The 57671-nt window shown below is 36.3% G+C and carries 40 protein-coding genes and 3 pseudogenes; 19 read left to right on the plus strand and 24 right to left on the minus strand.

Going from position 1 to position 57671, the window contains the following annotated elements; translation table 11 throughout:
- Window positions 1–30 precede the first annotated feature (30 nt).
- Window positions 31–267, minus strand: coding sequence for a hypothetical protein (locus F6K27_RS05350; RefSeq protein WP_287300848.1), 237 nt, complete (start codon window positions 265–267; stop codon window positions 31–33).
- Between the two features lie 612 nt (window positions 268–879).
- Between F6K27_RS05350 and F6K27_RS05355 the strand changes: the two genes are divergently transcribed.
- Window positions 880–1311 (plus strand): L,D-transpeptidase, encoded by a 432-nt coding sequence (locus tag F6K27_RS05355; RefSeq protein WP_375339366.1) that lies wholly within the window; start codon window positions 880–882, stop codon window positions 1309–1311.
- A 90-nt stretch (window positions 1312–1401) separates the two neighbouring features.
- Entirely contained in the window at window positions 1402–2151 is a 750-nt protein-coding gene (locus F6K27_RS05360) for a L,D-transpeptidase family protein (protein WP_287274889.1), read from the plus strand.
- A 923-nt stretch (window positions 2152–3074) separates the two neighbouring features.
- On the opposite strand, the gene F6K27_RS34295 is transcribed toward F6K27_RS05360, so the two are convergent.
- Window positions 3075–3284 carry a hypothetical protein gene (locus tag F6K27_RS34295; protein WP_287274891.1) on the minus strand — a complete coding sequence of 70 codons (210 nt, stop codon included), beginning with the start codon at window positions 3282–3284 and terminating at the stop codon, window positions 3075–3077.
- A 107-nt stretch (window positions 3285–3391) separates the two neighbouring features.
- Here F6K27_RS34295 and F6K27_RS05370 point away from each other — a divergent pair, with 107 nt between their 5' ends.
- From F6K27_RS05370 to F6K27_RS05380, 3 genes and pseudogenes are all read left to right on the plus strand, one after another.
- Window positions 3392–4591, plus strand: a complete 1200-nt coding sequence (locus F6K27_RS05370) for a peptidase U32 family protein (RefSeq protein ID WP_287274892.1) — start codon at window positions 3392–3394, stop codon at window positions 4589–4591.
- Window positions 4592–4885: 294 nt separating this feature from the next.
- Window positions 4886–6427 carry a C-3',4' desaturase CrtD gene (crtD, locus tag F6K27_RS05375; RefSeq protein ID WP_287274893.1) on the plus strand — a complete coding sequence of 514 codons (1542 nt, stop codon included), beginning with the start codon at window positions 4886–4888 and terminating at the stop codon, window positions 6425–6427.
- A 170-nt stretch (window positions 6428–6597) separates the two neighbouring features.
- Window positions 6598–6690, plus strand: a pseudogene (locus tag F6K27_RS05380) (DUF4277 domain-containing protein); the annotation flags it as partial.
- A 1109-nt stretch (window positions 6691–7799) separates the two neighbouring features.
- Here the strand turns inward: F6K27_RS05380 and F6K27_RS05385 are convergent.
- The 5 genes from F6K27_RS05385 to F6K27_RS05400 all read right to left on the minus strand — a co-directional run bounded on the left by F6K27_RS05385 (window position 7800) and on the right by F6K27_RS05400 (window position 10853).
- On the minus strand, window positions 7800–8129 hold the full coding sequence (locus F6K27_RS05385; RefSeq protein ID WP_287244460.1) for a hypothetical protein: 330 nt from the start codon (window positions 8127–8129) through the stop codon (window positions 7800–7802).
- A gap of 359 nt (window positions 8130–8488) precedes the next feature.
- A complete protein-coding gene (dcm, locus tag F6K27_RS05390) occupies window positions 8489–9508 on the minus strand; it encodes a DNA (cytosine-5-)-methyltransferase (protein WP_353735939.1) in 1020 nt (339 codons plus the stop codon).
- Complete coding sequence (locus F6K27_RS05395) at window positions 9474–9752, minus strand: DNA cytosine methyltransferase (RefSeq protein ID WP_240039083.1); 279 nt, start codon at window positions 9750–9752, stop codon at window positions 9474–9476. Before F6K27_RS05395 ends, dcm begins: the two co-directional genes overlap by 35 nt.
- A 42-nt stretch (window positions 9753–9794) precedes the next feature.
- Complete coding sequence (locus tag F6K27_RS33540; RefSeq protein WP_353735940.1) at window positions 9795–10454, minus strand: DpnII family type II restriction endonuclease; 660 nt, start codon at window positions 10452–10454, stop codon at window positions 9795–9797.
- Window positions 10455–10508: 54 nt separating this feature from the next.
- Window positions 10509–10853: a hypothetical protein gene (locus F6K27_RS05400; RefSeq protein ID WP_205127457.1), complete on the minus strand. Its 345-nt coding sequence runs from the start codon at window positions 10851–10853 to the stop codon at window positions 10509–10511.
- Window positions 10854–11135: 282 nt separating this feature from the next.
- On the opposite strand from F6K27_RS05400, the gene F6K27_RS05405 reads away from it, so the two are divergent.
- From F6K27_RS05405 to F6K27_RS05420, 4 genes and pseudogenes are all read left to right on the plus strand, one after another.
- Window positions 11136–12761, plus strand: coding sequence for a sodium:proton antiporter (locus F6K27_RS05405; RefSeq protein WP_287274895.1), 1626 nt, complete (start codon window positions 11136–11138; stop codon window positions 12759–12761).
- A gap of 11 nt (window positions 12762–12772) precedes the next feature.
- A pseudogene (locus tag F6K27_RS34300) lies at window positions 12773–13004 on the plus strand (element excision factor XisH family protein); the annotation flags it as partial.
- Window positions 13005–13182: 178 nt separating this feature from the next.
- The gene (locus tag F6K27_RS05415) at window positions 13183–13383 is read left to right on the plus strand and encodes an element excision factor XisH family protein (protein ID WP_287274897.1); all 201 of its coding nucleotides are present in this window, start codon (window positions 13183–13185) and stop codon (window positions 13381–13383) included.
- Window positions 13371–13709: a XisI protein gene (locus F6K27_RS05420; RefSeq protein WP_353735937.1), complete on the plus strand. Its 339-nt coding sequence runs from the start codon at window positions 13371–13373 to the stop codon at window positions 13707–13709. Before F6K27_RS05415 ends, F6K27_RS05420 begins: the two co-directional genes overlap by 13 nt.
- Window positions 13710–14081: 372 nt before the next feature.
- Here F6K27_RS05420 and F6K27_RS05425 read toward each other — a convergent pair whose 3' ends face one another.
- Window positions 14082–14513 carry a hypothetical protein gene (locus tag F6K27_RS05425; RefSeq protein ID WP_287274899.1) on the minus strand — a complete coding sequence of 144 codons (432 nt, stop codon included), beginning with the start codon at window positions 14511–14513 and terminating at the stop codon, window positions 14082–14084.
- Between the two features lie 416 nt (window positions 14514–14929).
- Entirely contained in the window at window positions 14930–16273 is a 1344-nt protein-coding gene (locus tag F6K27_RS05430; RefSeq protein ID WP_287274865.1) for a sulfite exporter TauE/SafE family protein, read from the minus strand.
- 615 nt (window positions 16274–16888) lie between these two features.
- Here F6K27_RS05430 and F6K27_RS05435 point away from each other — a divergent pair.
- Window positions 16889–17101: a hypothetical protein gene (locus F6K27_RS05435; protein WP_287274863.1), complete on the plus strand. Its 213-nt coding sequence runs from the start codon at window positions 16889–16891 to the stop codon at window positions 17099–17101.
- 303 nt (window positions 17102–17404) lie between these two features.
- On the opposite strand, the pseudogene F6K27_RS05440 reads toward F6K27_RS05435, so the two are convergent.
- From F6K27_RS05440 to glyS, 4 genes and pseudogenes are all read right to left on the minus strand, one after another.
- Window positions 17405–18571: pseudogene (locus tag F6K27_RS05440) on the minus strand (DNA cytosine methyltransferase).
- Between the two features lie 266 nt (window positions 18572–18837).
- Window positions 18838–19389, minus strand: a complete 552-nt coding sequence (locus tag F6K27_RS05445) for a Uma2 family endonuclease (protein WP_287274862.1) — start codon at window positions 19387–19389, stop codon at window positions 18838–18840.
- Window positions 19390–19581: 192 nt separating this feature from the next.
- Window positions 19582–20949 carry a UDP-N-acetylmuramoyl-L-alanine--D-glutamate ligase gene (gene murD / locus F6K27_RS05450; RefSeq protein ID WP_287274860.1) on the minus strand — a complete coding sequence of 456 codons (1368 nt, stop codon included), beginning with the start codon at window positions 20947–20949 and terminating at the stop codon, window positions 19582–19584.
- A 765-nt stretch (window positions 20950–21714) separates the two neighbouring features.
- Window positions 21715–23874, minus strand: coding sequence for a glycine--tRNA ligase subunit beta (gene glyS / locus F6K27_RS05455; RefSeq protein ID WP_287274858.1), 2160 nt, complete (start codon window positions 23872–23874; stop codon window positions 21715–21717).
- Between the two features lie 2391 nt (window positions 23875–26265).
- On the opposite strand from glyS, the gene F6K27_RS05460 reads away from it, so the two are divergent.
- Complete coding sequence (locus F6K27_RS05460) at window positions 26266–26952, plus strand: ABC transporter ATP-binding protein (RefSeq protein WP_240039063.1); 687 nt, start codon at window positions 26266–26268, stop codon at window positions 26950–26952.
- A 123-nt stretch (window positions 26953–27075) separates the two neighbouring features.
- On the opposite strand, the gene F6K27_RS05465 is transcribed toward F6K27_RS05460, so the two are convergent.
- Both F6K27_RS05465 and F6K27_RS05470 read right to left on the minus strand, forming a co-directional pair.
- Complete coding sequence (locus tag F6K27_RS05465; RefSeq protein WP_287274856.1) at window positions 27076–28119, minus strand: hypothetical protein; 1044 nt, start codon at window positions 28117–28119, stop codon at window positions 27076–27078.
- Window positions 28120–28628: 509 nt separating this feature from the next.
- Window positions 28629–29834 (minus strand): 4-hydroxy-3-methylbut-2-enyl diphosphate reductase, encoded by a 1206-nt coding sequence (locus F6K27_RS05470; RefSeq protein WP_287274854.1) that lies wholly within the window; start codon window positions 29832–29834, stop codon window positions 28629–28631.
- A gap of 1006 nt (window positions 29835–30840) precedes the next feature.
- Here F6K27_RS05470 and F6K27_RS05475 point away from each other — a divergent pair.
- Window positions 30841–30984, plus strand: coding sequence for a hypothetical protein (locus F6K27_RS05475; RefSeq protein ID WP_287300849.1), 144 nt, complete (start codon window positions 30841–30843; stop codon window positions 30982–30984).
- A 228-nt stretch (window positions 30985–31212) separates the two neighbouring features.
- On the opposite strand, the gene F6K27_RS05480 is transcribed toward F6K27_RS05475, so the two are convergent.
- From F6K27_RS05480 to F6K27_RS05500, 5 genes are all read right to left on the minus strand, one after another.
- Window positions 31213–32076, minus strand: coding sequence for an SGNH/GDSL hydrolase family protein (locus F6K27_RS05480; RefSeq protein WP_287274852.1), 864 nt, complete (start codon window positions 32074–32076; stop codon window positions 31213–31215).
- Window positions 32077–32153: 77 nt separating this feature from the next.
- Window positions 32154–33611 (minus strand): ammonium transporter, encoded by a 1458-nt coding sequence (locus F6K27_RS05485; protein WP_124145913.1) that lies wholly within the window; start codon window positions 33609–33611, stop codon window positions 32154–32156.
- Window positions 33612–33796: 185 nt separating this feature from the next.
- Window positions 33797–34312: a 5-(carboxyamino)imidazole ribonucleotide mutase gene (purE, locus tag F6K27_RS05490; protein WP_124145914.1), complete on the minus strand. Its 516-nt coding sequence runs from the start codon at window positions 34310–34312 to the stop codon at window positions 33797–33799.
- Between the two features lie 230 nt (window positions 34313–34542).
- The gene (locus F6K27_RS05495; protein ID WP_275670404.1) at window positions 34543–34671 is read right to left on the minus strand and encodes a hypothetical protein; all 129 of its coding nucleotides are present in this window, start codon (window positions 34669–34671) and stop codon (window positions 34543–34545) included.
- On the minus strand, window positions 34664–35377 hold the full coding sequence (locus F6K27_RS05500) for a chromophore lyase CpcT/CpeT (RefSeq protein WP_287274850.1): 714 nt from the start codon (window positions 35375–35377) through the stop codon (window positions 34664–34666). The genes F6K27_RS05495 and F6K27_RS05500 overlap by 8 nt, the downstream gene beginning before the upstream one ends.
- Before the next feature lie 367 nt (window positions 35378–35744).
- On the opposite strand from F6K27_RS05500, the gene nagA reads away from it, so the two are divergent.
- Window positions 35745–36968, plus strand: a complete 1224-nt coding sequence (gene nagA / locus F6K27_RS05505) for an N-acetylglucosamine-6-phosphate deacetylase (protein ID WP_287274848.1) — start codon at window positions 35745–35747, stop codon at window positions 36966–36968.
- Window positions 36969–37460: 492 nt separating this feature from the next.
- On the opposite strand, the gene ilvB is transcribed toward nagA, so the two are convergent.
- A complete protein-coding gene (gene ilvB, locus F6K27_RS05510; protein WP_287274846.1) occupies window positions 37461–39299 on the minus strand; it encodes a biosynthetic-type acetolactate synthase large subunit in 1839 nt (612 codons plus the stop codon).
- A gap of 281 nt (window positions 39300–39580) precedes the next feature.
- On the opposite strand from ilvB, the gene F6K27_RS05515 reads away from it, so the two are divergent.
- Complete coding sequence (locus F6K27_RS05515; RefSeq protein WP_287238918.1) at window positions 39581–39919, plus strand: P-II family nitrogen regulator; 339 nt, start codon at window positions 39581–39583, stop codon at window positions 39917–39919.
- A gap of 336 nt (window positions 39920–40255) precedes the next feature.
- Here the strand turns inward: F6K27_RS05515 and F6K27_RS05520 are convergent, their stop codons facing one another.
- Window positions 40256–40384, minus strand: coding sequence for a hypothetical protein (locus F6K27_RS05520; RefSeq protein WP_287238920.1), 129 nt, complete (start codon window positions 40382–40384; stop codon window positions 40256–40258).
- Window positions 40385–40744: 360 nt separating this feature from the next.
- Between F6K27_RS05520 and F6K27_RS05525 the strand changes: the two genes are divergently transcribed.
- The 3 genes from F6K27_RS05525 to F6K27_RS05535 all read left to right on the plus strand — a co-directional run bounded on the left by F6K27_RS05525 (window position 40745) and on the right by F6K27_RS05535 (window position 46860).
- Window positions 40745–44623: an AAA-like domain-containing protein gene (locus tag F6K27_RS05525; RefSeq protein ID WP_287274844.1), complete on the plus strand. Its 3879-nt coding sequence runs from the start codon at window positions 40745–40747 to the stop codon at window positions 44621–44623.
- Window positions 44624–44890: 267 nt separating this feature from the next.
- Complete coding sequence (locus tag F6K27_RS05530; RefSeq protein WP_287274842.1) at window positions 44891–45469, plus strand: thylakoid membrane photosystem I accumulation factor; 579 nt, start codon at window positions 44891–44893, stop codon at window positions 45467–45469.
- Window positions 45470–45969: 500 nt separating this feature from the next.
- Entirely contained in the window at window positions 45970–46860 is an 891-nt protein-coding gene (locus tag F6K27_RS05535) for an alpha/beta fold hydrolase (protein WP_287274840.1), read from the plus strand.
- Window positions 46861–47780: 920 nt separating this feature from the next.
- On the opposite strand, the gene F6K27_RS05540 is transcribed toward F6K27_RS05535, so the two are convergent.
- Complete coding sequence (locus F6K27_RS05540; protein WP_287274838.1) at window positions 47781–49256, minus strand: glycoside hydrolase family 13 protein; 1476 nt, start codon at window positions 49254–49256, stop codon at window positions 47781–47783.
- A 362-nt stretch (window positions 49257–49618) separates the two neighbouring features.
- On the opposite strand from F6K27_RS05540, the gene F6K27_RS05545 reads away from it, so the two are divergent.
- Window positions 49619–53722: a TIR domain-containing protein gene (locus F6K27_RS05545; RefSeq protein ID WP_287274836.1), complete on the plus strand. Its 4104-nt coding sequence runs from the start codon at window positions 49619–49621 to the stop codon at window positions 53720–53722.
- 334 nt (window positions 53723–54056) lie between these two features.
- The gene (locus F6K27_RS05550) at window positions 54057–54551 is read left to right on the plus strand and encodes a hypothetical protein (protein ID WP_287274834.1); all 495 of its coding nucleotides are present in this window, start codon (window positions 54057–54059) and stop codon (window positions 54549–54551) included.
- 4 nt (window positions 54552–54555) lie between these two features.
- Here F6K27_RS05550 and F6K27_RS05555 read toward each other — a convergent pair whose 3' ends face one another.
- Entirely contained in the window at window positions 54556–56859 is a 2304-nt protein-coding gene (locus F6K27_RS05555) for a TRAFs-binding domain-containing protein (protein WP_287274832.1), read from the minus strand.
- Window positions 56860–57671 lie beyond the last annotated feature (812 nt).

The following is a 57671-nucleotide window of genomic DNA, read 5'->3' on the forward strand; positions in this document are numbered from 1 at the left end:
AATGTATTTGACATATCAAAAGCTGAAAACTCAGACAACGCCTGATTTTCCTCCTTCCTTCTGTTGTAGACAACTAAACGCCTTCTTCCTTCTGCTATATATGCTATAACGCTGTAGTGGATTTGCAGTTATATCATGTCCGGATAATGAGCGATAGAACAAAAAAACTTTCTCCTTTTCCTCCTCTTTCTTCTTCCCTCCTGACTCCTGAGGAAGTCCTCCTGACTCCAATGTATTTGACATATCAAAAGCTGAAAACTCAGACAACGCCTGATTTTCCTCCTTCCTTCTGTTGTAGACAACTAAACGCCTTCTTCCTTCTGCTATATATGCTATAACGCTGTAGTGGATTTGCAGTTATATCATGTCCGGATAATGAGCGATAGAACAAAAAAACTTTCTCCTTTTCCTCCTCTTTCTTCTTCCCTCCTGACTCCTGAGGAAGTCCTCCTGAGGACTCCGTCGTTTATTTATAAGTATTCAACCGGACATGATATTACAGCGATTTTTAAATGGATGAACCACATAGTCGCACACCAAAACCATTGTAGGGAGATTCCATAAAACCTCTCTACTGTGGTCTACTAATCATAAAAACTACTGTATAATCAAAAACCAGCATATTTTCAGTAGTTAAGGATTGACTAAATGAATGAAAAAGTCAGAAAAAAATCTTTATCTAGATGGAGCAATAGTAGTCAAAAACACAATATTTTTAGTGGTTTTCATCTGTTAATACTCTTAAGCATAAGTATAGTCATTAGCTGGAACTATTTACAACGAAAAGCTCATGCTTCAACTCCTGTTGAAAATCAAGAAGCTTCAACTAATGCTACAGACTTAATAGAAATTCAGTCTCCAATAAAATCAAAATCACCGATTACAAAAAAAATACTAAAAGAACTTTATATTCAGCAAAATGAAAATATTTATTTAGTCATAAAATTAAGCGATCGCCGTGTCTATATATATCAAGACGAGCAATTAAAAACCAGCTATCCCATTGCTATTGGTAGAGAAGGATGGGAGACTCCTTCAGGTACATATAAAGTCATGCAAAAAATTCCAAATCCATCCTGGAAACATCCTTTTACTGGAGAAATAATACCACCAGGTCCAGAAAATCCTTTAGGGGAAAGATGGATTGGTTTTTGGACAGATGGCACAAACTATATAGGTTTTCATGGAACACCCGACGAAGAAACAGTAGGACAAGCTGCTTCTCATGGTTGTGTTAGAATGTTAAATCAAGATGTACTAGCCCTATTTGAAAAAGTAGCAATTGGTACAACTGTCATCGTCGAACCTTAACAGAATATGAGCAGAGTTTATTGATAAATTAAGCTACTAATAATATTAGTTTCTGATAATATCTATATAATTAATTTTGAGGAGTGAAAAATGATCGAATCTACCACAAATAAATGCCTTAGTCCGATGCTAAAAATCAACAATGGAATATATCATTTAACAGCAATATTCTTAACTACAGCAATTATTATATTATCTGGTCAAAAGTTATCTATAGCTTCTATTTATACGACTGAGACAACTAATAATAATCAGCAAACACAGAAGGAAGCTAATTTAGCATTTGATGATTTGACGCCAAAGTGGCAACCTCCCGTTCAAGACCTCCAAAAATATTTACTAACAGAAGGAGAATCAGTTAATTCATCATTTGGTGGCTTAATGCCAAGACTGAAACGTGCTGTTAAAGACTTTCAAAAATATTTGGGAATAGAAAGAATAGAAGTAGAAAAGTTAATCCAGGTGGTACTTCGCTTAGGGGAACGACGAGTATATGTGTATGAAGGAGAAGAGGAAATAGCTAGTTATCCTGTAGCAGTGGGTAAACCAGGTTGGGAAACACCAACAGGTAAATTTGAAGTTATTCAACTGGTGGAAAATCCGCAATGGCAAAACCCCTGGACGGGTGAGGTAATGCCAGCAGGGCCAAATACAGCTTTAGGATTGAGGTGGATTGGTTTTTGGACAGATGGAAAAGATACCATTGGGTTTCATGGTACTCCCACTGTAGAATCCATTGGATATGCTGCATCTCACGGTTGTGTGCGGATGCGGAATGAAGATGTGATTGCTTTATTTGAAAAAGTACAGGTGGGTACAACTGTAGTCGTGGAGCCATAGTTTACATAGGTAGATCGCCGAACTTGAGATAATGAATTAAAAGTCTGAGGGAATACTTGAGCAGATCTAGAGATTTGGAGCTTTAATATCCTGACTATATCCAGGTGAATCATAAAAATCAACAAACTGGTAACCACATTAGACACAAATGCAGTTTTGCTTATGTCTTCGATGGCCATTTTTACGGATATGTTTGCTAATATCAAATCCGGGGGAATTGGACATAAAAAAATTCTCCAATCGTCATAACTACTAAATCTTTGTGATTCTTTCTCCTGCTGACTCTTGAGTCCTGACTCCTCCTGAGTTAACCAATCTATAACTGTTTAACCGGATTTGATATAAGACACTCTGGACATTGCATGGAAAATTAAACTCCAACTTTATAGTACTGAGAGATTTTATCTGGACTTTAGGAAAAAATAGGTTAAAAATAAGGTCAAAACCTGATACAGCAAAATTTTTACATTAAATCAGTCGTTTTCTTGATCTATCTAGGTTTCAGCTATTTTAAGCCACTTAAGGTATTTTTCCTGCTAATACTGGGTTTAAAGCCATTTTCGGTGTGAAAAATCCAAAAGTACAGTTATCCGATCCATAGCTCTTGGTGCATTCAATTCATCTTTATATTTACCAACGTCAGCCACAAAGATTTCAGGATTTTACGAAGCTAGTGTCTAGCTGCAAAAATTAGTAATATTATTTTTGAGTTGACTTCGTTTGAGTTTAGGCTTTTTTCATTCCTCTAATAAATAGATCAGGACTTACGCAACGGCACCAATAATAGTGGTTGGATCAGAAAAATGAGAATTTATACACTATATGTAGCGATACTGCGTAATTCCTGTAGATTAACTGATACAATTAGACACTAGATTATCATTTTCTTTGTGGGTTTAATACCCCACCGTCAACGGGGGTGTTCACGCATTACTTGGGGGAGCGAATCCCCATGTAATTTTCCTCCTGTCTCCTGTCTCCTGTCTCCTGTCTCCTTCTTCAAGGTAGATGACCATTATCCAGCGAAATTGAACTGTATTATCTGCTATTGGTTGGCAGTCACTATCGGGATAAAAAATTTCTTGATGGGTTTTGGTTTCGAGCTGTTTCACTATCGTTTTTTGTTCGTTCAAAATTTCTGCAAAACCTCTATATTTTAATTATAGCGTTGATTCTGATTCTTCAAACCATAGTTGAGCGATCAAGCTAAAATATTTAAGTTAATCACTATATATATAATATGTGGAAACCAGAATTGTTAGCTCCTGCTAAAAATCTCGAACGTCTAAAAGTTGCTGTTACCTATGGCGCGGATGCTGTTTATGTGGGTGGGCAAAAATACGGTCTGCGCGCGCGAGCAGATAATTTTTCTGACTACGACTTAGAACACGGAGTAAATTTTGCTCACAAAAATAATGCTAAAGTTTATCTGACTCTGAATGCTTTTCTCCACGATGATGACTTTGAGGGATTAGCCGAATATTGTCAATTTCTGGAATCTATTGGTGTAGATGGTGTGATTGTTTCTGACTTGGGGGTTTTGCGAGTAGTGAAAAATAGTTCTAATCTTGACATTCATCTCTCGACTCAAGCATCTTGTCTTAATTCTTATGCAGGGCAAATGTGGAAAGAATTTGCTGTGAAGCGTTTAATTGTGGGGCGAGAAGTCAGTGTTGCAGAGGGTGGGTTGATTCGTAGACAAACTGGTATTGATGTGGAGATGTTTATTCACGGTGCTATGTGTATGGCTTTTTCTGGTAATTGTACAATCTCCAATTTTACTGCAGGTCGAGATTCTAATCGTGGTGGATGTATTCAGTCATGTCGTTTTCCCTATCAGTTGGAGGCAAAAACAGACGATCGCCCGGTTACTTTTATGTCTTCTAAAGATTTATGGGGTATTCATCAAGTAGGAGCGTTTTTTGAGCATCAAATCTGTTCTCTGAAAATAGAGGGGCGAATGAAATCATCGTTTTATGTAGCGATGACTTGTAGATCTTATCGTCAAGCGATCGATGCTTATGCAGAAGGGAGGTTGACTCCAGAGTTAGTGAATCAGATTAGTGGTGAATTAGAATCTGTGCCTCACCGTGACTATTCTTCTGCTTCATTGGAAATTCCTGCAGGAAATGATTCTGTATATAAGCAGTTGGAAAGTAGTAGGGGTACTCACGAATATCTTGGTATTGTGATGGAGACAACACCAGAAAATATAGTTTTGCAACTGGTTGAGTCTGTGGAAGTGGGTGATGAAATTGAGATTATTCTTATGTATGGAGAGATAGTGCGTTGGAGAGTTAGTCAGCTTATTTCTGTGGTAGGCGATCGCCTTGAGAAAATGCGCGCTGGTAATGTTGTTTGTATTCCTAGAACTGCAGCACCAGATATCTTGAATAACGTAACAAAATTAAATATAGTTAGGGTCTCACCAGTAAATTGATGATTTGACAAAATTATATAGCAGGCAGGGAACAGGGAACAGGGAACAGTGGGAAAAATATTTCCCTTTATTCGGATCATCATCATATCATGTCCGCTTGAATACGGAGTTGCACATTTTTGTCTACACTTGAACTAGCAATACTTTGAAAGAGGTATAAATAACAATTAACATAAAAATCATGCCTAATTTTTTATAGACATTTTCTCCTTGTTCTGTTCTGGCCTTGCCCAAAAAGCCGATCAAATGATAGATTATATTAATATTTAATTAAGAAATATTAAGATAAATTCTATGTCCTCTAAAAATACTATACAAAAATCAAAAATTGTGGTATGTGGCGCAGGTGTTGGTGGCCTAACAACAGGAGCATTACTGGCCCATAGAGGCTATCAAGTCCACATATTCGACCAAGCGATCGTTCCTGGTGGTTGCGCTTCTACTTTTAAACGACGCGGTTTCACTTTCGATGTTGGTGCAACTCAAGTAGCAGGTTTAGAAACTGGTGGTATTCATCACCGGATTTTCTCTGAGTTGGAGATTGACATTCCGAAGGCCACCAACTGCGACCCTGCCTGTGCCGTATTTCTACCAGGAGAAACTCAACCTATTAATGTTTGGCGCGACCAAAAAAAATGGCAACAAGAGAGACTTTCTCAGTTTCCCGGTAGCGAAGCATTTTGGCAACTAATGACAAAATTATTTAAGGCAAGTTGGAAATTTCAAGGGCGAGACCCAGTTTTACCACCGCGCAATATCTGGGATATGTGGCAGTTAGCAAAATCAGTACGCCTGGATACTTTGATAACAGTGCCATTTACTTTGATGACGGTGGCGGATGCACTACGGTTGTATGGATTGAATGATAATCTACGGTTGAAAACATTTCTGGATTTACAACTGAAACTTTACTCTCAAGTAGGTACAGAAGAAACAGCTCTACTTTATGCTGCTACTGCTTTAGCTGTTTCCCAAGCGCCCCAAGGTTTGTATCATCTTCAGGGAAGTATGCAGGTATTAAGCGATCGCCTGGTTACAGCTTTAGAAAGAGACGGAGGACAACTCTTGATGGGTCATACTGTGGAACAGATATATATAGATAAGGGTAAAGCTACTGGTGTCAGAGTCAAAAATCAAAAAACTGGAGAAACTTGGGTAGAAACTGCCGACCATATTGTGGCTAATGTCACCGTGCAAAACTTAGTAAAGTTAGTGAAAGATGAAAATCAGACCTCTCACCCAATACCCGGTTACAAACGCCGAGTGAATAAACTCCCCTCACCATCGGGTGCATTTGTGGTTTATTTGGGAGTCGATGAAAGTGCTATTCCAGCAAACTGTCCGCCTCATTTGCAGTTTTTCTACAATTATCATGGTCCCATTGGAGAAAATAATTCTTTGTTTGTATCAGTGAGTCATCCGGGAGACGGTCGCGCTCCCACAGGTAAAGCAACAATTACAGCTTCAAGTTTTACCGATACTCAAATTTGGAGACATTGCAAAGATTATCAGGGGTTGAAGCAGCAATATACAGAGGAGGCGATCGCTCGTTTGAGTGAATATTTTTATTTAAAACCAGAAACAATAGTTCATCAAGAAGCGGCTACACCTCGTACTTTTGTTAAATTTACGGCACGAGATGAAGGTGTTGTCGGTGGTGTCGGTCAGCGTCTTTCAACTTTCGGACCTTTTGGATTTGCCAATCGTACTCCCATTCAGGATTTATGGTTGGTAGGAGATTCAACTCATCCAGGAGAGGGTACGGCAGGAGTGTCTTATTCAGCGTTGACTGTGGTGCGACAGATTGAAACTGAGAGTAATATTATGTCTGGTTGAATACTTATACAAGGAAGGCAGAGGGCAGAAGTCTGAAGGGAAAGAAAAGTTCAAACAGTACCGAAGAAATACTGAAATTATCTTTACTTTTGTTCCTTCTTTCTTTCTTCCCTCCTGAGTTCTGACTCCTGAGTTCTGACTCCTCGCTAAGTTATTTACTATTTAAAAAAGTGTCTTTAATTGAAGAAATAACAGTTCAAAATATCGACCACTTAGGAATAGTAGCAGGACTAATTGATGAGATAGGAATTGTGGAAATAATTAGGGTTTGCTGAAAAAGTCTTATGGGTGAGGGTAGGAGTCAGGAGACAGGAGACAGGAGACAGGAGAAATGGGAATTATAGAGGAGTTAGTAGGAAGAATAGTCCCTTGATTTTTCTGCGCAACTATGCGCCTAAAATACTAATTTTTTGAACCATTACGACCTAAAAGCTTGGACTTTTTTTAACTAAAAAAGGCTAAAACCTTTATATATCAATGCTTTTATATTTAATCAGCAAACCCTAATTAACAAAAATTAGGAGTAGATAATCGAGAAAAAAAGACAGCATTAAAGCTAGTAAAATAGTTAGAAAAAACTGGATTTGATACAGTTACTCAGGCTCAAAATTATAGCGCTGTGCGCAGGCAACAGGCAACAGGCAACAGCTCATCTGGGGGAATAAAAAACCGATAATATAAGACTTTTAGCTATTGGACAGTTCTTGTAATTTGTAAATATGTCAGCGCACATTGCTATACTTGAAATCCATCAACAAAAAACTGAAATTATGGGCTGAAATTCCGGTCGCGATTCATGTCTCTTTTTGTATTACATTATGAAGTACATATATGGGTTTCAAGATAATTGAGAAGAACATTTTTATTATGTCTAAGAGCACATCTCACTTTTGATCTTCGTAGGTTGGGTTGACGTTAGGAAACCCAACAATTGCAACGTTAATAACATCTATTTGTTGGGTTTATCCTACGGATAAGCTCCGAAGAGCGTGCCTCAAACCAACCTACGACATTAATATTTTTGCAAATAAATATGAGATGCACCCTACGTCTAATTAATGAGACTTGATATCAGGAGTTAGTTTAATTCCAAACTATTAATAAAGTACACAAATAGCTTGCTTTAATTTTTTTTGTCAAATCATCAATCTTTTATAAATTTTTTCTTATCCTATATTCCTATATACAGCATCTTTCATATCAGTGAGGTACATCTGTTGCGGGCAAGATACGCGCACTACAAAGATCATTAATATTTGTACCTCATATATCTGCAATCTGCTATATATATTTTATAAATCTCCAAAAAATGGTAATAGTTAATAATTTTAAATAAATAACTTGTTTTTCCGAAAAACTAATAAATTATTGCTTATTCCATCTGAAAATGATAACTGGTATGACTGCCATTTGGATATAAAAAAGTACAGACCACAGCAACTTTTGGATTATAATTATCAATCAAATTTCCTAAACCAGCTTGTTGCCAATCACTAATCATTGTTCCTATTTGACTCATCGGTTTAAACTTAACTTGCCAGTCTGCTAAAACGGTACTATTTTCTTCTAACTGTCTAAAAATTATTACCGTGCCTTTTTCGGAAAGTAGGTGATATCCTTGATGGGCGATCGCTGCTATTTTTTCAGCATTTGCTTCTATTATTGCTAATTGTTGTTCTTTCGATTCTAGGACATTTTCCATTCTTTTTATCCTTTTTTTATCATTTAACTTTTCTAATTTATCATCTTTTTAATTTATGTTCAATATAAATCTCCAAAAATCAAAAATAAAATCAATTATTATCCATAAATTATCAATTATTCCTCCCTGTTCCCTGTTCCCTGTTCCCTATTCCCTAAATCAAAAATAAAATCAATTATTATCCATAAATTATCAATTACTCCCCTCCTGGGAGGGGTTAGGGGTGGGTTCCCTGTTCCCTGTTCCCTATTCCCTAAATCAAAAATAAAATCAATTATTATCCATGAATTATCAATTACTCCCCTCCTGGGAGGGGTTAGGGGTGGGTTCCCTGTTCCCTGTTCCCTGTTCCCTGTTGCCTATTTTCTGGATATGTTCAACATTAATTCTTGAGCTACGGCTTTAACTACATTAATACTTACAGAATTACCCAGTTGATAATAAGCCTTATTATCATTGTGGTGCAAAATAAAATCATCAGGAAAACCTTGTAATCTTGCTGCTTCCCTAGGAGTAATTTTCCTAACTCTATTTTGATGATAAATACCTAATCTATTGGCATCACTTGCCACTAAAGTTACAGCAATTTTATCTGGGTCTAAAAACTTGTAGACTTCAAAAGAAAAGTTTCCTGATACTGGTTTATATTTTGACTCAACTATTTGCAGATAATTTTTACTAACTAAAGAATTGAGCAATTTTTCTAACTGAGGATTAGTAAAAAAACTAGCTATTTGCTCCTTGCTCAACAATTTACCATCTTGATGTTTACCAAATTGACTATTTCTCCGTTTCAAAATCAAACAGTTCATTAATTCTATTTCCTCAGCACTGCATTCTCCTCTCAATCCCAACTCCCAAGAATGAATAGAATTTCCACCGCGATAATCAATTAATCTCATGCCATATAATTTACTTAAATCTCCATTTAATCTCTGTTTTAATGCCGCCACAAATTTTTCCGAACAATTATATTTTTGATCTGGATTATCTTCCAAAATATCCCCCACAGTTATAGATTTTTTCAGAGGATAAAATAAAGATAATTGTTGGGGATGATAAGAATGAGAATCTTTCGGACCAAGGTCAGAAATTAAATTAAATTTTGGCGTACTATCTAAAACTCCCAGGATATAAATTAGGAGACGATTTTGGGGTAAATTAAAATTCGCGCTATTCAATAAAAATATGTCAAAACTGTAGCCTCTGCTTTGAATTTCATATTTAATAGTTTCGATAGTTATACCTTGATCATTAGTCAGCAAACCACGAACATTTTCAAATATAAAAGCTTGGGGTTTATATGTATCTATTAATCTGGTAATCTCAAAAAAAAGCGTACCTCTAGTATCCCCAAATCCGGCTTTTTTTTCCAGCAGAAGAAAAAGATTGACAAGGAAATCCTGCTAATAATATCTCATGGGGTGGTAACTTTTCAATTTGGCGGATATCTCCTAAAGGAAATTCAGCAAAATTTTTTTCATAAACTAAACCAGTGTCAGAATTTATTTCACTACTTAATACACATTCAGTTTCAATGTTTAAATATTTGGCAGCTTGTTCAAAACCTAATCTCATTCCACCAATGCCAGCAAATAGATCGATAAAGCGAATTTTTGTCATTTTATATTTGTTATAAATAGTATATAAATTGTCCAGTTTTTTTCAACCATTATTGTTTTCTAAGTAATCTCTCAAAAAATCACAAAGAATTGACAACTCATTTTTAGAAAATGCCACAGTGCAATGGCTATGCAAACAAATTGTTTGTAATGCTGACTGTCTTTCAAAGTTTCCTGCTCCATCTATAACATAAGCAATTTTGTGACCTGCTGTTTCAACTTGTTCATAACGAGCTTTTGCTTCTCCTCCTTTACGTTCAATAACACTATTAGTAGTTACTTGAAAGCTTACTTCTATAGCTACATATTTCTGGTTTTTTGTGACTATAATATCAAATGAAGTTAAACGTCCTGTAGTTTCGTCAGTATGAGTTACATTAGCTAAGGTAGCATCAGATTTTACTTCAATTCCAATGATTCCAATTTCATCTTTTATATACTGAGCAACAAACTTTTGTGCTAGATGACCTAAAGCATTAGATTTTGCACCTCCTGTAATACGACTAACCCAAATATATCGCTGGTTAATAAAACTATCTAATTTACTGGATTTACCAAAATAATCACCAATTTCACATCTTGCTAAAATTGAAGCAATTTCTTGATTAGCATTCTTATAGGAATTTCCAAATAAAAGAAGTGCAATAGCATCTTTTTGTCTTTCATCTAAAGAATATTTTACAAAAAGATATTTTCCATTAATTTTAAGAGTTTGATTACTTCAAGTTTTTGTAGGTAAGGCTTGAAACTTATAAATTCACTGACTACTTTTCCAGTAATATTTCATTTCTTCATTAGGAAACAAACTTTTAAATTCTTTACTTATACGTTTGAGCATTTCTCCCCCAAAGTCAGCCAGAATAACCAAATGCTTAACAAATAAGTTTCCTGACAAAGCTGAAGAGTTTACTATTGTAAATAAGTCCTCTAATTCTAATACATCAATGCTTAAGATATTAATAAATTGCTCTTGTGTTTTTAACAATAATGGAATTATACTTAACTCTGCTTCCATTTCAGCTAATTCTGTCGGCCAAAATTTTGATGCTGCTTTTTCTAATTCCAGAAACGTTTTTCTATAATCTTCTTTGGGGTTATTCATTATATTTTTTCATTAGTTATAAAAAAAATTGTTAAAAATATCAATAATCAGGACTTACGCAAAGGCACTATGTATAGAGTTGAACTACTGTTGGACAATAGTTTTAAGAGCTATATATAGTTTATCTATAGTTTATCTGCGTAAGTCCTAAATAATTATACAAGAAAAAGTGATTTGACACAATTTAAGGCATCTAGATGACTTGATTAACTAATTGTTTTATAGTACATTAAATTAGTACTAAATTCCTTCTTTCCTCTTCCTTCTTCCCTCTTCCTTCTTATGTTAGAAAGTATTATTTGGATATTATTAATAGGCTTTTTTGTCGGACAAATAGCCTCAAGATTAAAAGCACCGCCACTGGTGGGGATGGTGTTAGTCGGAATATTATTAGGTCCTCAAATTAGCAATACCATCGACTCTAGTATTTTGCAAGCTGCTGACTCCCTACGCACGATCGCCGTTATGGTAATTTTGATGAAAGCAGGGTTAGGGTTAGACAGAGAAAAATTAGCACAACAGGGAAGTGTTGCGATACGGTTAGGTTTTCTCCCCGCAACCTGTGAAGCTATTGTCATCGCCCTAGCAGCTATATGGTTACTTCAGTTTGACTTTGCCACCGGGTTGTTATTGGGTTGTATCATCGGTGCCGAGTCTCCTGCAGTTATTGTTCCCGGAATGTTGCGCCTCAAAAGTTTGGGTTGGGGTGTAGCTAAAGGTATTCCTGATGCAATTTTGACAGGTAGTGCTTTGTCAGATGTGTTGCTATTGTTAGTTTTTAGTTTACTGCTGACATTTTTATCCCAGGGAACAACTACTGGCATAACTTTACCTGGTGGCATCACTCTCAGCGCATTACAACTATTACCATTTCAAGTTATTTTACAAATTATTCTGGGAGTTATTGCCGGGTTGTTGACAGCGCGAATTTTAGTCTTGCTTTTAGTAAAACAAAATTGGACTAAAAATGCTACCCAGGATACTTTAGTGGCAGCAAATTTTGCTCTATTGTTAGTCGTCTTAGCAGAAAAATTTCCCATATTTTCTGGCTATTTGGCAGTCATGGCAACAGGATTTTTTGTCATCGAATTTGATGCACCCCTGGCGCGACGGTTGCGAAATAGTTTTGATACTTTGTGGGTAGTGGCGCAAATAATTTTGTTTGTGTTGCTCGGTGCTGATATCCCGTTGCAAGTGCTGGAAAAAGTCTTGTTGGTGGGGTTGTTAATTTTAGCAGTCGGTACTTTAGTCGGACGGATGCTCGGTTGGTATCTCTCTACTTTGGGCAGTAATTGGAATTGGCAAGAACGTCTATTTTTGCTGCCCGGAAATTCTGCTAAAGCAACGGTACAAGCTGCCATTGGAGCTATTCCTCTAGCAGCAGGTATTGAGGGAGGAGAAACAATTTTGGCTATCGCTGCCCTATCAATATTAGTCACAGCACCTCTAGGAGCTTGGGCAATACCTACTTTTGCGCCGAAACTGTTAAAAAAAGGAGAAGTCGATCTGACAAAAGTAGCGATCGCTCGTCGTATTGTATTGTTAGCTGCGGTTGATACTTCAACCCTTGCTGTTGATGTGTTGTTAAAAGTTGCAGAGTTGGCGAGACGTTGTGATGGGGAAGTTGTGGTATTGCACGTTATGCAGTCTGAGGATGGGGAAAGTATTGCGCAACTGCAACAGCAAACCAACCAACTTTTGGCAGATATTCGGTATCAGTTTGTAACTGTTGCGGGAGTGGTATCAGAGGAAATAGTTTCTGTTGCCCGAGAGTATGGAGTAGCAGAAATAGTTATGGGGAAAAGAGGGCATCGTTTATGGGATAATGTGTTAGTTGGTTCCGTTTCTCAAGCAGTTTTGGAAAAGAGTTTAATTCCTGTGGTGGTAGTTGAAAAAAGAAAAATATAAGGGATAATAAAATGGCAAAAGATATTTTCCATGAAGCTGTCAGACGAAGTTTAGAGAAAGACAAATGGATTATTACTAACGATCCACTAGAATTAGAATGGGAAGAAGTCCAAGTTAAAATTGATTTAGGTGCAGTAAAGATTAATTGCTGCTCATAGAGGCAGCGAAAAAATTGCTGTGGAAATTAAGAGCTTTGTCAGTACATCTGCTATAAGTGATTTTCATACTGCTTTATACCAATTTTAAAAAATAATGCTACAAAAAGGTAGACCTATATCGGATATGCTTAAAAATAGCTAGTCTAATTCATTTTAGATAGTTATTTATATCGTTTTTCCATTTTTTTAAATATTTATCCCTTCTTCCTTCTTCCCTCTTCCTTCTTTATTACTTCTACCATTTGTAACAAACATTTATCAAATTGGTATTAGGGCAATTTTTGAACTATCGAATTATGCTAGAAGTAAATGAGCCAGAAAGGTTACTTTATCTAGCAGTTCCTCTTGAGGCTTATAAAACTTTTTTTCAGAGTCGTTTAGCTCAGGTTGCAATTAAGCGTCATCAACTCAAACTTATTGTTTATGAACCCATCGCGGAGGAAATTGTCCAATGGATAAATTAGAGAATTATCGCTCCTACATTCAAACTTTATTAGAAAAATATGCTCAATCTAAACCTCAAAATAATGAGGCAGAAAATCAACTATTTTTTGACCTAAGACGAAATCATTATCAACTGATGCGAGTAGGTTGGAAAGACTTAGAACGAATTTATTATACCGTTTTACATTTTGATATTAAAGATGGAAAAATTTGGCTTCAGCATAATGCTACTGATATTGATGTAGGTCAAGAATTAATAGAAATGGGTGTTGATCAAGAAGACATTGTACTGGGGTACATCCACCTTACAAACGTCCTTACACTGGCTATGGTATTGCTCAGATAAGAGGAAGTTAAAAAAATAATCCTTCTTGTTAGAAGAAGGAGGCGATCGCTTTTGATAAAAATGGCGTTGGTGGAGCCTAGCGGCAGCTATATCGCTCCTCATTCTTTCCATCCCACAACCGAACTTGGCCATAAAGAGGGTGGTTGCCCTATCCATATTAATCATACTAAATCCGGTATAGATACCCCCGTTATCTTACCATCCTGTAGAGATCTTGTATGCAAGTTCTCTACATGGTTTTTGTGGTTTACTGAAAACTGGTTTTTCTCAACCGGGTTTGGTATAATATCAAGTTCGCTTGCTTCGGAGTGCTATGATAAACCGGGTTTATGAGACGTGTTGATAGTCAGTCATTTAATAGAAACGTGCTTTCTATGCTTTTTGTACCGATACTACCGGATTTTGTTTCACAACCTTTTTGCATTCGGTAATCTCGTACTCATTGAAGGGTTCTTCGTTTTTTTCTAGCATTAGTTGGAGGTCGTTGGGGGGATTTTGGGCATACAATAGATTCAACACATCCTTTAACGCTTTTCCGGCCTTATAACATGCAATTCCTGCAGTCGCGACTATTATTATGGTATCACGGGCTTCTATAACATTATGTATAGCTATACTTGTCTGATTGTAGATCTCTTGCCGGTTGTCCCATACCCAATTAGCCAAATGTAAGACCATATTAAGAAAGATCATTTTCATCCCAAATTCTACTATATCATTTTGGTAGGTTTGATATATTTGAATATTGAACTCATTTCCTATTAATCGAGATTTATTTTCGACTTCTTCATAGTTAACTGACAAAGAAGTCTTATAGAACCCATTTGAGATCTATATAATTATGGTAGTCAAGTCTTTTCGCGCATTAATTTTGAGGAAAATTCAGTTGAAGGAGTGTTGAATTTTTTGTATTATCTCTCCCCAAATCTTCCCTCTTAACCTTTTCTCTCTTACCTTCTGTCTCCTGTCTCCAGTATAGCTGTCTCCTAGTCAAAAAAACTTGATATTTATATGAAGATACGGTTAGGGGTTCTATAGTNTATGACCATTTTTATTGATATGATCTGATTTACATTCAGGACATTGCATAATTTTTAATTCTAATAAGTGGACTTTTTTGGCGTGCGCTCTTTTCCATAATCATACCCTAATTCAGCAACGCCAAAATTGTTTGGGGTTTGTAGACACGGAGTGGCGCGTCGAAAACTATCCATAAGCAATTAGACCTTCTGCCTTCTGCCTTCTGCCTTCTGCCTTCTGCCTTCTTCAAGCACTTGCTTTTGAATTTTAACTTGTTCCAGTGGTGGTACATAATATTTGTCTATAGAAAATAAAGACCAAAACTGATGGGAACGTATAATCAAAACAACTAATATTGTCATGCCAAAAAAAGTAGTACGCAACTGATTTCCCAAACTCCATTCTAACGCACCTAAATAATGGGAACCCACCGCCACCACATGAACTCCACATAATAAAAATGCCGGAACACTCAACAAATGTAACCTTCGCCACCACTTACCCAAATATTTCACCGCCCCATCAAAACTCGTTAGCGCTAGCGGTAACATTAACCCCAAACCAAAAATACCTGCCCATATTCCTACCTGATGCAGAGGCAACATAAACGATACTGCCTGCATATTCCAATTTAAACTGTGGTCCAACATTCTTCCTGTATGTGCCACCGACAAAATAAATCCCCCCATTCCTATTACTCGTCGATAACGTAGAGGTTGACTCCAAAACCGACTCAGGGGTCGCGCTACCAATGCCAACATTAAACATAATATTGCAGCAGAACCACTGTAGTCCACCATCTCACCATTTCGCATGACTACCATGATGCCAGTAAAAATACTCACCCATCCTGCCATTTGAAATAATTGACTGCGTTGGTCTGCACTCAAAAAAGATGTCAACATTCCTACCCCTAACATTGAGGGTAATGTTCCCAACCCAAATGCAAACATAGTCGCTCCACCTAACCAGATATTGCTAGTTTCTGCGGCTTTAATTTGAGCAGCATAGAGAAAACCACATGGCATCAAACCCCAGACTAAACCCAGAAAAGCGGGAGTCCACCATTTGTTTTCCATGGAAAGATTAACCATGACTGTACTGAGACGGTTATGTAGGTTGTTTTTTTTCAAGGGGTGGAATATTGGTAGTTTGGGTAATAGTTGTGGTTGCACTTTTGCCAGACCAAACCAAATTAGCATTAAACCTGTGAGTATTGCTAACCACCGTCGCAAGTCACTGTCGATGCCAGCTAAATGACCACTTGCTACTAATACGGAACCTAATGCACCAATACCAGCACCAGTTAAGGTATAGCTACAGAGGCGGCCGAGGTTAAGCAGGGTATGAAATTGAAATTGATGCCATTTGTTAGGAGGAGTTGGCGGTCGAACATCTGTTCCACTCCGCGATCGAACATCCGTTCCGTTCTGCGATCGCGTAGAAAGAGAGAAAGTTGCAGTCAATGGTCCGCACATTCCAACGCAGTGACCGAAACTGCCAAGAAATCCTAAAGTTGTTAATAGTAATAGGTCTAATAGCACGTTTTTTTTCAGGGATAGTACCCAAATAAATGAATAAAATATTTATAACTCATAATGAATAAAATATTTATAACTCATCAGGAATAATTACATCAATTACTTCTGTCAAAACTCCTATATCTAAAATAACTTTTCTTCTCATAATTACCTTATATTCTCTACTTTAGTTTTTTCAAAGATAGACCGCCTACTCCACTTTCCAAGCGGAATGGGTATTAGCGTATCAGAACTTCTTGATAATTTAGAGGCAGAAACTAATCATATAGAGTGAGCAATCAATACTTAGTAGAAAAGTTAAAATCTACATTTAGAAAAAACTCAACTCAATTAAAAGTATTTAATCTTTTATCAGATAGAAAATGGCATTGTCGTAGTTGTTAGGGTAAAAACATAGCATCAGAACAATATGTAGGTGGAGGTGGTATTCAAGGGTTACAAAGAGGCACAAAAAGTCGCCCTGGTTTAGAAATTAAAACAGAAAGAAAGTTCTGCAATAATTGTCAAAAACAAACAACATGGGATTGTTGGACAGGAAAAATTAAAGCAGCAAATGCTCCTGCTAATATTCCCTTAGAATTAGTCGAAAAAATATTATCTATCTATTCGTATGTAGATGTGATTGAACAAAGACAACGACCGCGACATGAAATTATTATTGACCATCGCTTTCCAATGGAAAGATGGGGAAATATTGAAGAAACTCATAACTTAAATATGAGTGAAACTGAGATTAAACAAAAATTTCAATTGCTTAAAAAAGATAGTGGAGGTAATCATAATCTTTTAAAATCAAGAAGCTGTGAATTTTGTATTAAAACTGTTCATTAATTGATAATTGATAATGGAACATGGATAATTATAGCAGGTTTAGAGTTAGGTAGAAATAGGGAGATAAAATTAGGGATTTAAAAAACTCTTTCATTATCAATTATCAATTATCAATTATCCATTGGTAATGTACCTCAAGTTGGAAAAGATGCTGAGACTGGATGTATCGGATGTGGTTGGTATAACTTTGAGATTTGGCGAAATACTCTTAATCAAAAACTAACTGAGTTTAAGCAGGATAATTAACTATTAGATATCTCCAAAAATAAAAAATACAATCAATTATCACCTATAAATTATCAATTACTTCTTCCTTCTTCCTTCTTTCTTCTTCCTTTCATCAGCAATTTTATTTAAAAAAGGAATCAAAGCATAACCTATACATTCTCCTAAACGAGGAAGTACAGCATTACCAATTTGCCACATCGCTTTTTTCATAGAACCCTCAAAAATAAAAGAGTCAGGAAAACTTTGTAATCTTGCCATTTCTCTTGCTGAAATTACCCGATTAAGGTAAGGATGAATATGAGTACCACCATGATTTTCTTTAATAGTCATACTTGGTTTACCCAAATATTGTCGCTTAAAAGCATCAGCATAAGTTTTATATAAAGAACAACCAGGAGGAACTTTAGCAAGTCTTTTCATGTATTCTTGTGAATGTCGAGTCCATTGATGATTAATTTCTGGAATAGGAGTTAATTCTGGAAGGTCAGAAATTGCTGATTCAATTGGTTTATATTGATGGGGTAATAGTTGAGGTTTTGGATAAGGATTTATCATGCCAAATTTATTGGCAATAAAAATAGTTCTAGGGCGAATTTGCGAAATTCCATAAGCAGCAGATTCTAGAATTGCTACAGATACATTAGAATAACCAATATCGATAAATGCTTGACAAATTTATTTTTGAACACCACCTTTTTTCATAGTAATAATTCCAGGCACATTTTCCATAACAATATACCAAGGACGAATTTAATTAACTACTCTCACAAACTCTCGAAATAAATTATTTATAGGGTCATCAGGATTATGTTTTCCGGCAACTGAAAAACCCTGACATGGAGGACCTCCTACTACTAAATGTATTTCTGGTGAACCAATTTGATTGAGCCATTCTGTAGAATTAAATTCTTTGATATCCCCAAAATGATGAGATGTAGGAAAATTTTTTCTATGGGTTGCTGATGCTATAGAGTTTTCTTCAACACTTGCTATTGGTTTAAATCCTGCTTGCACTAAACCTTCTGTTATTCCTCCAGCACCGCAAAACAAGTCGATAAATTTATAATCAGATTTCAATATGTGTTTCTCTTCAATTTTAATGAATTTTTTATATGGGTCGCTGTCATTATTATTTAATTCATATTGATTTTTTTCATAACGTTCTAGTTTTGCTTTTTTATGAGAATTTTTATCGTTTTGATTCTCTAAATTAGGAAATAAAGATAGTTGTTTTCCTTCCATTAAATTTTATCTGTATCTGTATGTTTTTTAGTATAGTAAAGAATCAGAAAATCTACAACTTTCTGCTGTTGTGCTGAAGCTAATTTTTTCAGTATTTCTCAATTATACCGCAATTAATTTCTATTATTAGACATCTCTAATAATCAAAAATAAAATCAATTATCCCACTCTTATTCATCAATTCTTTCTCCCTGCTCCCTGCTCCCTACTCCCTATGGGTGGAGGAGATGTCTATATGATAGAATTTTTCCCTCCTAGTTAAATTTCTATTCAAACTCTGGTGCCCACACTTCTGCTACAGGTAATTTCCATCCAGGTAATATTTCTGCTACTTCTAAAACATCTCTATCTCTGAGGACAATTTTTTCTCTCATAAACCGATAAACTTCCATTGTCCGATTGCGGGGATTTACTAATACACCGACAATAGTTCCTAACTCTAGAAAATCTTGTATTTTCTCACGCAATTGTGGTAACTTATCGTTCTTAGATTTCACTTCAAAAATTAGGTCGGGAACTAATTCTGCATAATCTTCTGTAGGACGAGGTAATTTTTCTGCACTAATAAAAGAAGCATCTGGTGCCCGGATATCTCCATCTGCATTTGGTAAGCGAAAACCTCCACTAGAAGCAATAACTCTACCTAACTTTCGAGGTCTTACCCAGTTTCGTAACTGAGCAACTATTTCTGCTGCTACTTCATCTGATTCTAAACCAGAAGGACTCATAACAATAATTTCTCCACTTACTAATTCCATCCGATAATCTGGATAGTCTACTTGTAACTTTTTTAAATCTTTAACTGTTAAACCTGACATAGTTATCTCTCCTTTTTTTGTGCTTAATTAAATGTTAAAATATCCCTCCCTCACCGAATAATTAAAGTGGAAGTCTCTGAGTTAAAGAAAAAATAAATCTAACAAATTCTTTTAGTCAATCCTTTTCTTTTAAGAATAGGTAATTATTAATTTTTCAAACCCTAAACCTAAGACCCACAATTTTCGTTTTTCTTATCTCTTTCTTCTTCCTTCACTAATAAGTTTTAAACACAACTCCCGAAAATGTTCTCCTCGTTGTTCAAAATTTTGATACTGGTCGAAACTTGCACAAGCAGGAGACAATAATACAACTTTTGCATCATATTTTTTTGCCAATGCTGCACCTCTAATTACTGCTCGCTCCATTTCTCCTACTATTTCATAATTATGAAAGTTAATTTTTTGTAGTCTCTTGGCAAAAGTTTCAGCGGCATCACCTATTAATAAAACAGCAGCAACTTTTTCCTTAATTCGTCGCAACCAATCATTATCATTACCTTCTTTAGCTTCCCCACCAGCAATTAATAACACAGGTTCAGGTACAGCACTTAAACCAACTGCTGCTGCATCATAATTTGTTGCTTTACTATCATTGAGAAAATCTACTCCATTCCAAGTGCAAATATATTCTAAACGGTGGGGTACACCAGGAAATGTTTTCACCGCTTCAGCGATCGCCTCTTTTTCTATTCCTGCTAATTTCGCTACTGCCACTGCCATCAATAAATTCTGCTGATTATGATTTCCCAACATTGGCAGGGACTCCACAGAAACTGTTTTTTCCCCTCGCGCTACTACCCACCCATCCTCAATGTAAATTCCTTTGGCAATATCTCCCACTAAGTTAGCTTTACCTTTGATACTTGTCCAGTGGGCATTATCTCCAAGATTAGCTGCATTTTGACTTATATACGAGTCGTCACTATTTAAAACTTGTGTTTTAGAGCGATTTAATAAGGCTGCTTTGATATTAAAATAATTTTCTATTGTATGGTGGCGACTCAGATGATCGGGGGTTAAAGTAGTCCAAACACCAATTTGAGGTGCAAGGGTACTAGATGATTCTATTTGATAGCTGCTAATTTCTGCAATTACCCAATCTGGTGGAGTTTCTAATAAAGCTAATTCACAGGCAGCATAGCCAATGTTACCACAGGCAGGAGCATTCAATCCTGCGGTCTTAAAAATTGCAGCAACTAAAGAAGTAGTAGTAGTTTTGCCATTAGTACCAGTTATCCCTACCCAAGGGGAAGATTTGAGATATCGCCATGCTAGTTCCATTTCTCCAATAGTTTCAATTCCACTTTCTCTGGCGCGTTGGAGTGAGGATATATCCCAAGGTACACCGGGACTAACAACGATTAAATCTAAAGATGTTTCCGGTTCAAACGAATAACCTAATTTAACAGTAATACCTTCTTGAGTTAATTGTTTTTGCTGTTGTTCAAGAGAGTCGGATGTATTGCGATCGCTCAGTTCCACTTCCCAACCATTTTTCTTGAGCAGTCGCGCAGCAGCAATACCTGATTTTCCTAGACCAATAATATGAGTTTTTGGCATAATAAATATTTTTTGGTAGATATTTTGGTAAATTTACAAATTACCAAATGATAGTTATTTTTATTTTACAGCAGAGTGGGCTAAAAAGCTTTTGTTGGGATGACTTTTCTCATCGTTAGATATCTCCAGAAAAGAGGGAGTAGGGGGTAGGGAGTAGGGGGAAATAATTGATAATTTCTATGTGATAATTTATTTTATTTTTTATGATTAGAGATGTTTATTAAAAACTGACAATTTTAACTTTCATAATTTCAACAAAAGCACTATTTATAGGGGTAACTATAGAGGCATTTCCTGGCAAAAAAAATCAAAATAATTGTCCCAAATTATTGCTTAATTAGTCTATAGCAGTAGGGTACGTTAATGAAATGTAACGCACCTAATTAGTTAATATTACTAATTTTTGCAATTAGACACTAGCTATGTCAGTCCAGTAGAGTGCATTAATGAAATGTAAGACACCTAATTAGTATTTCCTTAACTAAATTTAGTATTTTCTTAACTAATAGTACTAAACCTACGCATCTAACATGGTGTCATGCGACGCATTATTAAATACCTTTGATAGCATATATTTTAGCCATAATAGCGCACCCTAAAATTATGAACTTTGAAGAAAGAGTCAGGAGAATGGGGTCGATGGGAATTCTCACTCCACCAACCGCATTTGCACCGCGGGTGACGGTGGGGTATAAAACTTATAAGGGATAAAGATAAACCTAGGAATAATTCACCTACGTCACAAAAAATTCTATCCGTATTTTCCTAACTTTTAACTATTTCTCCAAAGTCTGCCAATACTCGTGCATTATTACGGAGTAACCCTAACAAATTTAATCGATTCTGTTTAATTTTCGGGTCTGGGTCCATTACTAAAACACTTTCCGGCCCATCAAAGAAATTACTTACAGTTGGGGCAATTTTTGCCAAACCATCTACTAATTGTTGATAATTTCTGGTTTTTTGAGATATTTTTGTTTGAGGTACTAAATCAACTAAAGCATTATAAAATGCTAATTCTGATTCACTTTTAAACAAGTTTAAATCCACAACTTTTTCAGGTGCAAGTTGTATTTTATCTAACTCACCTTGAGCTGCCAAACGAGTTGAACGGTTTACAGTTTCATAGATTTGGTCAAGCAGACCATTTTGCCGAATATTTTGTAAGAAAATTGCACGGTTCCGTACATCTAATAAATCTTTTAATGCTCGTTCAGTATATTCCGAATCATTATTGCCTAACACCGCATTTACCAGATCGTAATCAATATTTTTTTCCTCTTGTAAAATTGTTTTAATTCGCTGCAAAAAGAAGTCATATAATTGGGGCAATAATTCTGATTCTGCTTCGGGATAAAATTTCGTAAAATCTACAGCAATTTGTGCTAATAACTGATGTAAATTTATCGATAAATCCGCTGACCAAGTAATATTTACCACCGCATTTGCTGCCCGACGTAAAGCGAAAGGGTCTGAGGAACCTGTAGGTAACATTCCCAATCCAAAAATACTTACCAAAGTATCAAGTTTATCTGCCAAACTCACAACTTGACCGCTAATACTTTCCGGTAAAATATCTCCAGCACCCCTAGGCAAATAATGTTCAAAAATTGCAGTTGCTACAGCTTCATTTTCCCCACAAGCACGAGCATATTTTTCTCCCATTATTCCCTGTAGTTCGGGAAATTCATAAACCATTTGAGTTACTAAGTCAGCCTTGCAAAGTAGAGCTGCTCTTTCTATATTTTTGCTTTCTTCTTGACTGACTTTTAACTGTTCAGCTATTAACTTAGCTATCTTAACAATACGTTCGACTTTTTTCCGCACCGAACCTAGTTTAGCTTGAAAAGTTACAGCTTCCAATTCAGGTAAATAACTTTCTAATGGTTTAGCTAAATCTGCCTTATAGAAAAATTGCCCATCAGCTAATCTAGCTCTAATTACTCGTTCGTTTCCTTTAGCAATAATCTCTGACTTTTCCGGGTCGCCATTAGAAATAGTAATAAAATATGGCAATAATTCAACTGTTGCTTTAGGAGTTGTTGTGGATTTCAAAACAGGAAAGTAACGTTGATGTGTCACCATAACAGTTGTTGTTACTTCCGAAGGCAAAATCAAAAATTCTTCATCAATTTTACCAACTACTGCTGTCGGCCATTCGACTAAATTTGTAACTTCTGCTAATAATTCTGTCGGAACTTCTGCTGTTCCTTGAACTTTTTTAGCTACAGTTTGTATTTGTTGTTCAACTTGACTCTTTCTTTGTTGAAAATCTACTTCTATATAAGCTTTTTTCAAAACTTCTGCATAATCTTTTGCCTGCTCAATTTCTATAGATTCAGGATGTAAAACTCGATGTCCGTACGAGACACGACCAGAAGTAATTATCTCAGAGCCATTTTCTAAATTTATCGGCAATATTTCCCCATCTAATAATGTTACTAACCATCGAATAGGACGAGGAAATTTAATATCTCCATCTGCCCAACGCATAAATCTTTTACCTTCAAGTTTATTAATCCATTCAGGTACTAATTTTATCAGAATTTCTGCTGTTTGTTTACCCTTAATTTTTTTATTGACGAAAACAAAATCACCTTTTTCAGTCGGGCGTATTTCCAGGTCTTTTAATTCTATTTCTTGTTTTTTAGCAAAGCCTTCCACCGCTTTTGTAGGTTTACCATCTTTAAAAGCTGCTTTTGCCGGAGGACCTTTAATTTCTTCTTCTCGGTCTGGTTGTTGAGTAGGTAAATTGTTGATGACGACAGCTAAACGTCTGGGTGTGGCATATATTTTAATCCCATCATTTGTTAAGAATGCCTCACTCAAGGCAGTAGGGATAAGTTTTTCCCACTGTGATATAGCTTCAGAGACAAAAGTTGCGGGTAATTCTTCTGTACCAATTTCTAATAAAAATGTCGGCATAGCAAAATATTGACAGATTTGGATATTATTATACCGTTTCACTAAAGTCAAAAGTCAAAATTCAAAAGTCAAAATTTAAAAGTGATATTTTAAGTACTTAAAACTTCTACTATACAGTAATCTCAGCTTATTATTTGACTTCATCATTTACCAACTATTTGTCACATTTTTTAAGTGAAATGGTATTAGTTAATTAGGGCTTGCTGATTAAATCTAAAAGTATTTACAGATAAAGGTTTTCGCCTTTTTGGAGCCTTTAAAAAGTGCCTGGTTTTCAGCTCTTCATGCTCAAAAAGGAGCGTATTTTAGGCGCATAGTTAGGCAGAAAAATCAAAGGACAATTCTTACTGCTACCTCCTCGTTCATTCCCTTTTCTCCTGTCTTCCCCTCCACGGTCGGGGTTAGGGGTGGGTTGTCTCCTACCCTTACCCATAAGACTTTTTCAGCAAACCCTAATTACAACAGTTTACCGAAAAATTGAGTTTAAAGCTTTCCCCTTCTAATATCAAATCTCACGCATTTTTGCTACATCTTCTTCAGCGGGGGAGTAGGGGAGTGGGTAGGGACGTTGCATGCAACGTCCCTACAGGGAGAAGTAAACATAAGAATAATTAACAATAACTGGAGTGCTAATTATCAAAAAAGTTATTCAATCTGTATTAATTACTTAATAATTTAAGTGTCATTTAAGTTAAGTATTCTTTTTTCATGCTTGGTATAAAACCAAATATCACACATTTTTGCTGCGTCTTCTTGAAAGCAGGCAATAGTAGGGACGTTGCATAAGTGGTGGTGTATTGTCCCGCAACGTTTGTTAGGAGGTAGGGCAGTGGGAGCATCTTACTCCCGTGCCTAGTATTCCTTTTTGCTGTATACCATTATGCTTCTAAGGACTATCAGACCTAAGACCGTTTCACTAAAGTCAGAAGTGATACTTTAGGTACTTCAAAGCTAGGCATTGCTGAGGGGCGGGATGAATATTCAGTGGGGTGGGTATCCTGCCTGGGGTGAAAATATAAGGAACGGGGAACGGGCAAGATGCCCCCAAACACAAAACTATTAAAATCATCCCGCATTTATGCAACGCCCAAAGCTATACTCTACAGTAATTTCAGCTTATTATTTTACTTCATCAGTTACCAACTATTTGTGACATTTTTTAAGTGAATTGGTATTAAGACCTAAGACCTACCACCTAACACCTAATTCTGTGCAGTCTTAAATAAAATTGGTATAAGTTATAAGTTTTCAATTAACTATTCTATGACTATTATTTGTATTTTTAAATATTCTATAATTATCTGGAATAAATATTTTTCATCTTTATAAAAAAGCATAATTTTTAATTAACATCTGCTATTTTTTATACCATAATTAATCTTCTACTATAAGCTCGTAAATATATCATATTGAAGTTAGTTAAGCCAATAATAAGTAAATTCTTAATCCAGCACATACCTCTGGCAAAAATAAAAATTCAATCCTTTTTTCTTTCTAAATATTTATCTTTCCGGTCTTCCATCACCTATTCAGCAACTCTGGCAACAAGTTTAACTATTTTGTGTCTGAAGAGACAGACTTCTTAAGCAAGACAATTTATTTAGCGATCGCTTTTATTCCCTATTATGTATATTAGTTAATAGTTTGAATACAAAATCATAACCGTACTTGGGTACTAATAAGTACATCCTGGAGACAAAAAAATTTTGTGAACCATAAGCATAAGATCAGGGTTATAATTATGGTTAAAGATGTAGACTAAAATTATGCCAATAACTTGCACTTGAGCCATCAATATTCATAACTCTGATGTTTGAAGCCAAACACTGAATAATCCGAAATTGAGTCAGGCAAAAATGAAGAAAATACTCAAGCACTAAAATATGTAACTTCTACCTCTACCTATTTACTATTTAAAGTATTTATTCTCATTCAATTCTCAGCAAATAGTATCTACCTATTCAATTTTATCTCTTACTTTAGGGCTGATTAGGCTAAAATAGAATTTGATGAAAATATATAAAGTTGTTCTTCAGGTGAGAGGCCATGATATTTGAATAACTCACAGACTTGTAACTTAAATTTTCCTATCATAAATGTTAGAAAGAGAACTCCCGTTATAATCGCGAGATTTAACTGTGAGAGTGTCAAAGAAATTCAATTATGATTATGTCCAAAGCAAAAAATTGGGTAACCAAAGACATTCGTATAATAATGCTTGCATAAGCAAACATTACCATGAGGTATATTCCTCTACCCCAGAAACACTCTAGCTTACTATAAAGTCACACTATGACCACTTTCAATATGTACATGGCTGCCGCAACCAAAACTAAAAGCACTGATGTCTGCACTTATAGAGAGATTGCTAAATTGAACACATCAGCAATTATGGCTTGTGGGTTGACAATGACCTACCAATCTGGAAAACAGTCATACCAGGTACTGAAGAATATTGACTTGACAGTAAACAAAGGTGATGTCCAGTTATTGATGGGACCATCTGGTTCTGGTAAAACTACTTTGCTGTCAATCTTAGCAGGATTATTAACACCCACATCTGGTAGAGTCTGTCTCCTGGGACAAGAAATCACTAAAATGTCCAGAAGCCAACTAGCCAAGTTTAGACTTAAGAATATTGGCTTTATCTTTCAGGGATTTAATTTGTTCCCTGCATTGACGGCAACAGAAAATATAGAAGTGGCTCTGAATATGAAGGGTATTAAAGGTAAGGCAGCAAAACATGAAGCTCAAATACTTTTAGAGCAAGTAGGACTAGCACCTCAGGCCAAGTTACATCCAAGAGATTTGTCTGGTGGCCAAAAACAAAGAGTGGCTATTGCCCGCGCACTATGTGGCAGTCCTAGAGTTATTATGGCTGATGAACCCACAGCAGCATTAGATTCTCACAGTGGTCATACAGTTATTGAGTTACTGCGTCGTCTTGCTAAAGAAGGTGGTTGTACAGTATTAATGGTCACTCACGATCCTAGAATAGTAAGTTCTGCTGATAGAGTAGTTTATCTTGAAGATGGGGTTGTACAGGAAAATAAACAACTATCCGATCATATTCTGTAATTTTAGTAATATATTCACATCTAGAATTATTGTAACTTTCCAGATATTAATCTAACCCTGGGAACTCATTTTTTTTGTTTACTTTTCTTTTTCTTTGTTTTTGTTGGCTACTTCTGTATTGTTTTATTTAATTGTAAAATTTGTTCCTCGATAACACCCTTGAAAAGAAGTTAAATTAGTATTAGTAATTTGCTCAAGCTTAGTTACTAATGAGGTAGTACTAGGATGGTGGTGAAATTTATTCCACTGATAGGCAAATTCACCAATATAGCTACCTGTTCCTTGATAACTAAACTCTTCTATAGGTATCCCAGAAATACCAGAAATTTCTTGGTCATGATATCCATTAATAATTACTTTCTCTAATTTAACTTCTTTACCCAAACTAACATTCCAATGTACAGGTTCATAAGAAGAGAGAGCTAAAATGACAGGCTGATTTTTTCTTTCTATTTTGACATTAATTATGCCTGTGGGATGATATCCACCATAATGATCTGAGCGTGCCTCATAAACACCTACCAAGTGTAACTCCTTCTCTCCATTAGAAGTATTAAAAAAAGATGAAAAATTATTACTACCTCCAACACCACAGGTAAAACCATCAACTACTGCTGTAGGCAATTCATTTTGATTAGCTTGCTGTTGAAATTTTGACCTCATTAATAACCAGCTACCAAAAGTAATACTAGCTATTAAAACACTGGCAGTTATCACAATTAAAGATTTAATATTTTGGTCAAATAAGTTTATTCTAAGTCGTTTCTTTGGAGAATAATTAAAATTTTGACTAACCTCAGAAACTATATCTGCTTTTTCATCCAGACAAGCTAATAACTTTAAACTTTCTGGTTGTTCTAACATAGTAGAAACAATTTTTGCTGTTCCTACATATAGATTTCTATTTTTTCTATCTACAATTAACCAATATTGATCGGTTTCATTTAACTGATAATCTTGTACTTGAGAATTTACCAGAGGATGCTGAAGAAAAATCTGCCAAGCAACACTAATACCAGCACCGATATTTTTACCGTCATTGTACATAACTTGGTCAATTTCTGGTTCCCAGTGAAAAGCTACCCAGGGATGGTTAGATTTATATCCTAATGACTTTTCTAACTGTGGGTTGGCAGTAAAATTTAAGAGTTTGACGAGATTAGACATACATCAGTTTCCAACTTGATGAACTGCAGATGGGCGAGACAGTTGGGCTTTTTTGGAGAGATTTTTTCCGCTGCTGACATCAAACGTTAGGCAGACTTCTATAGCTCAATTCAGCAACGCCTAATTAGGGTTTACGCTCAAAAGTCTTTTAGTAGGGGTAGGAGACAACCCACCCCTAACCCCGACCGTGGAGGGGAATACAGGAGACAGGAGACAGGAGACAACCCACCCCTAACCCCGACCGTGGAGGGGAGAAATGGATCGGGAGCGAGGAGGTAGGAGTAAGAATTTTCCCCAGATTGTTCTGCCCAACTATGCGCCTAAAATACTAACTTTTTGGGCATGAAGAACTGAAACAGGCGCACTGCAATTCGACCCCAAAAAAGCACTTGTCTTTAATATGTCAATGCTTTTAGATTTAATCAGCAACGCCTAATTTTTTTGTAGTAGGGGTGAAACTGTGATATTAAGTTTACCCCTCAATTTTATCAATCAAAACAAACCAATATTCAATTCACAGCAACCAACTTCATTGCCAAAATTTTATTAATAGTATCTTCAACAGCTTTATCTGGGGTTGAAGCACCAGAAGTCACACCCACAACTACCTCACCTTCAGGCAGCCAACCTGCGGATATTTTCACCTCATTTCCTAAAGGTTTATGTTCAATTCTATTCCCAGATAAAATCCTGTTAGCACCATCAATATGATAGGAAGGAATGCCATTTTCTATTGCCATTTCCTGTAAATGAGTAGTATTAGAAGAATTAAAACCTCCTATTACTACCATTAAATCTAACTTTTCATCGAATAAACCCGCCATTGCATCTTGCCGTTCTTGAGTCGCGTCGCAGATAGTATTAAAATTTTGATAATGCTCATTTAATTTATCTGGTCCGTACTTTTTCATCATTGTTCGTTCTAGCAACTTTCCTATTAGCTCAGTTTCACTTTTCAGCATAGTAGTCTGATTAGCAATACCAATTTGTTCTAAATCTAAATCCGGATCGAAACCTTCAGAATGAGCTAGTTTAAACTTATCCATAAACTCATCACGGTTGCCACCATTGAGAATATAATTAGAGACATATTCTGCCTGCGATCTATTCAGAACTATCAAATATTTATCAGCAAAAGAGCTAGTAGCTATAGTTTCTGCATGACTATATTTACCGTGAATAATAGAAGTAAATTTTTTCTTTTTATGTTTTTCTACGCTATTCCAAACTTTAGAAACCCAAGGGCAAGTAGTATCAACAATTTGGCAATTTTTATCCTTTAATATTTGCATTTCCTGAATACTTGCACCAAAAGCAGGTAATATTACAACATCATTATCTCCAACTACAGAAAAATCTTTTTTACCATCAATTACAGGGATAAATTTAACTTTCATATCCCTCATATCTTGATTAACAGAAGGATTATGAATTAGTTCATAAGTAATCCAAATTTGTTGGTTAGGAAAATGTTGACGAGTTTCATAAGCTATTGCTACTGACCTTTCAACACCCCAACAAAAACCAAAAGCTTTTGCGAGTTTGATAGTAACATCCCCTTTTTGCAGGGTATAATCATTATCTCTAATTTGTTGGATTAAGTTACTTTGATAAACAGACTGCATAACTGTGGCAACTTCTTCCCCATGACCAAACCCTTTGCGGTTATAATTCTCAGATTTTTTTAGTGCTCTGGTAAAAGCTTTTGTATCCATGATTATTTTCAACCCTTGATAAATCTCTTTTATCTTATAGCAATTAGTACTTATAGCGTTACGGGTAGGGAGCAAGAACTAGGAAAGAGGAAGCAGGAATGATAGAGAAAAAAATGTTTTGATCTCTAATTAAGCAGACATGGTATAAATTACACATAAACTGGGAAGTCGATGGGCAGAAATAAATATAATATGTTCCTAGTTTAGGAGATTTTATAACTACCTAATACCGGAAATAAAATTGGTATGATTTTCTGAATATTCCACATTCCACATATGAGTATAATCAAGTATTACAAAAACTGGTAAACCGCTAATTATTTCTATCAAAGTCAAAAAAAATAGTTACCGAAAAATTCAGTTTAAAGCTTCCCCATTTTAGGGTGTAATTTGTGTTTTGATATAAAAAGTGGAAAGTTATCCAAGCACTTTGAGAACTAAAATTATGGAGTTTTGCATAAAAAGGCTTATGTTATAGAAAAACTCTTTACCTTAAAATAATGGCCTAAAATCCCCGATTTTAAGGGTATAAAAAGCTGTCGATCTTCGGAGCTTCCTGTAGGGTAGGATGGCTAGGAAACCTGCTCTTGCAGAGCCACTCCGCTAACGCCATATCCAATCGACCAAGAGAAAGAATATTTCAGATTTCAAGCCTCTTGTTTCAGCTAGATGTACTGATAACTGATAACTGATAACTGAAATTACTTATACCAACTCTCAAAAGTAATGCTTTACTTAAGTAAAACTTCAGTTATTAAATAATTAATACAGACAAAATCCATTTTTGCTAATTAGCAGCTCAGTTAATATTAATTATTTTTATGTTTACTCTGTAGGGACGTTACATGCAACGTCCCTACTCCCCCACTCAATAAAATGTAGAAAAGTTTTTGAGAAATGGTATTACATAGAATCCGGTTATACAGTATATGTTTATAATTCTATCCACACTTCAATATTAAATCTCCCCCTAACCCCATATTCCCGTCCTGGGAGGGGTTATATCATGTTCGGACGGGTCAGTTATATTGAAGAAGGAGACAGGAGACAGGAGACAGGAGACAGGAGGAAAATTACATGGGGATTCGCTCCCCCAAGTAATTTTGAACACCTTGTAGACGGTGGGGTATTAAACCCACAAAGAAAATGATAAAATTGAAGGACTCCGGGTATCGACAGTACCAAACAAATACTTAAATTATCAATACTATTCTCGAATATTTGTTCTTTTTCTCCAATATTTCCTCCTGACTCGGTCCTCCAGACTCCTGACTCCTCACAACAGTCATTTATAAGTATTCAACCGAACATGATATTAGGGGTTGGTCCCCATATCCCCACCCCCAAATATATGATAAGTATTCAACCGGATTTAATATTACTGGGGTTCTTCTAATCTCATTTTGCTATACATTTGGATCGCCGTACTCCAAATTTGATAACCATTATCATTTAGATGCAGACCATCGGTACTAAGATCCCCTCGGAGAAAACCTTGAGAGTCTGTAAATAGTGGGTGAAGATTTAAAAAAAATGCTCCTTCATCATCAGCTAACGCTTTTAGGTTACGATTTATTCTTCTGATGCGACTATTAGGTAGTTGTAAAAGATAATCGCGACCTTCCCAGATAGCCGCCTCTCCACTATGGGGTAAAATAGATTGGATAACTATTTGACTCCCAGGATGAATGTATCGTAATTCGTTAATAATTCTTCTTTGATTTGCTAAAATCGCCCAATCGCTTTCTCCATGAATTAAATCATTAATACCAATCATCACAAAAATTGTTTCTGGCCTCGTACTATCAAATAAATAAAGTCGCTTCAATAGGCCAGACGAAGTTTCTCCAGAAATTCCTTGATTTAACCAGGTTCTATCTCTAGGGAGAAGTTGCGATGGAAACCAAAGACTCAAAGAATCTCCCACCATAACAGTTAGACGATCAGGACGATTTTTAGCTGCAGCGATCGCCTCTCGCTGTAACTGTTCTACCCATTGTGCATAAGTCCATTTATGGTTTCTGCCAATAGCCAGAAGCTCTTTCCTCGCTTCCCCAAATAGTGGACTTGGTCTATTAGTTCTAATCCTATCAGTAGCATAGTTGATTGTAGCATTTGCTTGAGGCTCTTCTGACAATTTGTAGTCATTCATAACTAAAGTGGCCACTGTTAATAACAGTAGCCCGTTAGCAGCTAAAGAACACCAAGCCCAAGTTGGAACATTTTTAGATAAAGTAAACACCGTAGCTGAATTAAATTAGTCTCCGATACTGAAGTAACTGATTTATGGCTATGGCTATTTTACCTAGAATTTTCCCATTAGTGTTTTTGCACTATGCCAGTACCAAGGGCATCAGGTTCCTTCATAAACCCTGTATAAGCTTCCATACCATGTTCAGCAATATCCAAGCCTTCAAATTCTTGTTCTCCATGGACACGAATACCTGTAGTAGCTTTCAAAGCCAGCCAGAAGATAGTACTCATAATCACTGTAAACAATCCTACAGAGATAATACCTATGGCCTGAGTCAAAATATTAGCATCTTCAACGAAAATACCAACAGCTAAAGTACCCCAGATTCCACAGACTAAGTGAACTGATGTGGCACCTACTGGGTCATCAACTTTCAACTGGTCAAACAAAGGTACAGAAAACACAACAATGATGCCAGCAACAGCACCGATAATTACTGCCTCTAAATAAGATACGCCATTACAACCTGCTGTAATACCTACCAGTCCAGCTAAAACGCCGTTAATAATCATTGAAAGGTCTGGCTTACCATCTTTCAACCAAGATGTAATAGTTGCGGTAGCTCCCCCTGCTGCTGCTGCTAAATTTGTAGTTACGGCGATATAGGCCACATTTTCGTTTGCTGCTAGTTCTGAACCAGGGTTAAAGCCAAACCAGCCGATCCACAGAATTAAACAGCCCAAGGTAGCAAAACCCATATTATGACCAGGAATAGCTCTCGGTTGGTCATCCTCATCATATTTGCCCATTCTTGGCCCTAAAATATATGCTCCGACCAGTGCTGCCCAACCACCCACTGAGTGGACTGCTGTTGAACCGGCAAAATCACCGAAGCCCATTTCAGCTAGCCAACCACCACCCCAGATCCAATGTCCGGTAATGGGGTATGAAATACCTGTGATTAACAAGCTAAAGAATAAAAAGGCACTAAATTCAATCCTTTCAGCTACAGCGCCAGAAACAATGGTGGCTGCCGTAGCGGCAAAAGCTGCTTGGAATAGAAAAAATACAGGCAATGGTAAACCAGAAGGAAATGGGTCTAGTCCGTAGCTAGTAGCTTCCCCAGTTAGGAAAAAACCACCCCCACCAATGAAGGGATGGTCCCCAGCAAACATTATGGAAAATCCTATAGACCAATAAACTAATGTAGCTAAGGCAAATACAATTAGGTTTTTTGCTAAAATATTAACTGCATTTTTATGACGACAAAAACCTGTTTCTAACATTCCGAAACCAGCATTCATAAAAATCACAAATATTGAAGCTACCAAAATCCATATTGAGTCTAATACCCCTTTGACATACTCTGGGGTTAATTCTTGGTCTTGAGCTGTGGCAGCTCCTGCCCATAACGCAATAATTATGAATACTAGGGGTATGCAGGCTAATGTCGCAGGGGAAAACCATCTTGTCCGATCTAACCTGTTTATCAGTGCTGTCGGTTCTAAGAAACTGCTATATCTTGCTGATAATAACTGTTTCTTTTTTGTTCTATTGTTCTTGAACTTTACTTTAGATTTCATTGTGAGAACTAATTAATAGTTTACAAGTGAAAATAGCGCATCAATTCTTGTATAGATTTTCTGTATCTCTTGCTACTTTTATTTGATTTAGTAGCAATAGCTGTTTGAGTCTTTTCACAAAAGTCTCTGCCTGTAACAATACCAATTATTTGTCAGATTTTTGCTCTCAAATGTTTGCAATTTAATTAAATTTGTGTTAAATATTCCTGGTACCCCATTTCCTCTAATTTAGTTTGTTTGTCCATTACTGATTCAGCTAGGGTCTGACGATATTTTTGGACTCGTTCTAATAATTCTGGTTGGTGGGATGCTAATATTTGAATTGCTAATAAACCAGCATTTTTAGCATTGCCGATCGCTACTGTGGCTACTGGTATTCCTCTTGGCATTTGTACTATAGAGTATAGGGAGTCTATACCTTGTAATGTTCTGGTTTGTACAGGGACACCAATTACCGGTAGTGGCGTTAAAGATGCGACCATCCCTGGTAAATGTGCTGCACCACCCGCTCCGGCAATTATGACTTTTAATCCTCTTTGATGGGCAGTTTGGGCATATTCAAACATTCTCTGGGGCGTGCGGTGGGCAGAGACAATGGCGACTTCTGAGGGGACTTCAAATTCTTCACAGATAGCGATCGCTTCTTTCATTGTGGGCAAGTCTGAGTCACTGCCCATAATAATTCCGATGATTGGGTTCATATTTATAGGAGTTTTCATTAAAAATACAGAGATTTTAGCTTAAAGGCAGAAGGCAGAGGGCAGAGGGCAAAAGTTTTGTAGTCTACCTTTGTGAAAAGAAAATTTTTATAATATCATCAGGACTTACGCAAAGGCACTATGTATAGAGTATGATAACTATTGTCCAATAGTTGTGAGCGCTATATATAGCATATCTGCGTAAGTCCTAATCATGTCCGGATAATTAGCGATCAAAAAACTTTCTCCTTTTCCTCCTCTTCTTTCTTTCCTCCTGACTCCTGACTCCTAACTCCTAACTCCTGACTCCTGACTCCTGACTCTTTCATCGTTATTCCCAGAAACCAGATTTTTTTAATCATGTTTAGAGGCTTTTCCTAATCCTAAACTACTTAATATAAATAACCCGAATAATATCGACGGTTCAGGAACTGCTTCAATGCGATTAAAGGTTATAGGTGTGCCAAATAACAGATTACCATTACCATCAAAAATACTATCTAAAGAGTCAATACTATTAGGCTGAATAACAATATCAGAAACAACTTTACCTCCAGGAAAAGTCGTTGAACAACCTTCAGGGTCGTTAGTCCCTACATAGGTATTAGAAACAAAAGAAAGGTTGACTTCACAGTTAAAATCATCTAAATTTGTAGCATTAATAAACTGTTCATATTCAGGGCGATCGCATAAACCAAATAAAGAAGTTTCGTTGAGGAAACGATTAATACTAATAGTAACTTGAGAGTCATTATTACTAAAAAAAGAATACAAGCGCACCCGAAAAGGAAATCCTCCTGTTGTTTGTTCTAAATAAACAGTTTCTGTATTTTCCATCAGGTCACTGCCAATAAGTTTAACCGGACAATTTGACATTGTAATCTGAGGAATCATAGGATTATCAGCAACCTGTTTAGTATTATCAAATAAGCCAGTGAACCATTGTGATACCTGCTCCACTTGAAATAAAATGGGAGGCATCATAGTTGCAGCATGACTTTTTTGAGCAAATGTCACACTTAAAAGTAGAGTGCTTAGAGTACAAAATTTAAGTTGATTTATCTGCATTTTTCTACACTTCTTTTCATCAAAAATATCTTATTAAATTGCCACCTAGTTTAACACAGATTCTAATATTTTCCTAACTCTAATTTTTCTTAAAATTTTAATTTAATTAGGTGAGCATAAATAAACGTAATATTAAAGGGCGGGTTTTTAGAACTCGACCGCGCTGAAGTCAAAGCTTTCAGTTAAACCCACCCCTACAATTTTTTAACGTTTAATTACTGAAAAATTGTGGGTATGCGCCTCCCCTTTTAAGGGGATAATAAAGAAAAATTTTCATGATTAGTCAATCCTCTCCTTTTTAAAGGAGAGGTAATTGTTAATAATTAATAATTAATAATTAATTGTTGAAATCTACCTACTTAAGCTCGTGAATTTAACTACTAGAATTATTAACGCTAAAGTTCCTGGTTATCAAAACCTACAGCAGATTTTAATCGACTCTACTGGCAAAATTAAACAAATTATCTCTCAAACAGAAGAACTTTTACCTACCGCATCTACCACTATTGATGTTCAACAAGATTGGGTTTCTCTCGGTGGGTTTGACTTACAAATTAATGGTGCTTTAGGTTTAGCTTTTCCGGAAGTAGATGCAAATTCTACTACTAAAATACAGGAAATTTGTCAGTATTTATGGCAGCAAGGAATAGATGCTTTTTTACCCACTATTGTCACAACTTCTATAGATAATATTCAGCGATCGCTCCAAATCTTCCACAATTTTGCCTCACAACCTCAAGACCCAGAAATGGCAAAAATTTGGGGCGTTCATTTAGAAGGTCCTTTTCTCAATCCAGAAAAGCGAGGCGCTCATCCATTGGAATATTTACTACCATTAACGCTCAAAAATGTCAAAGAAGTTTTGGGAGAGTATGCTGAGATAGTTAAAATCATTACTTTAGCTCCAGAATTAGACTCCACAGAAACAGTTATTCCCTATTTAAAAAATCTAGGAATTACAGTTAGTTTAGGGCATTCTCAAGCCACAGCAAATGAAGCAGAAAAAGCTTTTAAACTTGGAGCTTCAATGGTGACTCATGCTTTTAATGCGATGCCGAGTTTACATCATCGAAAACCAGGTTTATTAGGGGCAGCAATTACAAATTCGGATGTTATGTGTGGTTTAATTGCTGATGGTCAGCACGTCTGTTCAACAATGATAGAAATTTTGTTGAAAGCGAGTCAATATCGGCAGGGAATATTTTTGGTTAGTGATGCTTTATCGCCCTTGGGATTACCTGATGGAATTTATCCTTGGGATACTAGAGAAATAGAAGTTAAAAATGGTACGGCAAGATTAAAAGATGGAACTTTATCAGGAACAACTTTACCTTTATTAGTTGGGGTTAATAATTTGGTGAAGTGGGGAATTTGTGATATTGAGACGGGAATTTATTTGGCGACTATTGCACCCCGGAAGGCGTTAGGAATAGATAGTGAAATTATTGGTAAGTCTGGGAAAAATTTATTGAGATGGAGGGTAACGAAGTCAGAAGTCAGAAGTCAGAAGCGGTGCGACCCCGCGACGACACCAGTCGCAAGGGAACGCGCACCAAGAGAGTCAGAAGTTATTTTTGTAACGAGGATTTGAGTTGGCAGAGAATATTTAGAGTTTGCTGAAAAAAGCAAAATGTGGGAAGTGTGGGGAGGGTGGGAAGACCGAGAAAGTAGTCGGAAGAATTGTTCGGGAGACTTTTTTGTTCCGGAATACTTTTGGAACGGGATACTATCCAAAGGTAAACCAGAGCATCTCAAAAAAAATCTGCTGAAAAATTTGGACAGTAACTTTTACTCCTTTATCATTACATATTGAGCACTACCAAAGTAGGAAGAATTGTTCGGGAGACTTTTCTGTTCCGGAATACTTTCGGAACGGGATGCTACGCAAAGGCAAACCAGAGCGTCTCAAAAAAAAATTTGCTGAAAGCTATCTGTAGGGGGCGCAATTCGGAGCTTTACCTTAGCAAATGCCATTCGCCCCTACTAGATATGGCGCTTGGTGCGTAAGCCTTGTTAGACAAAGCAATATTTTTCTTCTTCCCTCTTCCCTCTTCCCTCTTCCCTCTTCCCTCTTCCTTCTCAATTACAATTTAGTGCCACATTCAGGACAGAAATTATGAGTAACACTATTTTGTGCCCCACAATTACTACAAGTCATGAACTCCACAGCTTGTTCAAGTTGCTTGTGAATAGGTAAACCAAGCATTTGAGCATTATTCTTACCAGGTGCTATCATTGGATAACAATTCTCATCTTTAGTCACACGAACATCCATCAACACAGGTCCATCGTGAGCCAACATTTGAGCGATCGCCTCTTTCAGCTCCTCCCGACAAGAAATCATCATACCTTTAATTCCATAAGCCTGAGCCAACATCACAAAATCAGGCATTCCCACCTCCATATTAGAAGAAGAATAGCGCTCACCAAAAAATGCCTCTTGCCATTGACGCACCATACCCTGCCAGCCATTATTAATAATTACAGTTTTAACATTAATGCCATACTGTGCCAGAGTCCCCAACTCCTGAATATTCATTTGAATACTCGCATCACCAGCAATACAAATCACCTCCCGGTTTGGCAGTGCCACCTTTGCCCCCATAGCAGCAGGCATCCCATAACCCATAGTCCCCAAACCTGCACTAGAGATCCATTGCCGAGGCCCATTTTTCAGAAATTGAGCAGCCCACATTTGATGCTGACCAACATCAGTTGTATAGTAAGCATCTGGAGCCATTTTGCCGATTTCGTTAATTACCTCTTGGGGTGAAATACTATCTGAATGTTGGGGGGCAACTAAAGGATAATCTTGTTTCCAGCGATTAATCTTTTCTAACCAAGGCTGAGTTTGATCGGGATTAACTAAATCTCCTGTTTCTCGACAACGACGCAGCAAGTCTATCAAAACTTGGCGTACATCCCCAACAATAGGAACATCAGGAGTCCGGTTTTTACCTACTTCTGCCGGGTCAATATCAATATGAATTACTTTCGCATGACAAGCAAATTCGTCTAACTTTCCAGTTACCCGGTCATCAAAACGGGAACCAACAGCAATTAATAAGTCACACTCGCTCACTGCAAAATTAGCATAGGCAGTGCCATGCATTCCTAACATTCCTACTGATAGGGGATGATGTTCATTAAAAGCACCTTTACCCATCAAAGTAGTAGTTGCAGGAATATTAAAATGTTCTGCTAATTCTTGAATTTCTGCATGAGCATCTGCGGATATGGCACCACCACCTATATATAGTAGAGGACGCCGTGCCTCTAGCATCAAATTTACAGCTTGGTTAATTTGCCGGGGGTTGCCTTTGACAGTCGGACGGTATCCAGGTAGTTTGATGGAACCTGCTTCCACGGGTTCATAGTCAAATTCTTCCAAACCTACATCTTTGGGAATGTCAATCAAGACTGGGCCAGGACGACCTGTACTAGCAATATGGAATGCCTCAGCAATAATTCCGGCCATATCCCTTGGGTCTCGGACAACATAAGAATGTTTAACAACTGGTAGAGTAATGCCATAAATGTCTGTTTCTTGAAAGGCATCAGTACCAATCATTTTTCGGCCGACTTGGCCTGTAACTACTACCATAGGAATTGAGTCCATGTGAGCAGTAGCTATGCCTGTTACTAAATTTGTGGCTCCGGGACCAGATGTAGCAAAGCATACACCTACTTTACCAGTGGCACGGGCATATCCATCGGCGGCATGAGCCGCTCCTTGTTCGTGTCTGACTAGAATATGCTCTAGGTCTCCTGCTGCTTCTGAACGGTAAAGTTCGTCGTAAATTGGTAATATTGCACCCCCGGGATAGCCAAATATGTGTTTGACTCCATGACGCTTGAGACTATCCATTAGTGCAAAAGCACCCGTTGCTCGTTTTAGGGTAACTTTAGTTTGTAATTGCACAGGCAATTCCTCTCTAGATACTATTATGTATAGTTAAAAGTATAATTTTAATCAAAAATGAGATGTAATAAAAAGTCTTTTTTTACATAATTTATAAAAAACTTTAAGATTTTCTAACAAGAGTAATTTTTTCGGTATTTTTAAGATTTTAGAAGCCTACTCAAAAAACTGCTGAGTAAATGTATTTTTCTTAACAAATCAGGCCCACTTGGCTGCGTTCTAAAAAGATGTCATCCTGATAAACTAGTAAACTAAAAAATTAAGTGTAAGGAGTGAGTAACTTGAAAAAAGTAGAAGCTATTATTCGGCCTTTTAAGCTGGACGAGGTTAAAATTGCTCTCGTTAATGCTGGTATCGTGGGTATGACTGTTTCTGAAGTCAGAGGTTTTGGGCGTCAGAAGGGTCAAACTGAAAGGTATCGTGGTTCTGAATATACAGTTGAGTTTTTGCAGAAACTCAAGGTTGAAATTGTAGTTGAAGAAGACCAGGTGGATATGGTTGTTGACAAAATTATTGCTGCCTCCCGTACTGGTGAGATCGGTGACGGTAAGATTTTCATTGCTCCAGTAGATAGAATTGTGAGAATTAGGACTGGGGAAAGTAATATAGAAGCAATCTAGTTTTAGAGAGAGGTTTTTTCGTGTTAGGTGATAGGTAGTTAGAAGTTACTTTGAGACTTCTGGCAAAGAAAAATTTATGATTTTTGTCTTGTCATTTATTTGATTTTCAATTTGCTTAATAGGTCTAATAATTGAAGTGTCAAAACTTTTTTATACCTCAAAACCTAACATTTAACGTCTAGCTTTTGTTAGACCTTCTAAAAACATTTATTGTAGTTATAGCTGTAGGTTGAATTGAGGGAAAGTAGCTGAAACAAATGTGGTTTTTTTTGTTGAGTATTACTGCCGTTTTATCCAACCTACGGTATATTAATAAATACCAACATCAATGCCAAATTATTTACTTATTTCCTTCAGACGAGCAGCATAATTTTCCAATATTTTCACTCTCTGCTCATCGGTAATCCGAACAGGTGCATATAAAATTTCTGGTGCCAATACATCAAAACCAACAAACTGCAACATTCCTCTATGAATAGGCCTTCACATACTCCCCAACCTATGCGTGGAGTAGATGTCTAATTATTATTAAATTTAAGCAACACCCATTTCTTCCTTCTTCCTGAAATGACCTTTTGCTATAACTAGAGTTTTTGAGTGGAGCTACAGGGTAAAAGCAAAGAAAGTATAAATATTTCTTCAAAACATATTATAAGTATAATTAACTAAAGATAAACCAGGAAAAAATTTGTTCTCCAAATGTTGATTTCTATAATAATTCATTTTTCAAAACTGAATAAAATAATAAAAGTGCAATTTTGAGTTAATTGGGATTGAAAGTTTATATTTGATACAGTTGCTAGAGTGAGGATAGTCAAGATAAATATGAAAATACAGAAGAATCAAGAATATAGCTATCAAGTAGGTAATTATTTAGCATTAGAACATCCCACTTATGTTAGACGCTCGGCAGATAAAGAGTTATTTAATGCTTTGAAGAAAGGTGAATATTGTTATGTATTAAGTTCTCCACAAACGGGAAAATCAAGTTTAAAAATTAGAACAATACAACTTTTGCAAGCAGAAAATATTATCTGTATTGCTTTAGATATGACTAGAGTTAATAATAAACTTTTGACTATAGAAGAATGGTATGAGCAAATAATTTTAACTTTAGAGAAGACTTTTTTATTTCCTCGACATTTCCCGGAATTATGGTGGGAAGAAATGGCATATCTGCCTGGGGATGAAAGATTATTTATTTTTATTGAAGAGGTATTGTTAGTTAATACTCAAAATGAGAAAATAGTAATTTTTATAGATGAAGTTAATGATGAGAGTGTTGTTAATTCGGGCTTTAGTAGTTTAGGGGTATTAATTGATTATTGTATTGAGCAAAGAACAAATAATCCAAAATTTCAACGTTTAACATTTGCTTTGTTAGGAACAACTATACCCGATAATTTAATAGATAGATGTAGATATATTGAACTTAATAGTTTCAAAAAAGAAGAAGTAGCTCATTTAGCGCAGCTATTTAAAGGCATAGTTAAAAAGCCACTACAAGTTATAGAAAAAATATTATATTGGTCGGGTGGACAACCATTTTTAACGCAAAAACTGTGTCAAATAGCGATTGACTATCTGGGAGAAAGAAGAGGAGAAGAAAATTATAATGAGATAGCTTTAATAGAAGATTTAGTAAAAATTTGTGTTATAGAAAACTGGGATTCACAAGACTACCCAATTCATTTCAATAAAATACAAAATCTTTTGCTGAAGAATATACAGAAATCTACCAGTCATTTAGAAATATATCAACAAATATTAAAACATGGTAGATTAAGACCGCCTGGTCAAGATAATCAAAAATTTAAAAATGATGCGATCGCTAATCATCAATGGGAAATTAAAGAGTTATTGAGGTCTGGTGTAGCGAAAATAAATCGTGGTTTTTTAGAGGTATACAGTCCGATATATGCAGAAATTTTTAATCAAGAATGGGTACAACAATATTTACCAACAGTAACTACAGCTCCTCAAACTAATCCTCAAATATTAGAATTAAATGACCAGGAAAAAATATCTCTAATGGTATCTGATTTCTCTAATGAAGAAGGAAGAAGGAAGAAGGAAGAAGGAAGGAATAAAAAGTGGATAGGGACTCAAACCCTAACTAATTATCAAAACCCTGTAGACGGCGGGGTATTAAACCCAAAAGAAAAAGATAATAAAAATAATAATTCAAATGAAATTCAGGTTCAGCAACAACATGAATTAGGGGAAATAACAGCACATAAAAATCAGAATAATTCCCATAATATTCCGCTTAAATTACTAGAGAAACAACAGGAGAAACCAGTACAAAAAAATCAGAATAATCCCAATAATATTCCGCTTAAATTACTAGAGAAACAACAGGAGAAACCAACAGAAAAAATTAATAACAAAGTTCAGAAAAAACAGATAGTTCGGAAAAAAGTCAAAACATCTTCAAATCAGCAGAATAAACTGAAACTAGGAGTGGCGGGTTTAGTTATAGTCTCAATAACAGCAATGACAGTAGTTGGTTGGGCAACTAAACTTTTTAAAGATACACAAAATCAACTTCAAAGAGCAGAATATCAACTAGAAAAAGCACAGTACGAACTTCAAGAAGCACAAGAAGGTACAAAACTAGAACACAAAGGAATTACTGCTTTAAGAAAATTTGAAATTGCAGAAATAGAAGCATTACTATCAGCAATGCAAGCTGGAAAAGAACTAAAAGAATTAGTTGGAGGCGATCGCCCACTTCAATATTATCCAGCTACAAGTCCCATATTTGCCTTACAACAAATACTCAACAATATTCACGAGAAAAATCAAATTCCCAACGTCAAAAAAATTACCATGAGTCCTGATGGCCAACTACTCGCCACAGTTAACAATGATGGTACAGCCAAAATCCTCAAATACTCAGGTCAGTCTGTAGCTCAATTAAGAGGACATCAGGGCAAAGTTTCTCACATTAAATTTTCACCAGAAGGAAACATTCTAGCTACAGCAGGAGATGATAGTACAGTTAGAATCTGGGATTTTCTGGGTAAGCAGCAAGTAGAACTAAAAGGCCATGAAGGTCAAATTTGGCAAATTACTTTCAGTCCTGATGGTAAATATATAGCTACAGCAGGAGAAGATGGCACTGCAAGAATTTGGAATATATCAGGCAAGAAAATAGCGACTCTCAAAAAACATCAAGGTCGAATCTTAGATGTCACATTTAGCCCTGATGGTAAATATATAGCTACTGCTGGATGGGATGGGACTGCGAGAATTTGGAATCGATCCGGAAGACAGTTGGCCAGACTCAGGGGGCATAAAGGTAGCGTCGAAAAAGTAATATTTAGTACAGATGGTCAACGTTTAGCCACTGCTGGATGGGATGGCACAATTAGGGTTTGGCGACGTAGTTCCGGTAAACTACTAACCAAACTTAAGGGAGGTGAAGGCGGGATCTGGAATGTTAGCTTTAGTCCGGATGGCAAAAGTTTGGCTACAGCAGGAGAAGATGGATCAGTCGCGATCTGGGATACTTCAGGCCAAGTATTATCAAAACTTCCTGGACATCAAGGAATTGTCACCAGTGTTAGTTTTAGTCCAGATGGTGAACGTTTAGCTACAGCAGGTAGTGACGGCAGTGTGAAAATTTGGAACAATAATGGTAATTTGTTAGCCAATCTTAGAGGACATCAAGGCAGGGTTTGGGAAGTTAACTTTAACGCTGATGGACAACGACTATTAACTTTGGGAGAGGATGGTACAGGTAGAATTTGGTCACTAGAAGGTAATCACGAGACAACTCTTCAGGGAAACTCCGATATTTTTGGGTCAGTAAGTTTTAGTTCTAATAGTCAGAAATTAGCAACAGCAGCAGTTGATGGTACTGCCCGCATCTGGGATATTTCGGGAAAACCTTTAGCTCAATTTAATGGATATCTGGGAATGTTTGGGGATATGAGTTTTAGTCCTGATGGTCAACGTCTAGCTACTGCGGGAGATAGTGGTCAGGGGAGAATTTGGAAGATTTCAGGAGAAGAGTTGATAGAGCTAAAAGGTAAAAAGGGCAGAGCAAAGCAAATTGGTTTTAGCCCAGATGGGCAACGTTTAGCAACGGTGGGAGAAGATGGTGTTGCCCGCATCTGGAATAATTCTGGTCAACAGTTGGCTGAGTCAAAAGGGCATAATGGTCGTGTGTTGGATGTGGTTTTTAGTCCAGACGGACAATATATTGGTACTGCTGGAGAGGATGGTATTGCCAAAATCTGGGATAGTTCTTTTCAGCTTGTGTCAGAATTGAAAATTCTTTCAAGTTGGGTCGAGAGTATGGCTTTTAGTCCATCTGGAAAGTACATAGTGACGGGAGATAGCAATGGGGTAGTCAAAATTTGGGATTTTTCGGGGAATCAAATTGCTGATCTGAAGGGCAATATAGGTAGTGTGAATAATTTGACTTTTAGTGCTGATGGGGAGCAGGTGGCTAGTATGGGCAAAGATGGAATGGTAAGAATTTGGGATATTACTGGACGTCAATTAGCTCAATTTGAGAATGCTAAGGCTTTAAGTTTGGATGGTAAATATGTGGCAACTTTGGTGGATAATAATTTACAGTTGTGGCGCGTGAAAGGATTAAATGATTTGTTGAAAGGTTCTTGTGATTGGCTTCAAGATTATTTTATTACTCATCCCAAGGTGAAGGATGATTTAGAAATTTGTGATATGTAGTTAGGAGGGAAGAAGAAAGAAGGAAGAAGGAAGAAGGAAGAAGGAAACTAGAGCAACAGTCCAGTAGGGTGTGTTAGCGTTAGCGTAACGCACCGAAATCCTGTATACAGCACTTTCCGTTGTTATGAGGTACACTCCGAAGCGGGCAAGATGCGCGCACTGCAATATTTTCACCATTCATCTTGTACACCATTTGCCCGAAATCTGCTGTATGTTGTCAGTGCGTAAGTCCTGATCAATTAAACTTAAAATCTACAACCTTAAATTATGCTAAATTCAATACAACAATTTTCATGGCAAAAAATTATCTCCACTTTATTGAGTTTTTTATTAGCGATATTTTTATTACTGCTAATAGCTACACCCACTGCTTTAGCAAGTCTAAATGATGATAGATTTGATGGTAATATTTTTGCCCTTTATGCGGGTAATGGTTCTCTTGTACCTGCTAGAGTAACATTAAAAGAATCTCTCAAAAGTTCTAAACCTGCCCTATTAGTATTTTTTCTAGATGATAGTAAAGATTGTAAACAATTTTCTACTGTAGTTTCTCAACTTCAAGCATTCTATGGTCGTGCAGCAAGTTTTATTCCTGTTAATGTGGATGCTATTGTTACTCCTATAACTGATGATTCTACACAATCAGCTTATTATTATGAAGGATTTGTACCTCAAACTGTTTTAATTGACCAAGAAGGAAAAGTTGTTTTAAATGCTAAAGGTCAAGTTGCTTTTGAAAAAGTAGATGATGCTTTTAGAGAAGTTTTTGATTTATTACCTCGCTCTGAGTCTGTTGAACTTAAGCGTAGAATTCTTAATGAGGTAAATATTGAATTGAGTAATTAGATAAGCATTCAGCGGTCAGCTATCAGCTATCAGCTATTAATTCATTTATTAATTCATTGCCTTTAATGTATTTTCGTCATTGCGACCGATAGGGTTTGCGGAGCAGTCCGGAACGGAAAGCAATCTCATATCTTAGTCTTAGGTAAGCATTCAGCTATCAGCTATCAGCTATTAATTGATTGCCTTTAACATATTTTTGTCATTGCGACCGACAGGGTTTGCGGAGCAGTCCGGAACGGAAAGCAATCTCAGCTCCTAGTTTTTCGTACTTCATCCATAAGTCCTGATACAGCAGATTCCACTTTGATGAACTACACCCATCACGGGCAAGATGCTATAGCGGGCAAGATGCCCGCACTACAGGCATTGAATTGTTAATATCTGTAGCTAATATACACTATATCCTTGTGTTTGCTAATCTTTAACCCTGTTTTCCCTCCTTTACTGTTCCCTATTCCCTATTCCCTATTCCCTATTCCCTATTCCCTTTTTAAGCGCCAATGTATCCTGATTTTTTACCAAAATTAACTGAAAGTTTGACTGAATCTAAATCTGTTTCTTTTGCTCAAAATATTCAGTATAAGTCAATTTCTACTCCTCTGAATTCTCAAGCAATTAATACAAGTTTTGTCTCTCAAGGTGAAGATAATACCCCGATTTTATTACTACATGGTTTTGATAGTTCTATTTTTGAATATCGTCGTCTTTTACCATTACTTGCTGCTCAAAATCAAACTTTTGCTGTTGATTTATTGGGATTTGGTTTTACAGATAGATTAGCCAATTTAAAAATTAATCCAAAAGCGATCGCTACTCATCTTTATTATTTTTGGAAAAGTTTAATTAACCAACCTGTTATTTTAGTAGGTGCTTCTATGGGTGGTGCTGCTGCTATTGATTTTACTCTGACTTACCCGGAAGTTGTGAAAAAATTGGTATTAATTGATAGTGCTGGAATGCAAAATAATCCGATTATTAGTAAGTTTATTTTTCCTCCACTTGACTATTTCGCCACAGAATTTTTGCGTCGTCCCCAGGTTCGAGCAAATATTAGTCGTAGTGCTTATTTTGATAAAAGTTTTGCGACTTTAGATGCTAATATTTGTGCCAGATTGCATCTAGAAATGCCTGGTTGGAATCAAGCTTTAATTTCTTTTACTAAGAGTGGTGGGTATGGTAATTTCAAACAAAAATTGCCTTCTCTACAACAGCAAACATTGATTTTGTGGGGAGAAAATGACCGGATTTTAGGTACTAGTGATGCTGGTAAATTGGAGGGCGCGATCGCTAATTCTCAACTGATTTGGATTCCTAATTGCGGTCATGTTCCTCACTTGGAAAAGTCACAAGTTACTGCTAATTATATTCTTGATTTTATTAGAGATAATTAGTGATAGATTTATTAAGTAATTATTCTTGATTATCTATTACTTTTTATCAAAATTAATTCACTGTTTTCAGCAAGATTAGGTTCAGCTTCACTACAACCAATAAAGTCCAGTTTACTAAATTTTTCCAGATGGTTTTCAGAAGTATTCAAAAGTTATTGATAGTAATACTCTAGAGCAGATAGTAAAATTTCATCTGTGCTTTGTTGATTTTTTTCCTGGATAAAGGCAAGTTTTTGCGCCTGTTCTTGAGTGAGTTTAGTAGCAATTTTCATTGTTGTATAAAATTGATAGAATAATTTGAATATCCAAGCGTATATAAGCACAATACTTATATTACTTTCCTAATAGTAATTTTATTTCTGGAGAAAAGCAATAATGAGTAACTCGAAAGCAAAATGAGGTGCTGATGGCAGTGAGCTTCCTACAATAGACCCTCATACTAAAGCCAAGCATCAAATTATCGAAGAATATATAGAAAATTTGGGATTGGTGAATGCGTAATGCTTTTGTCTCAAACGCTTTTTATCCCCTTAAAAGGGGAAACTTGAGACAAAATTTTTTCGGTCATAATGAAAATTTTTCTGTTCATCAATTACTTTAATTAGTTGATCATTCAGCATGCGGTGAATGACAGTCAAACCGACCATTATTCGATAAATGGTCAGCGTACTGTCACACATCCTACTCGATCTTTTGTTGACAAATAATTTCTTAAAAAAAGAAAATAATTAACTACTTTTATGAATCTATAATATCATGTTCCCCCTCCGGGGGAGCTACGCTAACGGATAATCAGTGATAGAACTCCGTTACGCTCACGCGGCCAAAAAACTTTATCCCTTCTAACCTTTTCTTCCCTTCTGCCTTCTGCCTTCCTTCCTCCAAGGTGTAAGTCTTCAACCAAACATGATATAATACAATTAATTATTAACGAAAATACAGCCTTTTCTAGGTAGTAAATTCAATTCTAATTGAGTAGATTCTTCTTGCCAGGAAATTTCACAACTACCATAAACAATTTTACTAGGTCGAGAATTAAACTGAGTAACAGAAACATTTACATTTGCTGCTTCCGTACCACTATTAATAGTCACAATAATTTCCTCATCTCCTAAAATACGAGCAAATACATACACATTTCCCTCGGCAAATAAAACCTCATAAATACCAGTACGCAAAGCTGGATATTGATTTCTAATAGCAATTAACTTTTTATGATATTCCAAAACTTGATTATCCAATTTTTCCCTAGCAGGAAAACCACGACGAGAGTCAGGGTCTAACTTCCCTGGTAAACCTACTTCATCACCATAATAAATACTAGGTGCGCCAGGAAAAGTCATTAACAACAGAGTAGCTAACTCAACACTTACTTGATCTCCTTGAGCAATACTCAAAACTCGAGCTGTATCGTGACTGTCTAATAAATTCAGTTGAGTTAGTTCAATTTCCCAAGGATAGAGTTGCAGCAACTCCTGCATTTTTTGACCATATTCAACAGCAGATATACCTGGGTAAGCTGAATAGTCACAACCTTTAACTTGGTCAATATCTACGCGATCGCCCGCTGTAAAAGCAATAGTTGGGCCAGTAAACAAATAATTCATCACCCCATCAAACTGACTACCATCCAACCATTGTACGCAGTCACTCCAGACTTCACCCACAATATAAGCTTCCGGGTTAATAGCTTTGACGCGATCGCGAAATTCTTGCCAAAACCCAGGGGTCTTAACTTCAAACGGCACATCCAACCGCCAACCATCAATACCAAACTCTAACCAATATTCCCCAATTTGCATAATATATTCTTTCACTTCTGGGTTATCGTGATTGAATACAGGCAAAGCGCGGTTGCCTACCCACCCGACATAGTTTGCAGGTAAACTACCATCGTAAGCAGATAGAGGCCAATTTTCAACTTTGAACCAATGTAACCAGGGTGAGTGGGGACCGTTTTCTAAGATATCGTTGAAGAAATAGAAACCGCGACTAGCGTGGTTGAAAACTCCATCCAGAACAACTTTAATATTGCGATCATGGGCAGCATCTATTAATACTCTTAAAGCTTCATTACCTCCTAAAATTGGATCGACTCGGTAATAGTCATGGGTATGATAGCGATGGTTACAAGCTGATTGAAAAATAGGGGTGAAATAAATAGCAGTGATCCCCAGGTCTTGAATATAGTCAAGTTGTTCGATGACACCCCAGAGGTTGCCACCTTTGTAACCTTGGGGAGTAGGAGGTTCATCCCAAGGTTCTAGGGTAGAAGGATAATAACCTTTGTCTATACCTTTTCTGGTTTGGGTAGGTGGTTGACCTTTGGCAAAACGGTCTGGAAAAATTTGGTAAAATACGGCGTGTTTTACCCACTCTGGTGTTTGAATTTGCATAGATAATTATCTCTTTAATTAGGAAAGCAATACTATTTTGACAGGAAATTGATCTCAAAGTATCACAAATTAAAGTAATATTAAAATTTGTCACAATGACTAGGCAGTTTGATGTAGAGAAGGGTTAGATTTGTACAGGACACATAATATTCTAGAATTTGCCAAAGCCACTGAAAAAAAATTAGTGAGTATTATGGCCTATTAGCAAAGAATTATTTAAGGAAAAATCAAAATTACATTGTGATGGTGATGGCAGCAATAGCTCACGTCAATACTTGTTTAAGCAAGACTTGCAAGCTCTAATTAATGAATTAGGGATAAAAATTCCCATTCCAAAAATTTAATTACCAATCCATAAAACCATGTCAGAATATTACAATGCCTTCATCTCTTACGGACGTGCCGACAGTAAATCTTTTGCTACAAAACTCTATGAAAAACTCACAGAAAATGTTCTAAAAATCTGGTTTGACCAAAATGATATTCCTCTGGGAGTAGACTTTCAAAATCAAATTGATGATGGCATCATAAAAGCTGATAATTTTCTGTTTATTATTGCGCCTCATTCTGTTAATTCTCCCTACTGTCTCAAAGAAATAGAATTAGCTATTAAATACAATAAACGAATTATTCCCCTGCTTCACGTCGAACAAATTAATTATGAAATTTGGCAAGAACGAAATCCTCAAGGAACTTTAGAAGAATGGGAGGTTTATCAGGAGAAAGGTAAACATTCCAGCTTTCCCAATATGCACTCAGAAATAGGTAGAATTAACTGGGTTTATTTTCGGGAAAATATTGATAATTTTGATAAAAGTTTAACTGACTTAATCGCATTATTTAATCGTCACCAAGATTATGTAAAACAACATACTAAGATTTTAGTTAAAGGTTTAGACTGGGAAAATAATCAAAAACAAACTCGTTACTTGTTAATTGGAAAAGAACGTCTACAAGCAGAACAATGGTTAAAGATTAAATTTACAGAAGAACAACCCCCTTGTATTCCTACAGATTTACATTGTGAATTTATCTGTGAAAGTGATAAAAATGCTAATAATTTAATGACTCAAGTTTTCCTGGCTTTTGCTGAAGCAAATAAAAGTTTTATGGAGCAAATCAGGAAAAGTTTAATTAGAGAAGGAATTACTGTCTGGAGTTCTCATGCCGATATTAAAACTGGAAAAGATTTTCAAATAGAAATTAATCAAGGAATTGCTGGAGCGGATAATCTAATTTATTTATTGTCTCCTGAAGCCATAAAATCTGAATATTGCCAACAGGAATTAACTTATGCTTTGAGTCTGAATAAACGAATTATTCCTCTTTTAATTTCTCCTACAGATTTAACAGAAATTTCTCCAGAAATAAGTAATTTACAATTCATTGATTTTACTGCATCAGAGCCAGAAGGAATAGATAAACTCCTGAAAGAATTAAAGTCAGAAGCTGTTTATTATCAACGGCATAAAATTTTATTAGTCAAAGCTTTGAAATGGCTGTCACAAAATCGTAACCCTAGTATTTTATTACGGGGTTATAATCTCGAACAATCTCAAAGTTGGCTGGAATTAGCTGGAAATAGAACGGCTAATTTACCTACATATTTACAAACAGAATTTATTGCCGAAAGTGCTAAACAACCACCTAATTTAGTTTTAGATGTTTTTGTTTCTTATTCCAGAGCAGATTCAGATTTTGCTAGACAGTTAAATGAGGCATTACAAACTCAGGGAAAAACTACTTGGTTTGACCAGGAAAGTATTGCTACAGGCACAGATTTTCAACAGGAAATTAATCGCGGAATTGAACAGTCGGATAATTTCTTATTTATTATTTCTCCAGATTCAGTAAATTCTCCCTATTGTGGAAATGAAGTAGAGTATGCCAAAAGTTTAAATAAACGTTTTGTGACAGTATTATATCGAAAAGTTGATAGTAAGGAGTTGCATCCAGAATTAGCAAAAGTGCAATGGTTAGATTTTCATCGGTATGGAGGAGAATTTTATACTAACTTTAGCGAGTTAGTACGTTTTTTGGATACTGATAGAGATTATGTCAGAAACCATACAAAGTTTTCACAACAAGCATTGGACTGGGAGGAAAAAGCTAGTGAAGATTTATTGCTACGAGGAAGTGAACTGGCGATCGCTAAAAACTGGTTACAGGAAGCTCTTAACACTAACAAACAACCCCCACTCAACAAGTTGCAAAAGAAATTTATTGAAGCTAGTGACGACCTACATACTAGCATCCAACAAGCAAGAGCAAAACGCAGACAACTTGATATCACAACTGCTTGGGGAATTACAGTAGGTTCCCTGTTGGCAGTTATGATTAGCACTGGGTTGTGGCAAAATTCTAGACATGAGCATAAAAAAGCTCAACTTAATTTAGCACAGTCTCTTGCTCGCTCTTCCTCCTCTCTATTTGTCGGTAACAAAGAATTAGAAGCATCGATTGAAGTTATTAAAGCGGGGAAAAATTTGCAAAGATACAAGGTGAAAGACGCAGAAGTGATCGACGCATTGCAACAGTCTGTTTATAGTGGCAGTGAAAGCAACAGATTACAAGGACACAAAAATTCTATTCGCTCTCTGAGTTTTAGTCCAGATGGCAAAATATTGGCATCAGGCAGCGATGATAAACAGATTAAGCTTTGGAATATGGAAACGGGAGCAGAAATACGAACTTTCTCTGGACACGATCGCTCTGTTATTAGTGTTTGCTTTAGTGCGGATGGGAAAATTTTAGCATCGGCAGGAAAAGATAAGAAGATAAAACTTTGGGATGTAGAAACAGGTAAGGAAATTGATACTTTCTCCGGACATACTGACTGGATAAATAGCATGAATTTTAGTCCAGATGGTAAGATTTTAGTATCAGGGAGTAAGGATAATACGATTAAACTCTGGAATGTAGAGACAGGCAAAGAAATTTACACCCTTTTCGGGCATCAGGATAGTGTAATTAGTATCAGTTTTAGTCCTGACGGTAAAACTTTAGTATCGGGAAGTAAAGATAAAACAATTAAGTTTTGGGATGTAGAGACAGGTAGAGAAATTTACACCCTCTTCGGACATAATGGTTTGGTAAGTAGTGTCCGTTTTAGTCCCGATGGCAAGATATTAGCAAGCGGTAGTTATGATAAGACTGTTAAACTTTGGGATTTAGAAACAGGTGAGGAAATTCGGACTTTGACAGGACATTTTAGTTCAATTATGAGTGTGAGTTTTAGTCCGAATGGTAAACATTTAGCGACTGGTAGCAAAGACCGGATAGTTAAGCTATGGGATATAGAAACAGGAAATGAAATTCGCTCTTTTTATGGTCACGATGCTTGGGCATTTCGGGTAAGTTTTAGTCCAGATGGCAAGATATTAGCATCGGGTAGTGGTGACAAAACCATCAGACTCTGGAATTTAGAAACGAGAAGGGAACTTAGTACACTTAAAGGACATGATGATTCGATTCAACATTTAAGTTTTCCTCTAGCTTCATCCCCTCAAATATATAAATCTGAGAAAGAGATGATATTTGTTTCTGGTGGCGCTGATAAAACTGTCAAGATATGGGATTTGAAGACTAAAACTCAAGATACTTTGAAGGGACATGATGACTCGGTAATGAAAATTAGCGTTAGTCCGGATGGCAAGACCATTGCTTCTGCGGGTGAAGATAGCACTATTATTTTATGGGATGTAGAAACAAAACAAGAGATTCATCGACTTGAAGGTCATACCGATGCAGTCAAGGCGATTAGTTTTAGTCCGGATGGCAACATCTTAGCTTCTGGCAGTAAAGATACTACTATCAAACTTTGGAATTGGATAACAAAAGAAGAAATAGGCAATTTAAAAGGTCACGAAAGCACGGTAATGACAATGAGTTTTAGTCCGGATGGCAAGACCTTAGCTTCTGGTAGTAAGGACAATATAATTAACCTCTGGAATATAGAAACAATGGAAAAAATGGAACCTCTCATAAACGACAATCAGAGTTCTAATTTTAGTGTCAGTTTCAGTCCTGATGGTAAGACCTTAGCTGCTGGAGGCGATCGCAATCTTGTTACTTTATGGGATGTGGAAAAAAGAGAAAAAGTTTTCACTTTCAAAGGTCATAGTAGTTCTATTAACAGCGTTAGTTTTAGTCCGGATGGTAAGATTTTAGCTTCTGGAAGTTCTGACAAAACAATTAAACTGTGGAACCCGAAACAGGGAAATTCTATTTTGACATTTCACGGACATGAAGACTCAGTTAATAGTGTCAGTTTTAGTCCGGATGGTAAAGTCTTAATATCTGGTAGTGATGATAAAACAATTAGACTTTGGGATGTAGAAAAACTAGATTTAGAGGTAGATTTAAACGACCTAATGCTCCGTAGTTGTAATTGGGTGCGTGGTTATTTACAGCATAATCCTTATGTGGAAGAGGAGAATAGAAACTTGTGCGATAATATTGGTTAAATCAAAGTGGGTATTCAATAATTAACAATTATTAATGGCTTTGTTGCATGAATGTTGCGATCGCAGATGACTACCTTTAACTAAATTTTCTGGGGTTGCACATTATGGAATGATATTGCCAAAAATTGGTTTAGATTTTGACTAAAAATAACCATTAATTAATCATTCTAGCAATTGATTAATCCACAATCCAATTCAATCAAAAATATCAAATCATTCGTCACTGTGCAACGCCAATTTTCTTATCGACTAGGGCAAATGTGGCTGCATCCAATTATAGATTTTTCTATTCCTCCAGAAGCAGTTTTTTTTTCGTTTACCAGCTTGGCAACTTTTGGAAAGTAGTAAAGACCAATTATTAGCCACAACTAAACTAGAAAAACTTTCATCAATAGTGATTATTGCTGCTGCATATAGAGATGCACAATTAACTGTTGATAAACAAAATTTTCCTTTACCTGCTGCTGTTAGTTACTGGCGTTCTCAAAAACTGCGTAATGTATTTATAGGAGGAGAAATTCATGCTTATATGGTTCATCATTTCCTGAACCAAAGATTAGTTATACCTATTCCTGATTTATGGCTAATTGGGGTAGCTATTGTGTTAGGTAAAGGAATAGTATTAATCTTAGAAAAAAAATCTCCATTACGCCAACAAAAAGGGATTTTTTTATTCCTATTTTTACTAAATATAATTTATGGTTTAGCTAGTCTACAAATTTATATTACTGCTGCAATTTTATTGCCTTTGTTCTTGCCTAGTTTAACATTTTGGGTTTGTATATTTTTCTATTTAATAAAACCAAAATCGACAATTAAATTAGTTTGACAATTTAAATGGAAGAGGAGTGTTTTCTATCAACCCCCATCCCCTCACCCCAAGAAGGTCGCACATGATAAGTAGGAAATGTACCATAACCCTTAGCCAAAGGAGTTTTTCCCACATAATCGCAAGTAAATTCCTTTACCCCCTCCGAAGCTACCATTGCAGCAAACTCCTGACTCGAATAAACTTTCCCTGGTGGAGTAATAGGTTCAATTCTGGCAGCATAATTTACATGAGTACCACTGTAGGTTGTATCCCCAGTGATGGGATTAGTATATTTATAAACCACCCCTGTATGTAACGCTACCCGTAAATTCAAACTTGCAGGCAACCCTACTTTTTCCCAATCTGTACTCTGAACAAGATCACATACTTCTAAGGCAAATAAACCTGCATCCCTTACATTAGAGAAGACATAATATAAAGCATCTCCCCAAGTATTTTTCATCACTGGTTTATAAGAAGATTGAACCTCAAACTTTGCCACCGCACCGAAAAAATGTTCTACAAATATACTAATCTGGTTTTCCTTCAACTTAGAATAACTCTTGACATCTGCAAATAACAACGCCATAATTAACCGATTTTCGTCCTCTGGCGCAGAGGTTGGTTGTAGGGGAGTTGTCGGTGTAGATAGTGTATTCAATATCTCTACTTTCTGTGTCATCACAGATTGTAAAATCTGCTGAATATCAATGATTTCCACATTATCATTCCATTGTCGCCAAAATTCTACAGCCCTTGCTGTACCACCTATCCCACCAATTTGTTGATTCCAAACAGCCATTGGTATAAGTTCTGTATCCAACTGTTCTGCTCGCATTTTTGCCATCCCGTAGAGAATATTATTAGTGTATTCATAGGAAATATTGCTGTTTTCAAGATTATAATGAGTTGGAATAATCACTTCTGTTGCTTTTTCCAAAACTTCATCAAATCGTTCTAGCCAAGTGCTATTAGGAATAATATCAATAGAATTTTTGATAAATTGTTCTCGCTCATGGGGTAAGACAATATGAGCCTCTCCTTGAAGTTCATATAATGCTTCCAAAAATAAAATATCACTACCACAAGCTGCAGCAGCATAACCCAATCGAGCATCTAACTGAATCAGGCGATCGCGAATCGCTTGATAAACCTGTAACTCTATTTCTGGAGGAAACCTCGGTGGTGTGCGACCTGGTTCATCAATCATGTGACCGCTAAATACTACCACTCTAGGAATTTGAAAACAGTGCTTAATCAATTCCATATCCCCCTGGCGATATTGTACAATCAAAGTAGCATTACGACGAGTCGATCTTAAATCCCCCAATTTCCCCCTAGCTAATTCCACCGCTTGATTATACCAATTTTCTGCCTCTAAATTTTCCCCTAAAATCAAAGCTACTTCTCCCAAAGTTGCCAGTAACCAGTAGTCATTCTCACTCCTATGGGAAACTGCTGGGAGTTTAGCCAGACATTTTTCCTGTACTTCAGCAGCGATCGCCTTTGCTATTTCAGCATCTCCCATCAACATTGTCATTGTCGCGGCATTTATCCCCGGATAATAATCCCCACTCATTTGATAAGCTTGTTGATATCGTTGAGCTGCCAATGCTATTTGTTGGGTACTTTCCTCTGGAGAGCTTGCTTGCTGCCACAAATCTTTATGAGTTCTGGCTAACAAACAAATAGTTTCCTCGTCATTTTTGCCAGAGTTTACTAACTCTAATAATAAATTATTAGCCCGTTGAGTTGCTCCACTTCGAGCTAAACTCAAAACTAAAAGTTGTTGTAAACGGATATCATTCGGCCATTCTTTTAACCCTTCCGATAAAATATCATAAGCCATTAATGGCTCCCCAAGTTTCAGGATATATTCACCCAAAATCCGAAAAATTTCTGGGTAACGCAAATGGAGATTAATAGTTTCTCGACGAATTGTTTGTAAACTTTTTAAATTTAGTTGGGATGATTTTTTTAAACTTTCTAAAATTAACGATAAATTATTATCATCAACTGTAGCAGTTTTTTCAGTAGTAGTTTCGCTTCCTTCTATTCGATAACCTATGGCTAAAAGAGTTTTAATTACTCCCATAGAAACAACGCGGTCATATTCTTTTTCTGACTCTGGCAATTCTTCATAAGGCACTAAACCAGGATGTAATTTTTGGGCATCATCTCGATTTTTTCCATATTTCCAACCTTCAGAAATTCGCTGTTTTGCCCAAATGTCATGGGTATTTTTAGCCAGTAATTCAGTAATTTTTAAATGTTCTGTTGTCAGATTTACCTTGGAAGTATCTATTGGATCTGGTTTATAGTTCAAAATCTACTCCTCGATCAAATAATAGTTAACGTAAGGATTCAGGGTTATATCATGTCCGGATAATTAGTGATCAAAAAACTTTCTCCTTCTTCATTCTTTCTACCCTCCTGTCTCCTGTCTCCTGTCTCCTGACTCCTTCGTCGTTTATTTATAACTGTTCAACCGGACATGATATTACTTAACATTCATTGATGATAGTAACTATAAGTTATCAGCTATCAGTTTTTGTATTGACATACAAAATGTTTTTGGACTACTAATCCCAAATGATTTGTGAGAAAAAACTGTAGAGGTTTGATATTCACACCTAAGATTAAAGATTGGGTTTGGAAACAAAACCGCCACTATCAATCAAATATTACAACCTAATTTAGGATTGCTATAGGCGATCGCTAAAGTATCTAGTTTGCTCGCTTCCAGTTTTTCACCTTCTAAAATATTCCTAAAAACAGTTGATTTTATACTTTATTTACCTACTATAAAATTTCAACTACACTGTTTCGCTAGTGAGGATATTCTTCATCATCTTGAGAAAGTCTAGGATTACAGCCTAACCAAGCAAAAGTCCTTTATACCACCCAACGTCTGGGCAAAACTTTAAATCCTTTTTCAGTTCTGAATAGTTAATTTCCATCCACTTGCTCATTGCCACTGGCTTCTCTAGTTTTATTCTATAACCTTGATCTGCCCAAACAATTTTCAGATTCGGGGCCTCATTTGATGACTTGAAGAAATATAAACTTAGCTGCTGTACAATACCTATACAATTCCGGCAAAACTTGGTAAAACCTGAGTAATGCCAGTCAAGATGT

The organism is Okeania sp. SIO2F5 (assembly GCF_010692685.1).
GTDB classification, from domain to species: domain Bacteria; phylum Cyanobacteriota; class Cyanobacteriia; order Cyanobacteriales; family Microcoleaceae; genus Okeania; species Okeania hirsuta.

What these genes read in the sequence shown, in the direction of transcription:
- F6K27_RS05360 (WP_287274889.1), top strand. Translation starts at nt 1,402, where the DNA reads ATGATCGAATCTACCACAAATAAATGCCTTAGTCCGATGCTAAAAATC.
- F6K27_RS05370 (WP_287274892.1), top strand. Translation starts at nt 3,392, where the DNA reads ATGTGGAAACCAGAATTGTTAGCTCCTGCTAAAAATCTCGAACGTCTA.
- crtD (WP_287274893.1), top strand. Translation starts at nt 4,886, where the DNA reads ATGTCCTCTAAAAATACTATACAAAAATCAAAAATTGTGGTATGTGGC.
- F6K27_RS05385 (WP_287244460.1), bottom strand. Translation starts at nt 8,129, where the DNA reads ATGGAAAATGTCCTAGAATCGAAAGAACAACAATTAGCAATAATAGAA.
- F6K27_RS05395 (WP_240039083.1), bottom strand. Translation starts at nt 9,752, where the DNA reads ATGACAAAAATTCGCTTTATCGATCTATTTGCTGGCATTGGTGGAATG.
- F6K27_RS05400 (WP_205127457.1), bottom strand. Translation starts at nt 10,853, where the DNA reads ATGAATAACCCCAAAGAAGATTATAGAAAAACGTTTCTGGAATTAGAA.
- F6K27_RS05405 (WP_287274895.1), top strand. Translation starts at nt 11,136, where the DNA reads ATGTTAGAAAGTATTATTTGGATATTATTAATAGGCTTTTTTGTCGGA.
- F6K27_RS05420 (WP_353735937.1), top strand. Translation starts at nt 13,371, where the DNA reads ATGGATAAATTAGAGAATTATCGCTCCTACATTCAAACTTTATTAGAA.
- F6K27_RS05445 (WP_287274862.1), bottom strand. Translation starts at nt 19,389, where the DNA reads ATGTCAGGTTTAACAGTTAAAGATTTAAAAAAGTTACAAGTAGACTAT.
- murD (WP_287274860.1), bottom strand. Translation starts at nt 20,949, where the DNA reads ATGCCAAAAACTCATATTATTGGTCTAGGAAAATCAGGTATTGCTGCT.
- glyS (WP_287274858.1), bottom strand. Translation starts at nt 23,874, where the DNA reads ATGCCGACATTTTTATTAGAAATTGGTACAGAAGAATTACCCGCAACT.
- F6K27_RS05460 (WP_240039063.1), top strand. Translation starts at nt 26,266, where the DNA reads ATGGCTTGTGGGTTGACAATGACCTACCAATCTGGAAAACAGTCATAC.
- F6K27_RS05465 (WP_287274856.1), bottom strand. Translation starts at nt 28,119, where the DNA reads ATGTCTAATCTCGTCAAACTCTTAAATTTTACTGCCAACCCACAGTTA.
- F6K27_RS05470 (WP_287274854.1), bottom strand. Translation starts at nt 29,834, where the DNA reads ATGGATACAAAAGCTTTTACCAGAGCACTAAAAAAATCTGAGAATTAT.
- F6K27_RS05475 (WP_287300849.1), top strand. Translation starts at nt 30,841, where the DNA reads ATGTTCGGACGGGTCAGTTATATTGAAGAAGGAGACAGGAGACAGGAG.
- F6K27_RS05485 (WP_124145913.1), bottom strand. Translation starts at nt 33,611, where the DNA reads ATGAAATCTAAAGTAAAGTTCAAGAACAATAGAACAAAAAAGAAACAG.
- purE (WP_124145914.1), bottom strand. Translation starts at nt 34,312, where the DNA reads ATGAACCCAATCATCGGAATTATTATGGGCAGTGACTCAGACTTGCCC.
- F6K27_RS05495 (WP_275670404.1), bottom strand. Translation starts at nt 34,671, where the DNA reads ATGATTAAAAAAATCTGGTTTCTGGGAATAACGATGAAAGAGTCAGGA.
- F6K27_RS05500 (WP_287274850.1), bottom strand. Translation starts at nt 35,377, where the DNA reads ATGCAGATAAATCAACTTAAATTTTGTACTCTAAGCACTCTACTTTTA.
- F6K27_RS05520 (WP_287238920.1), bottom strand. Translation starts at nt 40,384, where the DNA reads ATGTTGCAGTTTGTTGGTTTTGATGTATTGGCACCAGAAATTTTATAT.
- F6K27_RS05525 (WP_287274844.1), top strand. Translation starts at nt 40,745, where the DNA reads ATGAAAATACAGAAGAATCAAGAATATAGCTATCAAGTAGGTAATTAT.
- F6K27_RS05530 (WP_287274842.1), top strand. Translation starts at nt 44,891, where the DNA reads ATGCTAAATTCAATACAACAATTTTCATGGCAAAAAATTATCTCCACT.
- F6K27_RS05535 (WP_287274840.1), top strand. Translation starts at nt 45,970, where the DNA reads ATGTATCCTGATTTTTTACCAAAATTAACTGAAAGTTTGACTGAATCT.
- F6K27_RS05540 (WP_287274838.1), bottom strand. Translation starts at nt 49,256, where the DNA reads ATGCAAATTCAAACACCAGAGTGGGTAAAACACGCCGTATTTTACCAA.
- F6K27_RS05545 (WP_287274836.1), top strand. Translation starts at nt 49,619, where the DNA reads ATGTCAGAATATTACAATGCCTTCATCTCTTACGGACGTGCCGACAGT.